This window comes from Waltera acetigignens, from assembly GCF_025567015.1.
Lineage (GTDB): Bacteria > Bacillota > Clostridia > Lachnospirales > Lachnospiraceae > Acetatifactor > Acetatifactor acetigignens.
This window is the reverse complement of the sequence record NZ_JAOQJO010000021.1, coordinates 23,587-78,591: the sequence shown is the minus strand read 5'-3', so window position 1 is coordinate 78,591 and position 55,005 is coordinate 23,587. Positions and strand designations below refer to the sequence as shown.

Annotated in this window: 43 protein-coding genes, 5 tRNA genes, 1 rRNA gene, 1 pseudogene and 1 other annotated feature; of the genes and pseudogenes, 42 read left to right on the top strand and 8 right to left on the bottom strand. The window is 47.3% G+C overall.

Features of this window, described 5'->3' with window-relative positions:
• The 17 genes from OCV96_RS16975 to OCV96_RS16895 form a co-directional block, all read left to right on the top strand.
• Positions 1 to 80: ribosomal RNA gene (locus OCV96_RS16975) — 23S ribosomal RNA — on the top strand; the annotation flags it as partial.
• A 154-nt stretch (positions 81 to 234) separates the two neighbouring features.
• Positions 235 to 306: transfer RNA gene (locus OCV96_RS16970), tRNA-Asn, on the top strand.
• Between the two features lie 26 nt (positions 307 to 332).
• Positions 333 to 404, top strand: a tRNA-Glu gene (locus tag OCV96_RS16965).
• Between the two features lie 31 nt (positions 405 to 435).
• Positions 436 to 509 (top strand) — tRNA-Ile (locus OCV96_RS16960).
• Positions 510 to 548: 39 nt separating this feature from the next.
• Positions 549 to 622 (top strand) — tRNA-Asp (locus OCV96_RS16955).
• A 24-nt stretch (positions 623 to 646) separates the two neighbouring features.
• Positions 647 to 719: transfer RNA gene (locus OCV96_RS16950), tRNA-Val, on the top strand.
• A gap of 146 nt (positions 720 to 865) precedes the next feature.
• Entirely contained in the window at positions 866 to 1,243 is a 378-nt protein-coding gene (locus tag OCV96_RS16945; RefSeq protein WP_118669670.1) for a hypothetical protein, read from the top strand.
• Between the two features lie 58 nt (positions 1,244 to 1,301).
• Complete coding sequence (locus tag OCV96_RS16940) at positions 1,302 to 2,333, top strand: extracellular solute-binding protein (RefSeq protein WP_262595015.1); 1,032 nt, start codon at positions 1,302 to 1,304, stop codon at positions 2,331 to 2,333.
• Positions 2,330 to 4,051 (top strand): cache domain-containing sensor histidine kinase, encoded by a 1,722-nt coding sequence (locus OCV96_RS16935; RefSeq protein ID WP_262595014.1) that lies wholly within the window; start codon positions 2,330 to 2,332, stop codon positions 4,049 to 4,051. Before OCV96_RS16940 ends, OCV96_RS16935 begins: the two co-directional genes overlap by 4 nt.
• Before the next feature lie 108 nt (positions 4,052 to 4,159).
• Positions 4,160 to 4,924 carry a response regulator transcription factor gene (locus OCV96_RS16930; RefSeq protein ID WP_262595013.1) on the top strand — a complete coding sequence of 255 codons (765 nt, stop codon included), beginning with the start codon at positions 4,160 to 4,162 and terminating at the stop codon, positions 4,922 to 4,924.
• Between the two features lie 211 nt (positions 4,925 to 5,135).
• Entirely contained in the window at positions 5,136 to 6,560 is a 1,425-nt protein-coding gene (locus OCV96_RS16925; protein ID WP_262595012.1) for a hypothetical protein, read from the top strand.
• 152 nt (positions 6,561 to 6,712) lie between these two features.
• Positions 6,713 to 8,542 carry an ABC transporter permease gene (locus tag OCV96_RS16920; RefSeq protein ID WP_118505484.1) on the top strand — a complete coding sequence of 610 codons (1,830 nt, stop codon included), beginning with the start codon at positions 6,713 to 6,715 and terminating at the stop codon, positions 8,540 to 8,542.
• Positions 8,543 to 8,544: 2 nt separating this feature from the next.
• On the top strand, positions 8,545 to 10,191 hold the full coding sequence (locus OCV96_RS16915) for an ABC transporter ATP-binding protein (protein ID WP_262595011.1): 1,647 nt from the start codon (positions 8,545 to 8,547) through the stop codon (positions 10,189 to 10,191).
• A gap of 219 nt (positions 10,192 to 10,410) precedes the next feature.
• Positions 10,411 to 11,535 (top strand): metallophosphoesterase family protein, encoded by a 1,125-nt coding sequence (locus OCV96_RS16910; RefSeq protein ID WP_262595010.1) that lies wholly within the window; start codon positions 10,411 to 10,413, stop codon positions 11,533 to 11,535.
• Positions 11,532 to 14,162 (top strand): AAA family ATPase, encoded by a 2,631-nt coding sequence (locus OCV96_RS16905; RefSeq protein WP_262595008.1) that lies wholly within the window; start codon positions 11,532 to 11,534, stop codon positions 14,160 to 14,162. The genes OCV96_RS16910 and OCV96_RS16905 overlap by 4 nt, the downstream gene beginning before the upstream one ends.
• 104 nt (positions 14,163 to 14,266) lie before the next feature.
• Positions 14,267 to 15,493 carry a BMP family ABC transporter substrate-binding protein gene (locus tag OCV96_RS16900; RefSeq protein WP_262595007.1) on the top strand — a complete coding sequence of 409 codons (1,227 nt, stop codon included), beginning with the start codon at positions 14,267 to 14,269 and terminating at the stop codon, positions 15,491 to 15,493.
• A gap of 11 nt (positions 15,494 to 15,504) precedes the next feature.
• Positions 15,505 to 17,205, top strand: a complete 1,701-nt coding sequence (locus OCV96_RS16895; protein WP_227733212.1) for a methyl-accepting chemotaxis protein — start codon at positions 15,505 to 15,507, stop codon at positions 17,203 to 17,205.
• A 113-nt stretch (positions 17,206 to 17,318) separates the two neighbouring features.
• Here the strand turns inward: OCV96_RS16895 and OCV96_RS16890 are convergent, their stop codons facing one another.
• The gene (locus OCV96_RS16890; protein WP_227733211.1) at positions 17,319 to 18,473 is read right to left on the bottom strand and encodes a DUF4317 domain-containing protein; all 1,155 of its coding nucleotides are present in this window, start codon (positions 18,471 to 18,473) and stop codon (positions 17,319 to 17,321) included.
• A 243-nt stretch (positions 18,474 to 18,716) separates the two neighbouring features.
• On the opposite strand from OCV96_RS16890, the gene OCV96_RS16885 reads away from it, so the two are divergent.
• The 9 genes and pseudogenes from OCV96_RS16885 (at position 18,717) to OCV96_RS16840 (ending at position 27,914) form a co-directional block, all read left to right on the top strand.
• Positions 18,717 to 19,520 (top strand): hypothetical protein, encoded by an 804-nt coding sequence (locus OCV96_RS16885; RefSeq protein ID WP_118254306.1) that lies wholly within the window; start codon positions 18,717 to 18,719, stop codon positions 19,518 to 19,520.
• Between the two features lie 391 nt (positions 19,521 to 19,911).
• The gene (locus OCV96_RS16880; RefSeq protein ID WP_227733210.1) at positions 19,912 to 20,547 is read left to right on the top strand and encodes an HD domain-containing protein; all 636 of its coding nucleotides are present in this window, start codon (positions 19,912 to 19,914) and stop codon (positions 20,545 to 20,547) included.
• Positions 20,544 to 21,302 (top strand): NUDIX domain-containing protein, encoded by a 759-nt coding sequence (locus tag OCV96_RS19455; protein WP_317239305.1) that lies wholly within the window; start codon positions 20,544 to 20,546, stop codon positions 21,300 to 21,302. Before OCV96_RS16880 ends, OCV96_RS19455 begins: the two co-directional genes overlap by 4 nt.
• A 16-nt stretch (positions 21,303 to 21,318) precedes the next feature.
• Entirely contained in the window at positions 21,319 to 21,834 is a 516-nt protein-coding gene (locus OCV96_RS16865) for a GrpB family protein (RefSeq protein WP_227733209.1), read from the top strand.
• Positions 21,835 to 21,885: 51 nt separating this feature from the next.
• Positions 21,886 to 22,138, top strand: a binding site (T-box leader).
• Positions 22,139 to 22,247: 109 nt separating this feature from the next.
• Entirely contained in the window at positions 22,248 to 22,991 is a 744-nt protein-coding gene (locus OCV96_RS16860; RefSeq protein ID WP_262595006.1) for a class I SAM-dependent methyltransferase, read from the top strand.
• Positions 22,992 to 23,592: 601 nt separating this feature from the next.
• Positions 23,593 to 23,925: a HEAT repeat domain-containing protein gene (locus OCV96_RS16855; RefSeq protein WP_117466182.1), complete on the top strand. Its 333-nt coding sequence runs from the start codon at positions 23,593 to 23,595 to the stop codon at positions 23,923 to 23,925.
• A gap of 382 nt (positions 23,926 to 24,307) precedes the next feature.
• Positions 24,308 to 24,655 (top strand): annotated as a pseudogene (locus tag OCV96_RS16850) (sporulation initiation factor Spo0A C-terminal domain-containing protein); the annotation flags it as partial.
• A 122-nt stretch (positions 24,656 to 24,777) separates the two neighbouring features.
• A complete protein-coding gene (glgA, locus tag OCV96_RS16845) occupies positions 24,778 to 26,223 on the top strand; it encodes a glycogen synthase GlgA (protein ID WP_117466179.1) in 1,446 nt (481 codons plus the stop codon).
• A gap of 26 nt (positions 26,224 to 26,249) precedes the next feature.
• Positions 26,250 to 27,914, top strand: coding sequence for a putative polysaccharide biosynthesis protein (locus OCV96_RS16840; RefSeq protein WP_118669642.1), 1,665 nt, complete (start codon positions 26,250 to 26,252; stop codon positions 27,912 to 27,914).
• A gap of 485 nt (positions 27,915 to 28,399) precedes the next feature.
• Here OCV96_RS16840 and nudC read toward each other — a convergent pair whose 3' ends face one another.
• Positions 28,400 to 29,332, bottom strand: coding sequence for an NAD(+) diphosphatase (gene nudC / locus OCV96_RS16835; RefSeq protein WP_262595018.1), 933 nt, complete (start codon positions 29,330 to 29,332; stop codon positions 28,400 to 28,402).
• Between the two features lie 408 nt (positions 29,333 to 29,740).
• Here nudC and OCV96_RS16830 point away from each other — a divergent pair, with 408 nt between their 5' ends.
• The 6 genes from OCV96_RS16830 (at position 29,741) to OCV96_RS16800 (ending at position 40,684) form a co-directional block, all read left to right on the top strand.
• Positions 29,741 to 30,706, top strand: a complete 966-nt coding sequence (locus OCV96_RS16830) for an MraY family glycosyltransferase (RefSeq protein WP_118539176.1) — start codon at positions 29,741 to 29,743, stop codon at positions 30,704 to 30,706.
• Between the two features lie 245 nt (positions 30,707 to 30,951).
• Complete coding sequence (gene greA, locus OCV96_RS16825; protein ID WP_118539174.1) at positions 30,952 to 31,452, top strand: transcription elongation factor GreA; 501 nt, start codon at positions 30,952 to 30,954, stop codon at positions 31,450 to 31,452.
• Positions 31,453 to 31,603: 151 nt separating this feature from the next.
• Positions 31,604 to 33,139 carry an HAD hydrolase-like protein gene (locus tag OCV96_RS19450; protein ID WP_317239304.1) on the top strand — a complete coding sequence of 512 codons (1,536 nt, stop codon included), beginning with the start codon at positions 31,604 to 31,606 and terminating at the stop codon, positions 33,137 to 33,139.
• Between the two features lie 242 nt (positions 33,140 to 33,381).
• Complete coding sequence (locus OCV96_RS16810) at positions 33,382 to 34,185, top strand: glycosyltransferase (RefSeq protein WP_262595005.1); 804 nt, start codon at positions 33,382 to 33,384, stop codon at positions 34,183 to 34,185.
• Between the two features lie 307 nt (positions 34,186 to 34,492).
• Positions 34,493 to 39,040 carry a glutamate synthase large subunit gene (gene gltB, locus OCV96_RS16805; protein ID WP_262595004.1) on the top strand — a complete coding sequence of 1,516 codons (4,548 nt, stop codon included), beginning with the start codon at positions 34,493 to 34,495 and terminating at the stop codon, positions 39,038 to 39,040.
• A 150-nt stretch (positions 39,041 to 39,190) separates the two neighbouring features.
• Positions 39,191 to 40,684 (top strand): glutamate synthase subunit beta, encoded by a 1,494-nt coding sequence (locus OCV96_RS16800; RefSeq protein ID WP_262595003.1) that lies wholly within the window; start codon positions 39,191 to 39,193, stop codon positions 40,682 to 40,684.
• Here OCV96_RS16800 and OCV96_RS16795 read toward each other — a convergent pair.
• Together OCV96_RS16795 and OCV96_RS16790 are read right to left on the bottom strand one after the other, a co-directional pair.
• On the bottom strand, positions 40,665 to 41,447 hold the full coding sequence (locus tag OCV96_RS16795) for a type III pantothenate kinase (RefSeq protein WP_262595002.1): 783 nt from the start codon (positions 41,445 to 41,447) through the stop codon (positions 40,665 to 40,667). The genes OCV96_RS16800 and OCV96_RS16795 overlap by 20 nt on opposite strands.
• 13 nt (positions 41,448 to 41,460) lie before the next feature.
• A complete protein-coding gene (locus OCV96_RS16790; RefSeq protein WP_262595001.1) occupies positions 41,461 to 42,093 on the bottom strand; it encodes an ECF transporter S component in 633 nt (210 codons plus the stop codon).
• A 197-nt stretch (positions 42,094 to 42,290) separates the two neighbouring features.
• Here OCV96_RS16790 and coaBC point away from each other — a divergent pair, with 197 nt between their 5' ends.
• Both coaBC and trpS read left to right on the top strand, forming a co-directional pair.
• Complete coding sequence (coaBC, locus tag OCV96_RS16785) at positions 42,291 to 43,487, top strand: bifunctional phosphopantothenoylcysteine decarboxylase/phosphopantothenate--cysteine ligase CoaBC (protein ID WP_262595000.1); 1,197 nt, start codon at positions 42,291 to 42,293, stop codon at positions 43,485 to 43,487.
• Between the two features lie 135 nt (positions 43,488 to 43,622).
• The gene (gene trpS / locus OCV96_RS16780) at positions 43,623 to 44,711 is read left to right on the top strand and encodes a tryptophan--tRNA ligase (RefSeq protein ID WP_262594999.1); all 1,089 of its coding nucleotides are present in this window, start codon (positions 43,623 to 43,625) and stop codon (positions 44,709 to 44,711) included.
• A 62-nt stretch (positions 44,712 to 44,773) separates the two neighbouring features.
• Here trpS and OCV96_RS16775 read toward each other — a convergent pair whose 3' ends face one another.
• Positions 44,774 to 46,234, bottom strand: coding sequence for a DUF6056 family protein (locus OCV96_RS16775; protein WP_119623940.1), 1,461 nt, complete (start codon positions 46,232 to 46,234; stop codon positions 44,774 to 44,776).
• A 135-nt stretch (positions 46,235 to 46,369) separates the two neighbouring features.
• On the opposite strand from OCV96_RS16775, the gene OCV96_RS16770 reads away from it, so the two are divergent.
• Positions 46,370 to 47,521 (top strand): SH3 domain-containing protein, encoded by a 1,152-nt coding sequence (locus OCV96_RS16770; RefSeq protein ID WP_262594998.1) that lies wholly within the window; start codon positions 46,370 to 46,372, stop codon positions 47,519 to 47,521.
• Positions 47,522 to 47,625: 104 nt separating this feature from the next.
• Here the strand turns inward: OCV96_RS16770 and OCV96_RS16765 are convergent, their stop codons facing one another.
• Both OCV96_RS16765 and OCV96_RS16760 read right to left on the bottom strand, forming a co-directional pair.
• Positions 47,626 to 47,958: a nuclear transport factor 2 family protein gene (locus OCV96_RS16765; protein WP_117466167.1), complete on the bottom strand. Its 333-nt coding sequence runs from the start codon at positions 47,956 to 47,958 to the stop codon at positions 47,626 to 47,628.
• Positions 47,959 to 47,971: 13 nt separating this feature from the next.
• On the bottom strand, positions 47,972 to 48,760 hold the full coding sequence (locus OCV96_RS16760) for an SDR family oxidoreductase (RefSeq protein WP_117466166.1): 789 nt from the start codon (positions 48,758 to 48,760) through the stop codon (positions 47,972 to 47,974).
• A gap of 184 nt (positions 48,761 to 48,944) precedes the next feature.
• Between OCV96_RS16760 and pdxR the strand changes: the two genes are divergently transcribed.
• The 7 genes from pdxR (at position 48,945) to OCV96_RS16725 (ending at position 54,500) form a co-directional block, all read left to right on the top strand.
• On the top strand, positions 48,945 to 50,351 hold the full coding sequence (gene pdxR, locus OCV96_RS16755; RefSeq protein WP_262594997.1) for a MocR-like pyridoxine biosynthesis transcription factor PdxR: 1,407 nt from the start codon (positions 48,945 to 48,947) through the stop codon (positions 50,349 to 50,351).
• Positions 50,352 to 50,557: 206 nt separating this feature from the next.
• On the top strand, positions 50,558 to 51,580 hold the full coding sequence (locus OCV96_RS16750; RefSeq protein WP_262594996.1) for a stage V sporulation protein AD: 1,023 nt from the start codon (positions 50,558 to 50,560) through the stop codon (positions 51,578 to 51,580).
• Between the two features lie 113 nt (positions 51,581 to 51,693).
• Positions 51,694 to 51,945 carry a hypothetical protein gene (locus OCV96_RS16745; protein WP_022153424.1) on the top strand — a complete coding sequence of 84 codons (252 nt, stop codon included), beginning with the start codon at positions 51,694 to 51,696 and terminating at the stop codon, positions 51,943 to 51,945.
• An 89-nt stretch (positions 51,946 to 52,034) separates the two neighbouring features.
• Entirely contained in the window at positions 52,035 to 52,409 is a 375-nt protein-coding gene (locus tag OCV96_RS16740; protein WP_118505147.1) for a RidA family protein, read from the top strand.
• 160 nt (positions 52,410 to 52,569) lie between these two features.
• Complete coding sequence (locus tag OCV96_RS16735) at positions 52,570 to 53,076, top strand: shikimate kinase (RefSeq protein WP_022313590.1); 507 nt, start codon at positions 52,570 to 52,572, stop codon at positions 53,074 to 53,076.
• A 61-nt stretch (positions 53,077 to 53,137) separates the two neighbouring features.
• Positions 53,138 to 54,070, top strand: a complete 933-nt coding sequence (locus OCV96_RS16730; RefSeq protein WP_262594995.1) for a DMT family transporter — start codon at positions 53,138 to 53,140, stop codon at positions 54,068 to 54,070.
• 73 nt (positions 54,071 to 54,143) lie between these two features.
• Positions 54,144 to 54,500, top strand: coding sequence for a SpoVA/SpoVAEb family sporulation membrane protein (locus OCV96_RS16725; RefSeq protein WP_178048673.1), 357 nt, complete (start codon positions 54,144 to 54,146; stop codon positions 54,498 to 54,500).
• 59 nt (positions 54,501 to 54,559) lie between these two features.
• Here OCV96_RS16725 and OCV96_RS16720 read toward each other — a convergent pair.
• The coding region (locus OCV96_RS16720; RefSeq protein ID WP_262594994.1) for a DUF5721 family protein at positions 54,560 to 55,005 on the bottom strand (446 nt) is incomplete at its 5' end.

Sequence of the window (55,005 nt, the reverse complement as noted above, 5' to 3'; positions counted from 1 at the left end):
CTACGAGGTAGATAGGAATGAGGTGTAAGCACAGCAATGTGTTCAGCTGACATTTACTAATCGGTCGAGGGCTTGACCAATGGTTTTGGATAGGAAAAGGATGTAAGTTAAGGTATAAGAGATAGAGTTTCAGTGTTCGGTTTTGAGGGAACAAAATTCCCTTTATAAGTAGCTTGGCAATGCACGGAAAATGCGAAGCATTTTCTTAAATGGCTTTGCTACGCAAAGACATTTTCCTCGATAGCTCAATGGTAGAGCACTCGGCTGTTAACCGAGTTGTTGTAGGTTCGAGCCCTACTCGGGGAGTTTTTTCATAAGAAAATAAATATTGCGGCTCCATGGTCAAGCGGTTAAGACATCGCCCTTTCACGGCGGTAACACGGGTTCGATTCCCGTTGGAGTCATCTGATCACAGATCAGTCCCGAAAGGGTTGCGGACCTTTAGCTCAGTTGGTTAGAGCAACCGGCTCATAACCGGTCGGTCCTGGGTTCGAGTCCCCGAAGGTCCACTGAAAGCAGTTCATTTTCATAAGATAAATAATAAATATGGCCCAGTGGCTCAGTTGGTTAGAGCGTCGCCCTGTCACGGCGAAGGTCGTCGGTTCGAGTCCGATCTGGGTCGCTAAAGATTTTCATTAATCTTTATGGGGTCTTAGCTCAGCTGGGAGAGCATCTGCCTTACAAGCAGAGGGTCATAGGTTCGAGCCCTATAGGCCCCATTTTTATACTCAAAAATTTGTGTCGTCTTTATGCATTTGCATAGAGGCTTTTTTTATTTCTTTATTTAGTCCCCGTGCCGCATTGACGAACAACAAAAGAATCGTTATGATGGAGTAATACAAGTATCGGAAAGGTGGCAGACACCATGGAACAGCGTATTTTGCAATATCGAAAAAGTATTGATGAATGGTTGGAGAAAACGGAACAGAGCGCACAAGTTTCACAGGAAATTTTGCGTGACAAGATGGAAGAACATTTGAACCAGATAGGATTTTTCCAACATGAGAGACTGATTCATCTGATTGTGACAGTGACTTTTGCACTACTGGAGATGCTGGCAATTCTTTTGAACGTGATTTCCGACAGCCTTTTTTCACTCTTACTTCCGGTGGTGATTCTGATTTTGCTTGTTCCGTATATTCGTCACTACTATATTTTGGAAAATGAAGTGCAGAAAATGTATGTGCAGTACGACCGAATGCTTAGGATTTGTCGGATGACAGAGAGTAGTGGTACCTCATAAGTAGAAAAATGGATGAAGGCACCAAATTAAAAAAGGAAGAGAAGAATAAGGGTAAAATATGGGGACAATGAGTAGGAAATGCAGCGGAATTGCCGGCATTCTGACAATGGCAGGAGCAATGCTTTTGTTTACCGGATGTAGTCAGACGCAGGAAGAAATCTATCAGATTCCGGAGGATAAAAAGCTTGTTATCTATACTTCGCATAAAGAGGATGTATACGAACCGATCATTAAAGAATTTGAAGAACGTACCGGTATTTTTGTAGAATTGAAAGCAGGAGATACGATAGCACTTTTTGATGAATTACAGCAAGACGAGCCGGGGACATTTGATGTTATGTTTGGCGGTGGAATTGAAAGCTTTGAAGAATGCAGAGATTATTTTCAGCCATACACGGTCAGTGAGGCGGAACGGATTCAGGAGCAATATCGCGCAGAGGAAGATGTCTACACTCCTTTTTCTGTATTACCGACTGTTTTTATCTATAATAATAAGCTGGTTTATCCTGTAGCTGCGCCTAAGACCTGGGCAGAGCTTCAGACAGATCGTTGGGAAGGGAAAATTGCATTTGCGGATCCAACAAAGTCGGGAAGCAGTTATACAGCACTTTGCACTATGCTGCAAGTACTGGATGAAGATGAGGAGACGATTTTGCGCAACTTCTGTGATACCTTGGATGGCAATATTTCTGCATCATCCGGGGAAGTATTGGAGGAAGTAAACGCAGGAACGAGGCTGGTGGGAATCACCAGTGAAGGCATGGCCAGGCAGAAAATTCTGGAAGGAGAGGACATTACTGTAATTTATCCGCAGGACGGAACCAGTGCGATTCCGGATGCAACTGCGATTGTAAAAGGATGCAGGCATCCGGAGAATGCAAAAGCTTTTTTGGAGTTTACGGTAAGTACGGATGTACAAAGACTGGTGGAAGAAAAATTTTTCCGCAGAACAGTTCGAAATGATATGGATGAATACGCAATTCAGGAAAAAAATAAGTTAAAGGCAATTGATTATGATATTCAATGGGCTGCACGGGAAAAAGAAAATATCCTGACTGCGTGGGAGAGACTGCAAGAGGAAAACAGATGAAAAAATGGATAAAAAAGTCATTTCACAGACAACTGTTATTCTGTTTTGCTGTGGTAGCACTGTTCCCTTTGTTGCTGTTCGGCGTATCTCTCATTCAGACTATGGAGACGAAGATCAACAGTGATTATGAAAAAAGAGTGACAGAGCAGGCAGAACAAATAGATGCCGGTGTGCTTCATCTTTTTAAAAATTTCGAGGAAACAGTAGAAAGCATTAATGCGAACAGTAAAATCGTGGGGCAGATCAATGAAGAAGATTCCTGGTCAAAGAGTAAGATTTATCTGCAATTTTACCGGGAAGTGTCAGGGTTACGGGAGTATGCGCAGGTTGACCTGTATGATAAAACCGGAAAATGTATTTATACCACAGCTCAGGGAAATGCCGGAACAGATTTGCCGGTATACTGGGGCATTCTGAAGGCCGTCGAAGAAAGTGAAGAAAACCTGGTTCTGCGCAGGGCGGAGCCTAATGATAAAGATATTTTGATGTATGCTGCAGGGAAACTGCTCGGGAAGGAGAATACCTTAGAGGGCTACATCGTTATCGGCATGCGGGCTGAAAATTTTGAAAAACTGCTCTATGATAACGGAAACAGTAAGGCGGAAGTCGCCTTTTTAGATTCCTATTGGCGAACGATTTTTGAAAGCGGTAATCTGCAGACTGACAAGATTAGAGAAGAGCTGATGAAGGGACATAAGTTACTGGGGGTTTATCGCGCAGGAGAATTGTTGATAGAACCTTTGGGAAATACCGGATTATATACGGTAATGGCATGTCCAAGTGTATTTTCCACGGAAGTACTGAATTCCATGTACAGTGTACTTACCGTAATGCTGATCATCAGTATTTTATTGTGTGTAGGTGTGGCATCCCATGTAGGCAGAAATATGACGCGCCCCGTCGAACGGATGAATACTGCCATGCGCACTTTGCAGGAGGGAGACCTGACTGTAAGGATCGCTTCCGACAGAGAAGATGAGCTGGGGCAGATGTCAAGGAATTTTAATATCATGGCAAATGAACTGGAACAGAATGTGCAGGAGAAGATAGAGAAGCAGAAAGAACTTAATGCATCTCACATTGCCATGATGCAGGCACAGCTGAACCCCCATTTTCTGTACAATACGCTGGATACCATGAAATGGGTGGCAAAGGCCAATCATATTCCGGAGATTGCGACCATGGCAGCCGGATTGGCCAAGATTCTGCGGACCAGTATCTCCAAGAGGCAGTTTATCTGTCTCAGGGAAGAACTGGAGCTGGTGAATTGCTATGTAGATATCCAAAAAATTCGTTTCAATGATAAGTTTTCCTATTCCGTGGAAATGGAAGAAGGACTGGAAGATTGTGTAATCCCGAAACTGATTATTCAGCCGATTGTAGAGAATTCAGTGTTACACGGATTAAAAGAGAGCGAAGAGGGAAATATCCATGTGCGGATTACAGGGAAGACCGGTGTACTCTGCATTGAGGTGACTGACGATGGCTGCGGAGCTCCGGATGATTTAATGGAGGCAATCAATCACAGGAGACAGGAGCAGCTTGTGGGACATATCGGAGTATCAAATGTTGACACCATTATCAGGCTGACTTACGGTGAGGAATACGGTATTTACATGGAAAAATCGGATGGAAATATCCAAACTACAAAGGATGGTAAGGAATCCGGAGGTACCAGGGTGACATTGCGACTGCCGGTCAGAAGAGAAAAAGCCTGAAAAGGAAGCAGCAAAGAGAATAATTCAAGAGAGTGATTCAGAGGGGAAAGACGAAAAGGAAAGAAAAACAAAAGACATAGGGTGCAAAAGACAGGGAGGAATTGGGTTATGTACAAAGTAATCGTAATAGATGATGAAATGTTGGTGCGACGGGGAATCGTGATGGAGACAGACTGGCAGGCACTGAACTGCGTAGTAGTGGCGGAAGCCGGCAACGGAATCGAAGGACTGGAAGCCGTGCGGAAATATCATCCGGATCTGCTGATCTGCGATATCCGTATGCCCAAAATGGACGGTATCGAAATGCTGAAGGAACTGCGGGCAGAAGGCAATGATGTCAGTGTGATTTTTTTAACCGCATACAGTGATTTTTCCTATGCACAGAGTGCCCTGAAGCTGTTTGCAAGTGATTATCTGTTAAAACCCTTCGGGGACGGAGAGCTGGAGCAGGCAGTGAATAATGCATTGGATAAACGGAAAAAGACACAGGAACGTGAGGAAAAGGCTGGCGATGATCAGCTTCCGGAGTTGGTACTGAACAAAGGCGACAAGAGCAAATACGTCATGGCCGCAGTGGATTATATTACCGAACATTATGAAAATCCTGAGTTATGCGTGTCAGAGATCGCAGAACATGTGGGAATCAGCGAGGGACATTTAAGTCATACTTTCAAAAAGGAGACGGATTATACGGTGGCGGCTTATATTACCAGAGTGCGGATGCGGACAGCCATGAAATTATTAAATGACTGCAGAAATAAAGTCTATGAGGTGGCAGAGCAGGTGGGATATCGTGATATTGCACATTTTTCCAGCAGCTTTAAGCGGATTGTTGGTGTTACTCCTTCCGAATACCAGGATAGAAGCATGTAAAGCTAAAAAGATGCACAAAAGAAACAATAAAATAGCAGAAAAACTATACATAGTATCAGAAATATTAAAATAATAACAGTTTTGCCTTATACAAATTGCTGAATTCCCAACGTATAATAGAATCATCAGAACGGAAGTGGGAAACATCCCATTCCAAGTACGTGAACCATGAAGGGTTATACAAACTATATGTTTCAAGGGAGGACAGCATATGAAGAAAAGAGTAGTATCGTTACTTATGATCTGTGCACTGAGTGTTGGTATGTTAGCCGGATGCGGCAGCAGCGAGACCCAGAACCAGGCAACTGGAAGCGCAGATAACACACAGACAGCCGGAACCGAGACGGTGGCAGAGACCAAGACCCCGGAGGTAGCCGACGACGCAAATCTTACTGCAACTCAGCAGATCATCAAACAGGCAGAAGGAATGACCCTGGAAGAACTGGCACAGAAAGCCATAGAGGAATCCAACGGCAAGACCTTCTACGGTGTGGGTAACTCCAGCCGCGGTAAAGCAGCATTACCCCTGTTTATTGAGTATCTGCAGTCTATCGATCCTTCTTACAGCATGGAATTTGACTGGCAGCAGCCCAAGAACAACAAGATTTTCGAGCAGCTGACCGCAGATTCCCTGAAACCGGAAGGAACCTTCGCAATGACTCTGATCCAGGATGGTAATCAGATCGAATCCAAGATGACACAGACCGGAATACTGGATACCTTTATTCCTAAGGAATGGGCAGAAGCCAACGGAACCACTCCCGACGCAGTGGACGGTTACCTTGCATTACAGACCTTGAATAAAGTATTCGAATATAACTGCACCGGCAGCAAAGTATATGACAACTGCTGGGACTTCGTGGCAGAAGATACCCATGCACTGTTCATGGATATTGATTCTGAAGTTGTAGGTAAGAACTTCCTGTACATGCTGACCGAAGACAAATATGCAGCCATGTTAAAGGATGCCTTTAATGCATTACCCGCTGATGAGCAGGCTTACTTCCAGCCCACGATTGATGAGATGGAATCCGAAGCAAATGATTTAGGCTTAGGCGCCGATGGAAAATATGCCCTGGCATGGATCAAACTCTGGGTAGGCAGCTACAATGCCCAGACCGATGACGGACCTATCTGCAATACCCTGGTATCCGATTCCGCTACCGATCAGTGTGGACTGTTAGTATACAGTAAGCTGCGCTCCGTAGAAGAGTCCGCAGGTGTATCTGTGAACAATATCAAGGTTGCCGCTTATCAGGATGGCTATAAGGGAATTGGTGGCTACGGCTACTGCCATTATCTGTTTGTTACCGATAACAGCCCGCTGCCCTGGACTGCATGTGCTTTCATCGCATACATGACCTGTACGGAAGACGGCTTCAGCGCATGGGGCAAAGACATGGGCGGTTATTCCGCTAACCCTGAAGTGGCAAAGGCAATCGAAGCTACCTATCAGCACAGCACCGGCGGTAATGATGAGAACGGTAATGTTGTATACGAGAGCAAAAATGACAGAGGCTTCGACTGGTGGTCTACCGATGGCGAACTGGTGCTGGAAGATCCTGAGTACTGCGCATCCGTATCCTTCACGGTAGGAAGCTGGATCGAGCTGTTACCGAAGTATACTGCTGAGTGATATGAGTGATATATGATATAAAATAGTGACTATTCGTCCTGTCAGAATAAGAAAATCTGCTACATCATGCCTGCATGTAAGTAGCAGTTTTCTTATTCGCAGGGGGAATGGTTTACAGGACCAAAAGCTTGTATTGGGAAGAGAGGTTAACCATGAATCAGAGTGCCACAAAAAAAACAAGCAAGATGGTGATTGTTCTGAACAAGATCAAGACGTATTTCTCCAAGCCACAAAATATCATTCTGCTTCTGTTTGGTATTGTACTTACTTTTACCACAGTGGCGCCGATCGTGGCAATCGTCGAGGATACCTTCAAGATTCATCCGGGCACCATCGATGCACATCTTACCGGAAAGGCAGGCGGGTATTCCGTTGCCAACTATGCGGATCTGTTCACCAGTAAACTGGCGAGAACAAATCTGTGGACACCGCTGTTAAATACCGTGCTTCTGGCAGTATTTACCTGCCTGATCTCCATTTTGTTCGGCGGCTTGTTCGCATTCTTAATTACGAGGACCAATTTAAAATGTAAAAAATATTTAAGCTCCATTTTTATTTTCCCCTACATCATGCCCCAGTGGACACTGGCAGTGGTATGGCAGAATGTATTCAACAGTAATGCAGTCACCGGAACCTCCAACGGACTGCTGGCATCTCTTTTTAATATTACGATGCCTAAATGGTGGTGCCTGGGGCTGTTCCCCAGTGCAGTAGTATTGGGACTGCATTACGCCCCCTTTGCCTACATCCTGATCGGCGGTATCTTCCGCAACATGGATGCCAATCTGGAGGAAGCAGCGACGATCCTGGATACACCGAAGTGGAAGACCATGTTCCGCATTACCTTACCTATGGTAAAACCGGCGATTCTTTCCACGATCTTGCTGGTATTCGGAAGCGCCATGGGAAGTTATCCCGTACCGCACTACCTGGGACTGACCACTCTGTCCACCAAGTATATCTCCATGAACTCCAAGTATACCGGGGAAGCCAGTATTCTTGCCATCATCATGATGATCTTCGGTGTGGCGATCCTGTTAATGAACCAGATGAGTTTAAAGAGCCGTAAGAATTATACGACGGTTACCGGTAAATCCGGACAGATCTCCAAGATTAACTTAGGAAAAGTCGGGAAATATCTGATCGCGGTCATCCTGATCGTCATCACCTTCTTCACCAGTATTTTCCCGATCCTGTCCTTCGCACTGGAGACTTTCCTTCCGAATCCGGGAGATTACAGTTTCCTGTATACCATGGATTCCGGTGCTCTGACCACCAAGTGGTGGCTGACGGATAACAACGGAGCCGGTGCTCTGTACGGACAGCCCGGTATTCTTCACAATCCGCTGATCTGGAGAGCATTCAAGGGAACAATGTTAGTTGCTGTCTGCTGTGCTCTGATCGCAGGTACCATCGGTACCCTGATCGGTTATGCGGTATCCAAGAACCGGAGAAGCAAGTGGGCGAATTACGTCAACGGTGTGGCATTCCTGCCGTACCTGATGCCGTCCCTGGCAGTGGGCGCAGCGTTCTTCATCCTGTTCTCCAATGACAAGATCAACCTGTTCAATACTTACACATTGTTGATCATCGCAGGCGTGATCAAGTACATTCCTTTCGCCAGCAGAAGTGCACTGAACTCCATGCTGCAGCTGTCGGGAGAGATCGAGGAAGCGGCCATCATCCAGGATATTCCCTGGTACAAGCGGATGCTGCGGATCATCATTCCAATCCAGAAGTCTTCCATTATCAACGGATATATGCTTCCGTTCATGACCTGTCTGCGAGAGCTGTCCCTGTTTTTACTGTTATGTACGCAGGGCTTTATTCTCTCCACGACACTGGATTATTTCGATGAGATGGGACTGTATGCATTCTCCAGCGCCATCAACCTGATCCTGATCGTAACGATCCTGATCTTTAACACTTTGGTAAATAAACTGACCGGGTCCAGCCTGGATGAAGGTATCGGAGGTAAATAACTATGCCGGAAATCAAATTAACACATGTTACAAAACGTTGGGGAAAATTCTATGCGGTAGATGATCTGAGTCTGGATATGGAGGATAATTCCTTTATCACTCTGCTTGGTCCCTCCGGTTGCGGTAAGACCACTACCTTACGTATGATCGCCGGTCTGGAGACCCCTACCAGCGGGCAGATCAAGATCGGAGACCGGGTGGTATTCGATAGTGAAGCGGGGATCAATGTTCCCGCAAATAAGAGAAAAGTCGGATTTCTGTTCCAAAACTACGCACTATGGCCGAATATGACGGTATACCAGAACATCTCCTTCGGACTGGGAAATATCAAGGAAGAACTTCCCGTGATTGATGAGGAAGCCAAAGCTTTAAAAAGCATGATCAAGGCACTGGAGAATCCGGGAGAGCTGGTAAAACTCATTGAGGAATGCAGAGATAAAAAGGGAAAATTAGACCTGGATATGGTCTATCTGAAGCTGATCGATAATTACACCATTTCTATCTATACTGCAAAGGAGCTGTATAATTACAAGCTCCATGAGGCAGCTGACAAAGAAAGTGCATCAAAACAAAAGAAGCAGGAACTGACTGCAAAATTGGACAGCATCCTGGCAGGTCATAAGGAAAAGGGGGAAGAACTTAACGAGAAATTCGAAGTCGTATCCGGTGGCAAGGTAGTAACCAGGGTCAGAAAATATTCCAAGGAAGAGATTGACCTGGCAGTACGCAGAGTATCCCGTATCGTTAAGATCGGAATGTTCATGAATCGTTATCCGGCAGAACTGTCCGGTGGACAGCAGCAGAGAGTTGCCATTGCCAGAACACTGGCGCCGGAACCCCAGGTATTGTTCATGGATGAGCCGCTGTCTAACCTGGACGCGAAACTCCGTCTGGAAATGAGATATGAGTTACAGCGTCTGCATGTGGAGACCGGAAGCACCTTCGTATATGTAACGCATGACCAGATGGAAGCTATGACACTGGCAACGAAGATCTGCCTGATCAACAACGGTGTGTTGCAGCAGTATGAAGCACCGTTGACCGTGTACAGCAGACCCAACAACCTGTTTGTGGCTGATTTCGTAGGAAATCCTTCCATTAATTTTATCGAAGCCAGGGGTGTGCAGAATGAAAACGGCAGCCTGGATGTGACAATCTTAGACGGTAGAAAGGCAAAGTTTGTTCCGAAAGAACACCTGGATCTGCAGAGATGGTTCGCTGAGAGAGATAAGAACGAAGCCGATGAGGCAGCCCGTCACAAAGAGAAAATGCAGGATAAGAAAGCCGTGGAGAAATCCAACAAGGATGAAGTCTTCAAGTATCATATTGCCAGAGTGAACGAAGATGATTATGCACTGCAGGAAGTTCCCGTGATCACCAACGAGGATTTTGTCATCGGTGTACGTCCCGAAGCCCTGCAATTACACGATGGTGCAGGTCTGGACGGCGTGATCTACGGTGCCATGCCCACCGGTATGGAATCCACGATTAAGCTTCGTATCGGTGATTTCCTGTTGACCGGCGTAGTCTTTGGCAATACCGCTTACAAGATCGGTCAGGAAGTGAAGTTCGAGATCGGTGGAGAAGATATTCTGTTATTTGACAGAAAAAGCGGCAAACTTATTACAGCCGGCAGACTGCAGGTATAGTCATAAACATAGGTGATTCAACATCTGAAAAAAACGTATCGGAAAATGAGATCGAATGTCTCACTACCGATACGTTTTTGTTGTAATCGAACAAAGATTCGTATATAATGAATATGTCTGCAAAACGAGAGCATCACAGATGCGGTTTTGCGAATGAGGTTCTGCATAGTTCCAATCTTTTGAAACAGGTGCTACAGGGTTAATGCGGGAGGCAGCAATATGAAAATCATCCATTGTGCGGATATCCATCTGGATTCCAAAATGAGTGCAAATCTGACCAAAGAAAAAGCGAGAGAACGCAAGACGGAATTGCTGACTACTTTTCAGAATATGGTTACCTACGGGGCAGAGCAGGGCGTGGCGGCGATCATAATCGCAGGAGATCTGTTCGATACGAAAAACGTATCCGCTACCGCCCGGAATGTGGTAAAAGACTTAATTCAGGGACATCCCAAAATAGCTTTTTATTACTTACAGGGGAATCATGACGAAGGAAGCTTTACGTCCGGTCTTTCGGAAATTCCGGAGAATCTTCATCTATTTGGGAACAACTGGACAAGCTATGAACTTTCAGGGACGGAGAATACCTCCGGTAAGGGAGTTGCGGTTACTGGGGTGGAACTGACACCGGAAAACAGTGGAAGCATATATAATACGCTGTCACTGGATGTGGATCAATGCAACATTGTAGTCCTGCATGGGCAGGAATCGGAATACAGTGCGAGAGATAAGGCGGAGATCATTCATCTGACGGCATTGAAAAATAAGGGAATTGATTATCTTGCCCTGGGACACATCCACAGCTATAAAAAAGAGCGTCTGGATGCGAGAGGCGTCTATTGTTATCCCGGCTGTCTGGAGGGCAGAGGGTTTGATGAATGCGGAGAGCATGGATTTGTGATGCTTGACATTGATGAGCTGACAGGTACAATTGACAGTACGTTTATTCCTTTCGCATCCCGAAAGCTCTATACCATCCCGGTGGATATTACCGGTTGTGAATCCACGACGGAAATCATGGAACGGATGAGAGCCGAGACAGCCGGGAAAGGTTACCCGGAGAAAAGTCTGATCAAGTATGAACTGGTCGGGAAAATAGATGTGGAAAGTGAAAAGGATATTGACTTTCTGTTACATCAGTTCAGCCACCTTTTTTATTTTGTGAAGATTAAGGACAGCTCTGAGTATCTGGTGGATTATGCTGCTTTTGCAAAGGATAAGTCCTTAAAGGGAGAGTTTATCCGTACTGTCATGGGCAGGGCAGATCTGCCGGAAGAGGACAAGGCGACAGTGATACATTACGGATTGCAGGCACTGGCCGGAGAGGAGATCCTGGACGCATGAAACTGATCAAATGTCACATTGAGAATTTCGGAAAACTAAGTGACTTTACATATGATTTTACAGATGGCTGCAACACCGTCTGTGAGGGAAACGGCTGGGGAAAAAGCACACTGGCAGCATTCTTACGCGTTATGCTGTTCGGATTCCGGAATGAAGGGAAGAGAGACCCGCTGGAAAATGAGAGGAAGAGATACAGTCCCTGGCAAAAGGGCGTCTATGGCGGAGAACTGCGATTCGAAAGTGAAGGAAAGCAATATTCTGTTCGCAGAACCTTCGGAAGTAAAAGCGCAGAAGATGAATTTCAGCTGACAGATACGAAAACAAATCTTCCATGCAGTGATTTTACACAAAATCTGGGAGAAGAGTTGTTCCGGATCGACGCAGGATCCTTTGAACGAACGATTTTTATCTCACAGAATGACTGCGAGACCTTTGTTACGGACGGCATCAATGCCAAGATCGGGAATCTGGCGGAGAATACGGATGATATCAATAATTTTGAGACAGCGGACAAGCGGTTGAACGATCTGTTAAACAGCATGTCTCCATCTCGCAAGACCGGATTGCTCCGTCAGAGCAAGGACCGCATTACGGAACTGAAGACGCAGATCCGTAATGGGCAGGAGATACAGAATACGATGGAAAGTATTGATGCCCGGAAAATGGCAGCAATCGAGGAGAGAGAAAAGCTTTCTGCGGAACTGACAGAACTGCAGGAGAGACAAAAGGAACTGGGAATTTATAAGGATCAACAGGCGAAAAAAGAGAAGTACCTGGATCTGCGTGCAAAAATGGCACAGAGACAGCAGACTTTAAAAGAAGCGGAAAGCTATTTTAACGGCGTGATACCAAAAGAGGAAGAATTACGCGAAAAAGCAGCCGTCTGCAATCAGGGGATTTCTGTCCGCAAGGCAATGGAAATCTATTGCCTGACAGTGGAAGAACAGGCGCAGTGTAAAGATAATTTCCCCATGGTGGACAATGCCCGGCTGGAAGAAAAATATGCTGAGGCACAAGAACTTGAGAGCCTGGAAAGTACGATAAGAAAAAATGCCCTGTCAGGGGAAGAGATCAGACGGTTAGAGGAGCTTTCCGGATATTTTGCGGAAGGAATGCCACAGGAGGCGGAGATCGACAGTGTAAAAAATGCCTGGACGAACCGCAATGAAGGAAAAAGTCTTCTGCAGGCGAAAGAAATACAGCGGAAAACCCTGCAATCCATACAGGCACAGGAAGATGCCAGATGCTTACGGGAGCAGGAAGAAGCAGGTAAAAGGAAAAAAATACTATTGCTTTTTGGCATTCTTTTATCGCTTGGCGGTTTTGTTGTGATCCTGTTGGGACAGGGAGTGATCGGAGGAGTCCTGATCGTACTGGGAATTGCAGCTGTGGCAGCGGCACTGTTGTTTACAGCAGGCAGATCCAAAGTCCAAACGGGAGAAAATACAGAGCTTTCCTATTTGGAACAGGAAATGGAAGAACTTGAGGCACAGGTCCGCATAGAGGAAGAACAGATTGATGATTTCTGCACTCGTTGGGGACTTCGGGAAGGACTGGAACTGACCTCCTGGCTTGTGGAACTGCAGAATAAGAGAAGAGATTACGAGGCACTTTTGGAGCGGCAGAAGCAGGACGGATCGGATGAAAAGACTGCGAGAATTGCCGCATTGCAGAAAGATTTGCAGCAGTTTTTTGCAGAATACGGAGAAGTACTGGAAACACAAAATTATCTTGCGGCATTGCATGAACTGGCGGGAAAGTGCAGACAGAGACAGCTTTTACTGGAAAAACAAAAGAAATATTTACAGCAAAAACAGAAATACGAAGCGCTGGAAGAACAGGTAAAAGACTATTTTGTGTCGTTGCAGCTGATTCCGGAGGAGCACCCGGAAGAACAGCTGGCTGAACTGGAAAGTCATAGAAAGGATTATGAGAAGGAGTTACAAGAATATAGGAGAATCGAGCAGGAGATAAGAGCGTTTGAAGTGAAAGAGGACATTCCGGCACTTCTGGCACTGAAGGTCCCGGAGGGAGAGGAATCCCTGGAAAGTCTGGCAGATGAAATGCAGGTCCTTTCAGAGCGTATGGAAGAATGTTTTCAGACTATCGACAGCTATCAGAAACAACTTTCCGACTTACAGGAATCCTGGGATAATGTGGAGAATATGCAGGAAGAGCTAAAAGCGTTGCAGAAGAAGACAGAGGAAGGATTCAAACAATATGAATTGCTTGGAATGACAAAAAATCTGTTGGAACAGGCAAAAAGTTCGTTCACTGCGAAATATACAGAACCTGTCATGCAGGGGTTCCGGAAATATTACAGAATTCTCACGGGAACGGAATGCGAAAATTATCAGATGGATGCCAATACCAGATTACAGGTGATTGAAGGAAATATGCCCAGAGACATCGGATACCTGAGTCTGGGCAACCGTGACCTGATCGGTATCTGTATGAGACTTGCTTTGGTGGAAGCCATGTATGAGGAACAGAAGCCGTTTTTGATTCTGGATGACCCTTTTGTGAATCTGGATGAGAACCGGACCAAGGGAGCAATGCGGTTCCTTACAGAGATCGCGAAAGAGTATCAGGTGATTTATTTTACCTGCCATGGCAGCAGGGAATAAGGGAAGGCTGTAGTTTATATTTGTAGAATCAACCGATTCTGAGAAATCAGACGGTAGAGATAAGAGATATACATAGACTACAAAAGAGAAAGGGGTACTTGTATATGGGAAGAGGTAAAACAGGAAACTTTTGGAAGGCAGCGGCAATTCTTCTGGGGTGTGCATTACTGACAGGCTGCGGAAATACCGGAGAAGTGGACGATTATGCTACAAACATCGGATATGAGGCAAGGGGTAGCAATGGGACTACGCAGGTGGTGCAGTCGGAAAGCGGCAGCAGCGCAACAACACAGACTGCAGGGATTCCAAAGGAGGAGATCAAGGTAGGGGTTATTCATCTGTCGGATCCGGCAGATGGCAGCGGCTATACGTACACGCATGATCTGGGTATTCAGGGAATGCAGCAGAATCTGGGACTGGACGATGACCAGATCGTCCGCAAGATCAATGTCAATGACGGTGATGCACAGGCTACCAGACAGGCAATTCAGGAATGTATTGATGAGGGATGCAACATCATCTTCACCACCAGCTGGGGTTATATGGAGACTACGGCGGAGATGGCAGAAGAATACCCGGATGTGTATTTTTCCCATGGCACCGGCTACCTGAGCAACGGTAAAAATTTCAACAACTATTTCGGCAGAATTTATCAGGCGAGATATTTGAGCGGTATCGTGGCGGGAATGAATACTTCTTCCAATAAAATCGGGTATGTGGCAGCTATGGATTCTTCCAATTCGGAGGTCACCGGCGGTATTGATGCCTTTGCACTCGGCATCTATTCGGTGAATCCGGACGCAAAGGTATACGTAAAGGTGACAAACAGCTGGTACGATCCCGAGGGAGAAAAAGCTGCGGCACAGACGTTACTGGATATGGGCTGTGATGTGATTGCACAGCATTGTGATACCGTATATCCCCAGACACTGGCACAGGAAAAGGGTGTGTATAGTATCGGATATAATTCGGATATGAGTAAGGATGCTCCACAGTCCTGCCTGTGCAGTGTGGTATGGAACTGGAGTGCTTACTATACGGCAGCAGTGCAGAGCGTCATTGACGGCAGTTGGGACGGCAGCAACTATTACGGCGGCATGAATGAAAATCTGGTGAGCATCACGGATCTGGCGGATTTCTGTGCGGAAGGAACGAAAGAGAAAGTAGAGGAAGCCAAGAAGCAGATTTTATCCGGAGAAAACGGGGTATTTGACGGTGTGATCGAGACCAATACGGGAGAGACTGTGGGCAAAGAAGGAACAACGCTGGATGATGCAACGATCACCGGAGGTATCAACTGGTATTTCAAGACTGTATCTGTGGTAGAATAGGGGGCATTTTCATGAGTATACAAAAAAAGATTCTGTCAATGACCATCGGACCGGTAGTATTGCTGGGACTGTTATCTATCTTTTTTATGCTGACGACGGTACGCAGTTCCATGATGGAGGAAATCGAAGAAGGACTGAAGGGAACTGCTGCGGCAACGCTGGCAGCGTATGACCAGAACACCGGTGACTATATGGAATCCAGTAATGGCGACATCTGGAAAGGCAGCTATAATATCTCCCGTTCTGAGAGCCTGGTGGATCGGATCAGGGACAATACAGGAATGGATGTGACTTTTTTCTACGGGGACCGTCGCATCATGACTTCCGCCGTGGACAGTAACGGAGATCGGATTCTGAATTCTCCGGCAGGAGACAGGATCGTGGAGAAGGTATTACAGAACGGAGAAGAGTATTTCAGCAGTGCGGTATCTCTGGACGGAGTCATGAATTACGGATATTTTATGCCGGTCTATCAGAACGACTCTACGGAAATCATCGGCATGGTATTCGTGGGTGCGAATAAAGAGGACAAGGATGCCGTGGTGAACGGCATGATCTTTGGCATCGGTGCAGCTGTATGTGTGGCGATGATCCTGTGTATGGGCGTGGGACTGAAGCTGGCTACTTCCATCAGCCGGAATATCAAGAAGAGTATCGGTATCATGGGGAAGGTCGCAGAGGGTGATCTGACTGTCTGGGTTGATGACAAGATGTTAAAGAGAAAGGATGAGATCGGAGATCTGTCCCGGGTTACCGTAAAACTGAAGGACACTCTGAAGGGTATCCTGAAAGAAATCTCCCAGAATTCCGCAAGTCTGCTGGAGGCTTCCAGGGCGCTGGGAACTGCGGCGGATACCACCAACGGTACCATGAACGAGGTACAGAGTGCTGTAAATCAGGTCGTAGAGAATTCTACCGAGCAGTCCCGGAATTCCGAGAGTACTTCCGAGAACATGCGGATCATGGGAGATCATATCACCGAGACTTCCACAGAGGTGGATACGTTGAACGCCCATGCGGATTCCATGCAGAAGTCCAGTAAGAAGACAGCAGATACGCTGGCACAGCTGTGCAGTATCAATGAGGAAGTGGAGCGGATCATCGGAGAAGTCAAGGAGCAGACCGACCGCACCAATGTATCGATCCAGAAGATCAATTCCGCAATGGAATTTATCACTTCCATTGCCGAGGAGACGAACCTGTTAAGTCTGAATGCTTCCATCGAAGCGGCAAGAGCAGGAGAGAGCGGAAGAGGATTCGCTGTGGTGGCAGACCAGATCAAAAAGCTGGCAGAACAGTCCAACCAGTCCGGCCATGAGATCGAAGAGACCACCAGAGAACTGATGGAAGATTCCGCCCGGGAAATGGAGATCATGCAGCGGATGCAGGAGATCATCATCGAGCAGAGTGGAAGCATGCAGGAGACCAGAGCCAATGTCTCAGAGGTATTGAAGGAGATTGAAGATTCCATGCAGAGTATCCTGCAGATCAGAGAGAGTACCGGCAGACTGGCTGAGTCCCGTGGAGAAGTCATGGAGGCTGTGGAGAAGCTTTCGCAGATTGCGCATGACAATGTAGATAGTACGCAGCAGACCTATACCGAGACACAGGAGGTTCTGGATACCTTTAAACAGGTATATGACAGTGCCGGACAGCTGAAGAAGATCGCGGATGAACTGGCGCAGAGTATGCAGTACTTCAAGATTCAATAGTTGATTTCGCATAAAATAAAACCAGGGACAGCTTTCGGATGTTTGGATTCGTAAGGCTGTTCCTGGTTTTTTACACAAGTTCGTTGTGCGATTCTTGTCGTTTGGCAGGTGGTTTATTCTTCAGATTCTTCCCTGTCCCCGCTTCCGGCAGCCCGGACGGTGATGCCGTTGACTTCGATATTACCGTCCAGCTCGATAACGAGACACTGTCTGCCGTCGATCAGCTTCGTGTTGACGAGATCCGTGCGCTCAGGATTGACCTTAATGACCACATCCGGTGTCTTGACCTCGAAACTGCGGGGATTATAGACATTGCTCATCATGAGAGCCGTGTTCTCTCCGGCAGTCTCGTCAAAACACTGATCGAAGACGTCCATGCGGTCGTTCGCTACACCGCTACTGGCGAAGATCGTTTTCACTTCATTTTTATCCAGCATGACAGGTTCGGGATCTTCCTTATGCTCCTGGGCAATCTCGCTCATTTTTTCATGAATGTTCTTTACTACTTCAATGGCACAGGTATCGCCTAATGTCTCCTCCACCAGTGATTGGAAGGTTTCCTTCTGACCGCCTGCGGACAGGGGGAGAGGACAGCCTAACATCAGCTCCACGAAGTTCTCCTTTAATTCCTCCGCATCCTTGGAATAGTACAGAGTGCTGTGCAGATCGGTGCTCCGGTCATTGAAAGCCGGGAACAGGAAAGCAGCGTCCGGCATACCTACCACCCAGTCGCGAATACGGTTCTGGAAGGTGTTTTCCACTGCGTTGTAGCTTAGTCCCGGCTTGGACAGATCCACAGGACAGATGCAGGTAAGGATATAGTCATAGACTTCGTCGGAAGCATCCTCCATCTCGATACCGTCTCTGGTGCGTCCCGGTACATCGTAGGCATCGTGGATCAGCAGGATCAGATAATTGCCCACATATTCATAAGACTCGATGATACGGTCATAGAACTGCTCAAGCAATGCATCGTCCTTCAGCCTGCTGTCTCGCAGACGCAGCAGGAATTCCTGCGTGCCGCCCTCCGTTTCACTCTTTAACGGGAATTCCAGATTCAGCAGATTCTTGCCGATGGTGCCGGACAGACTCTTACGCAGAATCTCGAAATACTTGAACATTTCCTCCTCCGGCAGTGCCAGAAACGCTTGCTTTAATTCCGTCTTTTTATTCTTCTCTCCATCCACGTAGCATCCGCAGATTCTTGTGATGGAGCAGTTTTTCGGGGTGAACAGCTTTTTAATCTCGCTGATTTCCTGTTTTGTCATCAGAGTACCTTCTTTCGATTTGATGATATCAGTATAGTATAAAAAACGTGATGGGACAAGTGCTCAAGTTGGAAATATGTTGTATAATGGGGGCAAGAGTGATAAAATAATACTGAACATGGTTCTAGTGGTCTAAGAGTAAGACGTTTATCAGATGATAAAAGATAGTGGTGCAAATCCACTCTAAAAGTTCATAAAGTTTATGGATTTTTAGAATGGATTTGCAAAGAGGAATTAGTAAAAATGACATTAATTGTAGGATGGTTGGCTTGTGATCAGAGAGGCCCATGTTCTGCATATATAGCCAGTGATAGTAGAATTTCTGATAATAGGAACTTTTATGATTATAGCCAAAAGACATTTGCATTAAAAAATACTCCTGATATATTAGGGTATTGTGGAGAAACATTATTTACATATCAGATATTAACTCGCTTAACAAGTATGTGTGATGTGGGAATGCTGTTATCAGCAGATATGGATTATCAAGATAGAAGTGAGATTATTTTTAATGAAATCAAAAGAGCACATTCAGCATACAAACTTAATAATGGAATTATTAAAATATATCATATAGGGCGAAATAAAAAAAGAATATTTGATGCGAACGTATACTTTTGGAATGGAATAATATGGGAGAACATAAAAATACATACTGATTTTAAGAAGTCAAAGAACCTTTTTTCAGATGGAAGTGGGAAAAAAGAATATGATGAAAACTTTTTGAGGTTCAAAAATGGAAATAACGAAAGCACAAGTAGAAATTATTTCCATTGCTTTTGTGATATTGTAAAAAATGTCAAGGATAAGCATACAGGAGGGATTCCGCAACTAGTTGGTCTATATAATGGAAGCAAATTCAATGGCATGTATCATGGAACGATTGTAGATGGACAAGCATATTATCAAGGATTAAAAATGGGAAATGTATATGGAATGTCCAATATAAGATGGTACAATGAAAATTTTGAAATATGTGATTGGAATACGAAACAACGCGAAGCTAATGCGATGGTTCAACCAATATCAAAAAAGGCAACTCCCTGACTCTCCATTCTAAAGAAAAAATACAGTAGGGGGAGAGCGAGGTGCTTTTCAAGGGGGAAATAGACTCCCCTTTTGAAATTAGGGTATCTCCAAAATCAGGATAATATAGATTTTATGGCAACAAATTAGCAACAGAAAATCAGTGAGCCAAAATAATATATGTAACAGAGATAAAATAACGGCAGAAAAGAGATGGAAACTAAACAAATACATTTAGTAATATCTTCGGATTTGCCGAGTTTGAATAACGGATTAAAATGCCGAAAGCCTGTATTTATGCGGGTTTCCGGCATTTGTTTTATCGAATGGCTCTAGGTTGGCTCTATTTGTGGGTGGAGTAATGACTTTCATAAATCAATATATTGCTTTGTTAGGTTGATTAGGAGAAAATATGACAGATAATGAAAAGAGATTTATACAAGGTATATTTTCGGGAGACAGTAGTGGTCATGACTATTATCATACAATACGAGTATATAAACTGGCTACTAAAATCGCAAAACAGGAAAATGCAGATGTTAAAATAGTGCAGTTGGCGGCTCTGTTACATGATGTTGACGATATTAAGCTTTCTCCGGACACTTATGTTACCAAGAAAAATGCAGTTGATTTTATGACAATTAACAAAATAGATGGTAAAAAGATAGAGGCGGTATGCAAAATTATAGATGAGGTTTCATTTGCAGGAACTGATTCAGTCGTACCTGATACCATAGAAGGAAAATGTGTGCAGGATGCAGACCGACTTGATGCTATAGGAGCTATTGGAATTGCCAGAACATTTGCATATGGTGGTAGTAGGGGAAGAAAGATTTATGATCCGGAAATAAAACCTAAGATGGGAATGAATAAAGAAGAGTATCGGAATAATCAAGATTCTACAAGCATTAATCATTTCTATGAAAAGTTGCTTTTGTTGAAAGACATGATGAATACGACTGAGGGAAAGAAACTGGCAGAACATAGACTGGTTGTAATGCAGGAATTTCTGAATGAGTTTATGCTGGAATGGGAAGGGAAAATGTGATAGAAGTAAAATTTTATGATACAGTTAATGATGAACTATTGAAATTTGCAGTAATTATCTCACAGAGTAACGGCAAGTGGGTTTTCTGCAAACATAAAGAAAGAGATACATATGAAGTGCCGGGAGGGCATAGAGAAGCTGGGGAGGATATTTTTGAAACAGCAAAAAGGGAGTTGCAGGAAGAGACTGGAGCTATCAAATTTGAGATAAAACCAATATGTGTATATTCGGTGACAGGTAAGACTAGAGTAAATGATACCGGTAAAGAAACATTTGGACTGCTTTGTTTTGCAGAGATAACAGAGTTTGCAACAGAATTACATAGCGAAATGGAGAAAGTTGTGCTTATGGATGATTTGCCTGAGAACTGGACATATCCGTTAATACAGCCGAAATTGATAGAAAAGTATTTACGGGTTAAAAGTAATTCTATAATCGGAGCAACAGTAACTGTCACAGTCGATAGACCATTAGGAAGTTATCATCCAGAATATAAAGATATGTATTATCCTATAAATTATGGTTACATTGAAGGAGTTATGGCACTAGATGGAGAAGAGCAGGACGCTTATATATTAGGTGTAAATGAGCCAGTAGACAAGTTTACAGGTAAAATTATGGCTATTGTTCATAGAAAAGATGATATAGAAGAAAAGTGGGTAGTTGTACCTGACGGAATGATGTTTTCAAAAGATGAGATTAGGCAGCAGATTTATTTTCAGGAGCAATATTTTGATAGTGAAATTGTGATGTAATATTAAGGAGATTGCTATGTCATTAGGATTAAAAAGAGGAACAGTGCAGCTTGAACCACATGATAAACAGTGGGATGAGGCTGCCATTCAAACAATCAAAAAACTTAAATCTATATTAGGTGATGATGCTGTTGATATACAACATATTGGAAGTACAGCAATACCAGCAATTAAAGCAAAACCGATTATTGATATTGCTGTTGGGGTAACTGATTTTGAGAAAATAATGTCATATAATGAGCAGTTACAGAAGGAAGGAATCTTTTATCGTGGTTCGGATGTGGAAGATCAGATTCTTTATGTAATGGGGGATATGGAAAAGGATATCAGGACACACCATATTCATATTGTGAAATGGAACGGAACTGAGTGGAAAAAATATATTCATTTCAGAGATTATCTAAATGATAATGAGAATATGGCTTTGCAGTATCAGAGGGTGAAGGAAGAACTGGAAAGTAAGTATGCTGATAATAGGGGATTGTACACTAAAGGAAAGAAAGATATAATAGATATTATTCTCAATAATTAATAATTTTTATTTTGTATGTCTTGACAAAAAATAATTATGAATCTACTATGTTAAAATGCGATGAAGAGAGATAGTAAATATTTTGGAAATTACAGAGAGGAGTTGCTTGGTGGAAAACTCTATTGAAGAAATATTGAACCAGTCTTGGAGCCGTGTACCGAGTGAGATATTTATTAGGCTACACTGGGAACGCCCATTACAGCGTCAGAGTATCGAAAGAGATTTCCGTACTTGCTAAGGTCTATATTGCGAGATATAGATGAATTAAGGTGGTAACACGAAGCTATCAGCTATCGTCCTTAAAGTAAATTTAAGGAGGGTATCTTTTTTAATACATAAAAATAATAGAATCGCAGGAATTAGTGATGAATTATGTTGTTGACAGTTACGAGAATTACAAAGAGGAAAATCGTTTGACTACAAATAATGCAAGAAGAATTGAATTTGTAACAACTACAAGAGTTTTGGATGAGATTATCGGCACCAATAGTAAAATATTAGATTGTGCAGCAGGAACAGGAATTTATGCTTTCTGGTTTGCAGATAAGGGGCATGATGTAACTGCTACAGATATTACGCCAAGGCATATAGACATTATTAATCGAACTCTTACCAATAAAAATTATCATATGAATACTTCTGTTTTGGATGCTACAGATATGTCCTGTTTCGCAGATGATTCATTTGATATTGTTCTCAATATGGGACCATTTTATCATTTGATTACAGAAGAGCAGAGAGAAAAATGCATGAAGGAATGTCTAAGAGTGTTAAGGAAAGGCGGGCTTTTGGTTACTGCGTACATTCCAAGATACTATGTTTTTCAATATATTGCTACGAGCAATGAAAAATATTTGGATGAACACTTGGCGAAACAACTTATTGAAACTGGTGTGCTGAAGCATGATGATGAGAAATGCTTTTGGACAGATACTTATTACTCATCAAAAGAAGAAATGGAATCAATTTACCAAAGATATAGATTAAAAATTGTAGACCATTTCGCCCAAGATGGTTTAGCTCCTCTTTTATCACAAAAGGTTGACAAATGGGATGAAAAACAGTTCAAAACTTGGTGCGACTATCATTATAGTGTATGCCGTGAACAGTCGGTTTTAGGAGCAAGTAATCATGTTATTATAATTGGGAGAAAATAATAAGATTTTGAAAGATATCGTTGCTAAAATACTCATTGCTTTTTTCATTAAGAAAGCATATAATGATTAATAGATAAGGAATTGATTATCGGGAGAGTTCCTGCCATATAAGTGGAAGATTTTAAACTCGGGAGAGCTCCTGCCATATAAGTGGAGAATCTTAAATTCTGAGAGAGCAAATAGTAAAATATTTGCTCTCTTTTTGTTTTATACCGAAGAAAGGAAGTATAATGAAAGAATTCAAATTGTACAGTATTTCGGATGAATATGTGGAATGGCTTCGAGAGGATTTCCCGAATGTATATTCCAACAAAGTGAATACAAGGAGCTAAGCAGAAAGCAATGAATGATATGACTGCGGGATATGTGAAATCGGCATTGGACTACAGGGCATTAGAATACAGATGTGATTTATTTGAGCAAAAGAGTAGCAGGTTATAGAATTTTTAGAAATCCTTCATTTTGCTATAATTGTTTTCTGACAGATAAGGTGTTATCATAACATTATCAAGAGAAGCCAATCACCACAGGCGACATACAGTGATGATCCGGAGACGATTTTACCGCCCCCGCGCTGGCAGAAAGAAAGAGGCGCGTGTTTATGGAACAACATGATTTAAGTAAGATTCAAAAATTACAGGAGAAAGGAAAATCCGACAAGATCATCAAATATCTGAGTTCTTCCGATGACACGGTGGTGGTAGCCGCACTGGAAGCGTTGAGCCGGATCAAGGATGAAGACAGTGTCAACAGCATTGCCCACATGATCGACAATCCGGATACGAAGATCCGTGTCGAAGCAGCAAAAGCGTTAGGAAGCATCGGCACCGAATATGCCAAGACCTATCTGCTGCACAGACTGAATGCAGAACAGGATGAGACCGTGAAGACAGCCATCAAGGAAGCACTTCACACCCTGGCAGAGCATCATTAATTTGCTTTACTCGTAGTTTTTCTACTTATACATTTTCCCTCTTATTGGCGTCCGGGTCATTCCGGGCGCCTTTTTTTACCTTTTTTATTCTGCGAAATTTGGAAAAATCTTGCGATGGGTTCTGCTTGAAGCTACGACGCATATCTATTTATAATAGAACGGTACGTGAAAAAAGTAGTTTTGTAGTCATGGAGGTAGTTTAATGGAAAAATTAAACATTACAACTACAAAGGATAATGAAAAAGTATACAAAATCCTGGGGGATCTGATGAATGCCAACAAGGAATTCCAAATTATGATCACGGTTCCTTCTACGAAAAACGCCAAAGACAGCACAGTAAAAGCGACAGAAAAAAAGGAACAGACCCGGGAAGTCATCCATGACCTGGAAAAGGATGTCACGGATATGATCCATGAGATCGGAGTGCCGGCACATATCAAAGGGTATCAGTATCTGCGGGAAGCTATCATGATGTCGGTAGAGGATCCGGCAATGATCAGTTCTATCACAAAGATCCTGTATCCGACCATCGCCAAGCGGTTCCAGACCACACCCAGCCGCGTGGAGCGCGCTATTCGCCATGCCATTGAGGTTGCCTGGAGCAGAGGGCGCATGGAGACCCTGGATGCCATGTTCGGTTACACGATCGACACGGGCAAAGGCAAACCTACCAATTCGGAATTTATCGCACTGATCGCTGACAGGATCCGGCTTTCCTACAGAAGCTGAGGTGGAACCGGCAGACTCTAAAAGATTTGTAAATTATCGATGCCCTCTTTTCTATGAATCGTAAACATGGTATAATCAATCTATATTTTGAATACAAGCCGTAGCATATGTGGAGGGTTTACATGAAAAAAATTCTTTTTGCCGCATCGGAAGGCGTACCTTTTATCAAGACCGGAGGACTTGCGGATGTCGTAGGATCTTTGCCGAAGTATATTGACAAGGAGTATTTTGATGTAAGAGTGTTTATCCCGAAGTATACCTGTATGAAGCAGGAGATGAAGGATAAGCTCAGGTATGTGACACATTTCTACATGGATTTCAACTGGCAGAATGTGTATGTAGGTGTTCTGGAGGCAGAGGAAGCCGGGGTGCATTATTATTTCATTGATAATGAGAGTTATTTCGGTGGTTTCAAGCCTTATGGGGATGATCCCAGATATGAGATCGAAAAGTATGCATATTTCTGCAAGGCAGTGCTGTCGGCATTACCGCTTTTGAATTTCCAGCCGGATCTGATCCATTGCCATGACTGGCAGACCGGTCTGATCCCGGTATACCTGAAGGAGCGTTTCCATGGCGGAGATTTCTACCGCAACATGAAGTCTGTGATCACCATACATAACCTGAAATTCCAGGGAAAATGGGATGTGAAGACGGTACAGAGCATTACCGGACTGCCGGAGTATTATTTTACCTCTGACAAGCTGGAGGCTTATAAGGATGCGAACCTGTTAAAGGGCGGTATCGTATTTGCAGATGCAGTGACCACCGTAAGTGATACCTATGCGGAGGAGATCAAGACTCCGTTTTACGGTGAGGGCCTGGACGGATTGCTGCGTGCGAGAAGCCATGATCTGCGCGGTATTGTCAACGGCATCGACTATGGAGAGTTCAATCCGGAGACGGACAAAAATATCGTAAAAGCCTATAATGCAGTGAATTTCCGCAAGGAAAAGGTGAAGAATAAGCGTGCCCTGCAGGAAGAGCTTGGACTTCGCGTAGATGATAAGAAAATGATGATCGGTCTGGTATCCAGACTGACAGACCAGAAGGGTCTGGATCTGATCGCTTATGTCATGGATGAACTGTGTCAGGATGATATCCAGTTCGTGGTACTGGGCACCGGTGAGGAACGTTACGAAAATATGTTCCGTCATTTCGACTGGAAGTATGGAGACAAGGTGTCTGCCAATATTTATTATTCAGATGCACTGTCCCATAAAATCTATGCGGCTTGTGACGCTTACCTGATGCCGTCTCTGTTCGAACCCTGCGGCCTGAGTCAGTTGATCGCACTGCGTTACGGTACCGTACCCATCGTCAGAGAGACCGGCGGACTGAAGGATACCGTACAGCCCTATAATGAGTATGAGAGCACCGGTACAGGCTTCAGCTTTACGAATTACAATGCACATGAGATGCTGAATACGATCCGTTATGCGGAGCATATTTATTACGACAGGAAGAGAGAGTGGAATAAGATCGTGGATCGTGCCATGGCCACCGACTACTCCTGGAAGGTATCCGCCGGAAAATACCAGGAGATGTATGACTGGCTGATCGGATAAAGAACTGGAATAAGGTAAGATTACATATGGCAGATAAGAACAGTTCCAAGAACAATTTTATCATGCAGGCGGGAATTCTGGCGGCAGCCGGAATCATCAGCAGAATCATAGGGCTCCTTTACAGGGGCCCTTTACAGAGTGTCATCGGGAATCTGGGACTTGGTTATTACCAGTCAGCGTATAACTATTATACGATCATTCTGTTGATCTCCTCTTATAGTATTCCTTCGGCGATTTCCAAAGCTATCGCACAGAAGCTGGGAGAGAAGGAATACCGTAACGCCCACAGACTGTTCCACGGAGCCATGATCTATGTACTGGTGGTTGGCGGTATAGCCAGCCTTTTTCTGTTTTTCGGAGCGGGATTATTCGTGTCCGGAGCAGCGGTCACAGTACTGCGCACCTTTGCACCGACGATCTTCGTCTATGGTATCCTGGGAGTTTTACGAGGGTATTTTCAGGCACATAAGAGCATGGCGCAGACCTCCGTATCGCAGATCCTGGAGCAGATCGCCAATGCGGTAGTCAGCGTAGGCGCGGCATACCTTCTGATCCAAATGTTTATGGGAACGATGGAGGTTCCGGCGGATCAGGCAGGGCAGGTGATGAGAGCAACCTACGGTGCTGTGGGAAGTGCATTGGGAACAGGTGTCGGCGTATTAGTGGCTCTGCTTTTTATGGCGGGAGTCTATGCTCTGAATCGTGGAATGATCCTGCGCAGAGTGCAGCGTGACAGGCATGAACATGTGGATTCCTACGGACAGATATTCAAGACGATCACACTGGTGGTGACACCGTTTATTTTGAGTACGGCTGTATATAACTTAAGCAGTACGGTCAACAACAGTATCTACACAAAATGGTATCCGTCCCTTCGCAATCTGGATACGGTATCTATTTATGAAAAATATGGTATTTTCTCCGGACAGTCCTTGACAATGTCCAATATTCCCATAGCCTTTGCATCTGCTATGGCTTCTGCCATGATTCCTTCCGTAGCACAGCTGATGGCAGCCCGGGATGTGAAGGGAGCCAGAGAGAAGATCGGTCTGGCGGTGAAGACGACCATGGTGATCTCCATTCCCTGTGCGGTAGGACTTTTCGTGCTGGCGAAGCCGGTGATCAGTCTGCTGTTCACGAATAAGACGGCAGAGGAATTGAATCTGGCGGCAGCTCTTTTAATGACATTGTCACTGTCGGTTATCTTTTATGCACTGTCGACTCTGAACAGTTCGATCTTACAGGGGCTTGGCAAAGTAAATACCCCGATCATCAATGCGGGGATCTCGCTGGTGGTGCAGACGGTGGCAGCAGTGCTGCTTCTGATGTTCACAAGACTGGATCTGTACAGCATTGCCATCGCTAATACGCTGTATTCCGGTATGATGTGTGTGCTGAACCAGTGGGCGGTAAGAAGAGCGGTAGGCTACCGGCAGGAGATCGTAAAGACTTTCGTCATTCCGGCGTTCGCCTCCGCGTTTATGGGAGCGGCAGCCTGGGCAATCTACGAGGGTCTGTATATGGTGACGAAGTCCATGCGGATCTCTGTCATTCCTGCGATCGTAATTGCTGCTGTAGTCTATTTTGTCATGCTGATATTGATGCGGGGCATCACGGAGCAGGAGCTTCGAAGCTTCCCGAAGGGATATCTGTTAGTGAAGGTAGCGAAGAAGTGCCGCTTATTGAGATAATGAGAAGCGATGACAGCTACGATGCTCTAGGTGAAGAAACAGTGAAGAGAATAAGTACAGAAAGGAGTCTGCCTCATGACAATGTTATTGTCGGAGGCAGATTTTTGCGTACATGGGGCGTAGATATAAGGAGCATGCTGATTAAGCCCCGGGGAGATCGAGAGAGCGGGGCGCAGAGAATCAAAGAAGCTGATTAAGCCCCGGGGAGATCGAGAGAGCGGGGTGCAGAGAGGAAAAGAAGCTAAATAAGCCCCGGGAAGATCGAGAGAGCGGGGCGCAGAGAGGAAAAGAGGCTGATTAAGCCCCGGGGAGATCGAGAGAGCGGGGCGCAGAGAGGAAAAGAAACTAAATAAGCCCCGGGGAGATCGAGAGAGCGGGGCGCAGAGAGGAAAAGAAGCTGATTAAGCCCCCGGGGCATGAAACCACGGGGGCACAAAGTCAAGGTATATCATGGAATAGAAATGAAAAACTTTCAAATGTATCAATTATCTCTTGCAGAACGGATCCCCACCATTCTTGAATAATGTGATCATTTCTTGACCGACACTGATAGTGGAGGGCAGATCCGGGACATCCTCTCTGGAGAACCAGACAGCCTCGCCAAGCTCCGATTCCTGCAAAGTAATAGAAGGATCCCCCTCCAGCTTCGCGAAGAAGCCGATCATGGCGGAATCGCTGAAGGACCAGGGCTGGGATTTGTAATAGACCAGATCGCTGACCTTTAAACCGACTTCTTCCATGATTTCCCGGCGGGCAGCACCCTTGAAGGTCTCACCGACTTCCACGAAGCCGGCCACCAGTGCCCAGTGACGATAGGAACCGCCGGCGTAGCGGGTCAGCAGGATCTTGTCCTGTTCGGTATCCACGATGGCGATAATGACGGCTGGAGAGATCTTGGGATATTCGATCTGGCCGCACTCCGGGCAGATGCAGGCCCGCTCTGTGGTGCTGTGAATTGTGGGATGTCCGCAGCGGCCGCAGAATTTCCGGTCCAGACGGAAACGATTGATCTGGGTGGCAGTGATTCCAGCAAATGCCAGATATTCCGGCTCAAAATTACGGAACACACCGGAAGCGTAGAGGTCTTCTTCCGGGAGCATGAGAGCACCGGCATCCTCCGTCGTCTTGCGGAAGAATGCTCGGTCATCAATGGAAAAGAGATATTCACAGTCCAGAAAAAAACGTTCCATAGGCTGACGGATTCCCAAGAGTCCATGGACTTCTTCAAAAGTAGGAAGATATACTTGAGGATGCTCAGAGATGCCGGCACCGGCGGAAGTATCCGTTACATCACTGTTTTCTGTATGGGAGGGCAGATAGACCTTTTCTCCGTCAAATAACAGCAGATAATCGGAAGGTTTAGGATCCTGGCTTCGGAATTCCGGGTAATATTTATGCGGTTCGATCTTATGGATCATCATAGAGTATTTCTCCTTTTATGGCTATTTTTCAGAAAGTGTTCATAAGAATATAGTAGTCCACCGTGGGGAAACTGTCAAACGTAACAGTTCAGCCGCGCCGTTCACGGGAGTCGCATTAACACGCTTTTATGTCACTTCGTGACTACCTTTGCTCATAGATTGGCGCTTAGCGCTTGCACATATTTGCCCGCAAAATCATGCAAGCATGATTTCTGCTCCCAGATATGTTCAGAACTGAACTGTTGTGGAAATTATTTGAGATTCCGGGATATTTGTGTTAAAATATTTTGTGACTGTTCTGAGGTGTTCATTTCTCGAATGCCCCTGTGAACAGTCACGGAATTTATCAGAAAATACAGCATGAGAGTACAAAAGTGAGTATCTCATGTGGAAACGAGGGATAGTATGTTACAGATGATCTTGCCGGAGGGAAGCAGTTCTCTCCTTGCTTTTTTTGGAATCCTTTTTGCTTTCGGAGCGACAGTACTGGCGACGGCAAAATTAAGCCCGTATCTGCCGAAGGACGCCGGAAGAGAATTTGCCCATGATGGAAAATTGTCCGCGGGAAAGCCAAGAGGCGCCGGAATCATTTTTGTGCTGGCATTTGTGGCATCTGTTTTACTGTTTGCACCCTTAAGCGCAGAGCTGGTGATCTATCTGCTGCTGATCGTGGTATGCATGATGACCGGTTTTCTGGATGACGCCTCCAAGACTCCCTGGGGTGAATACAAAAAAGGGTTTCTGGATCTGTGCGTGGCGGCACTGGTAGCCATCACCTTCCTGAAATACAACTCCAACGTGGTGGAACTGGCACTGTTCCATGTAAAGTTCACGCTGCCTCCCGTAGTATTCGCAATCCTCACGGTGATCCTGGTATGGACCTCCGTGAACGTGACCAACTGCTCCGATGGTGTGGACGGACTCTCCGGAACCCTGTCGATCATTACGATCATGTCCATCTATATCGTGGACCGTATGAAGGACGTCAATGAGACCTATTCTTTCCTGATCCTGCTGTTTGCCGTATGTATTCTGGGCTATTTGTGGTACAATGCCACACCCAGTAAGCTGATGATGGGGGATGCGGGTTCCCGGGCTATGGGATTGTTCATCAGCATCGCTATTTTGAAGAGCGGCTGCCCGTTCCTGTTCATCCCGCTGGCACTGGTGCTGATCCTGGATGGAGGACTGGGACTTCTTAAGGTGTCTCTGCTTCGTTTCCTGAAGATTCATATTTTGAAAAATGTGCGTACTCCCTTGCATGATCATGTGCGTAAGGTGTGGGACTGGTCCAATACACAGACCGTATTCCGTTTTGCCATTATTCAGATCATTCTGTCTCTGGCGGTAATCTACGCAATGCAGTTGTAGAATGCTGGGCACACCGGGACAGCATAGAGACTGCGACCGGTCATCCTCTGCAAGAAAAGAAGGTTGGCTGCCGGAAGGAAAAAGGTCGGCCGTCAGAAGAAAAGAAAGGCGTCTGCCGAAGGAAAAGAAGGTCGGTCGCCGAAGAAAAAGAAGGACGGCTGTTGGTAGAAAATCAGCGTGCCGAGCCGGGAGAAAAACTGTCAATAAATGATATAAGTAATTGAACAGATAGAAATGGAGAAATTATGTACGATGAATTAACCCCCACTGACATTAAGAAAATGGAAGATGAGATCGAGTATCGTAAGCTGGTGGTGCGTCCCAAGGCACTGGAGGACGTGAAGGAAGCCAGAGCCCACGGAGATCTCAGTGAGAATTTTGAATATTATGCAGCGAAAAAATACAAGAATCAGAACGAGAGCCGGATCCGTTATCTGGAGAGAATGATCAAGACCGCAAAGGTGATCTCCGAGAACTCCGCCGTGGATGAGGTGGGCATCAACAACACTGTTACCGTGGAATTCATCGACGACGGCACGGAAGAGGATTACAAGATCGTGACCACCGTTCGCGGAAACTCACTGGAAGGTCTGATCAGCAACGAATCTCCGCTGGGCAAGGCACTGCTTGGCAAAAAAGTGGGTGATGTGGTCCATGTGCAGGTCAATGCCAATGTGGGCTATGACGTAGAGATCAAGGCACTGAAAAACACTGAGGATGACGGGGACAAGATCCGCAGCTTCTAATGCTTTGCGGACCCCACAAGCTATAGAAAGAAAGGGTAACTATTCAGAGCCTCATAACAATTACAGAATATTCTTGCGGATCCCGGTATTCAATGAATATTTTGCGATAGTTACAGGGCTTGGAACAGATACAAAAAAAGGAATTATAAGAATGAAAAAATATCTGCTGTTTGATCTGGACGGTACACTGACAGATCCCAAAATTGGAATTACGACCTGCGTGCAGTATGCGCTGCACTCCTTCGGTATTGAGGAACCGGATCTGGACAAGCTGGAGCCTTTTATCGGACCGCCCTTACGGGACAGCTTTATGGAATTCTACAGTTTTACCGCTGCGCAGGCGGAGGAGGCCGTGGCAAAATACAGAGAGCGTTTTCAGAATACGGGTATTTTTGAAAATGAAGTTTATGCCGGTATTCCGGAGATGCTGAAGAACCTGCAATCCAAGGGCTATTTTCTGGCACTGGCTTCCAGCAAACCCCAGATCTATGTGGAACGCATACTGGAGCATTTTGATCTGAAAAAATATTTTGCCGTGGTGGTAGGCAGTGAGCTGGACGGCACCAGAGAGACGAAGGATCAGGTGGTGCAGGAGACCCTGCATCAGCTGTTCAAGGAGAATCCCATAGAGCCGGATCAGGTCTACATGATCGGTGACAGAAAGTTCGATGTGGAAGGAGCCAGAGCGTTGGGCGTGGAGAGCGTGGGCGTGACTTATGGCTACGGAAGCAAGGAAGAGTTAAAGGAAGCAAAAGCGGACTACATCGTACAATCCGTGGAAGAACTGGAAAAATTTCTGCTTCGCGGCAGCGAGGAACTGGTGAACAGCAATCCCGACAATAAAAAGAAAAATCCCATGTACCAGAGAATCTGGACCATGGTGTATTCGTTCCTGATGTTTATCCTGGTGCGCAATGCGGTGCAGTATGCGCTGCTGGCACTGTTGTATCAGCTGGCACAGTCCGGTGCTTCCGGTGGACTGGTAGATCTGCTGATCCTGAGGGATGAGACCGGTGCATATAACGGCTATTCCGGAGATGTGTCCAGTATCATAGCGGCACTGGGCTTCATCGGCGGAGCACTGGCGGTATGGTCCACGGCAAAGCTTCTGATCACGAAGAACAAAGAGGATATGCATTTAAGCCATCTGAAAAAAGAAGGTAAGGCAAAATATGCCCTGCTGGTGGCAACCACTATTGGTGCCGTTATCGGATGCAACCTCCTGTTTGAACTCCTGGGAGTGACCAACAAATCCGAAGCCTATACCGAAGTTGCAGCCCAGCAATATTCCGCACACTTTATCGTAGGAATCCTTGTATTCGGCTTCATCTCCCCCATAGCAGAGGAGCTTCTGTTCCGCGGAGTTATCTACGGATATCTCCGCAGATTCATGGATATCAAACTCGCCATAGCCCTGTCTGCCCTGATTTTCGGCGTTTATCACATGAATTACGTCCAGGGCGTATATGGCTTCCTCATCGGCTGCCTGATGGCATATGCTTACGAATACTTTGGAGAGTTCAAAATGGCAGTCTTTGTCCATGTGGCATCCAATGTCCTCGCCTACTGCCTCTCCTATACCGCCATCGCCGTCACCGGCTTCGTCAGCTGGCCTGTATGCGTGATTTTCCTGGCAGTGGCAGTTGTATCCTTGATCACTTTGCACAAACAGAAAAATATATTTTAATGAGATAACAAAACACATTAGTTACCAGTTCTGACCGCATTCATAAACTGTATTGAACTGGACTTCATAACCCAGCAGCCGAAAACAGGGTAAGGATAAGCAGGCCGTAAGCAGACGTCGGCACTTAGTGACCGTACTTTGGTCACTTATGTGCCGCTACGCTCTGCGACAGAGTGCGAACGTGCCGCGTTCCTTGCCCTGTTCTCGACTGCGGAGATATTACATCTTAAAAGGAGCAACATATGAAATTCAGCATTATCGTAGTATGCCTGAACCCTGGCACCAAACTGAATCAGACCCTTGACAGTATCCTGGCCCAGACCTGCCCAGACTTCGAAGTCATCGTCAAGGACGGTGGCAGCCGTGACGGATCCATAGAGTCCATGCGCACTGACGGGCGGATCCATCTCTACCAGGAACCGGATCACAGCATCTACGAGGCTATGAACCAGGCGGTCTCTCATGTGACCGGAGATTACATTCTGTTCTTAAACTGCGGTGACCTCTTCTATGACAAGGAAGTTCTGGCACACACCGCACAATTCATGGAACAGCACCCTATGAAACTGCAAGGCATCTACTACGGAGATACCTACAGCGTGAAAACGGACACGAAGATATCATCCCCGCCCCGAATCACCGGCTTTGTCTGCTACCGCAACATTCCCTGCCATCAGTCCTGCTTCTATGCCGCAGACCTGTGCCGACAGAAGCCCTACGAACCAAAATACAAGATCCGCGCAGATTATGAACATTTTCTGTGGTGCTATTACCGGGCGAAGGCTCCCATGCAGTATCTGGGGCTTACCGTATCTTCCTACGAAGGCGGCGGCTACTCCGAGACAAAGGAGAACCTGAAACGCAGTGCCGCAGAGCATAAGGAGATCACGGCAAAATACATGAAACCCGTAGAACTGTTCCGCTACCGCGCTGTGATGGCACTGACCCTGGCACCTCTCCGGACCGCAATGGCAGAAAGCAGACATTTCTCTGCAATCTATCAGGGACTGACAAGCAAAGTGTATGGTCGGAGACAGGAAAAATAGGGAAAATCCCCGAAGAGTTGTGCTAAAAGCATGGCTTAAAAAAGAAAATAAACACAATTAACAGACAACAGCCGTGCGAATAACTGAATTGACAAATTATCTGACAATTCAAGGAAAAATCTATATTTACAAATGAGAAAAATAGGTGTATAGTACAGAAAAGGTCGCAATGAGGCGCTCGAAAGAGTCTCATTGCGACCTTTTTTAGTTGCAGAAAAGTGCTGAAAGCACAGTCTTGCAAATGAGGTTATGAATAGTAACAGACAGATGAAAAAGAGAGAAATAGAAACCCGGAAAGGAGAACTATATGTTTGATGTAAAACAGGAGCTGCCCAAGGCACCGTTATATCGGGAAGAATTTGAGCATGATAACTGCGGTATCGGAGCCTGTGTCAATATTCACGGAGAGAAGAGCCGCGCGACCGTAGAGAATGCGCTGAAGATCGTAGAGAATCTGGAGCACAGAGCCGGTAAGGATGCGGAAGGCAAGACCGGTGACGGTGTCGGTATTCTGACCCAGATTCCCCACAAATTTTTTGCCAGAGTGACCAGGGCTCTGGGCATGGACATCGGCGGAGAGAGAGAATACGGTGTCGGCATGTTCTTCTTCCCGCAGGAAGAGCTGCGCCGCAATCAAGCCAAGAAGATGTTCGAGATCATTGTGGAAAAAGAAGGAATGGAATTCCTCGGCTGGCGTGAAGTGCCTACCTTCCCCAATGTGCTGGGACATAAGGCCGTAGAGTGCATGCCCTATATCATGCAGGGATTCGTGAAAAAGCCTGCCGATGTGGAAAAAGGACTGCCCTTTGACCGCAGACTTTATATTGCAAGACGCGTCTTCGAGCAGTCTTCCGATGATACCTATGTAGTTTCTCTTTCCAGCAGAACGATCGTATATAAAGGAATGTTCCTGGTAGGCCAGCTGCGTACTTTCTTCGCAGATTTGCAGAGTGAAGATTACGAATCCGCCATTGCCATGGTACACTCCCGTTTCTCCACCAATACCAATCCCAGCTGGGAACGTGCCCATCCGAACCGTCTGATGGTACACAACGGTGAGATTAACACTATCCGCGGCAATGCCGACAAGATGCTGGCCAGGGAGGAGAACATGGAATCCGAGCATCTGAAAGGCCAGCTGCACAAAGTACTGCCTGCCATCAGCAAGACCGGTTCCGACTCCGCTATGCTGGACAACACGCTGGAATTCCTGGTAATGAGCGGCATGGAACTGCCTCTGGCGGTCATGATCGCTATCCCCGAGCCCTGGGCGAACAACAAGGCCATGTCCCAGACCAAGAGAGATTTCTACCAGTATTACGCTACCATGATGGAGCCCTGGGACGGCCCCGCATCCATCCTGTTCTCCGACGGAGATATCATGGGTGCGGTACTGGACAGAAACGGCCTGCGTCCTTCCCGTTATCTGATCACTGACGATGATACCCTGATCCTGTCTTCCGAGGTAGGTGTCCTTCCTGTTGATCCCACGAAGATCAAGTTAAAGGAAAGACTTCGTCCCGGCAAGATGCTCCTGGTCGATACCGTACAGGGCAGAGTCATTGACGATGAGGAGATCAAGGAAAAATATGCTTCCAGACAGCCCTATGGTGAATGGCTGGACAACAACCTGACAGAATTGAAGAGTATTCACATCCCGAACCAGCGTGTCCCTGAGTACACCTACGAAGAGCGTCAGCGGATGCAGAAAGCTTTCGGTTATACCTACGATGAGATGAAACAGAGCATTCTGCCTATGGCAAAGAACGGCAGTGAAGCGATTGCCGCCATGGGTGTGGATACGCCACTTCCCGTCTTAAGCAAGACGAACCACCCGCTGTTTCATTATTTCAAGCAGCTGTTTGCACAGGTAACCAACCCGCCCATCGATGCGATCCGTGAGGAGATCGTGACTTCCACCACCGTATACATCGGTACCGAGGGCAACATTCTGGAGGAGACCCCGAAGAACTGTAATGTTCTGAAGGTCAACAACCCGATCTTGACCAACACGGATCTGTTGAAGATCAAGAACATGAAGGTAGACGGATTCAAAGTAGAAGTCGTACCTATCGTATATTACAAGAACACCAGCTTAGAGCGTGCCATTGACAGACTGTTCGTGGAAGTGGACAGAGCTTACAGAGACGGCGTGAACATCCTGATCCTGTCCGACAGAGGCGTGGATGAGAACCATGTGCCCATTCCTTCCCTGCTGGCCGTATCCGCCCTGAACCAGTATCTGGTACGCACCAAGAAGAGAACCAGAGTCGCACTGATCCTGGAATCCGGCGAACCCAGAGAGGTACACCATTTTGCTACGCTGTTAGGTTACGGTGCCTGCGCCATCAACCCTTATCTGGCACAGGATACCATCAAGGAACTGATCGAGAGCAATATGCTGGATAAGGATTACTATGCAGCAGTGGATGATTACAACAATGCTGTCCTCCACGGCATCGTCAAGATCGCATCCAAGATGGGTATCAGCACCATCCAGTCCTATCAGGGTTCCCAGATCTTCGAGGCTATCGGTATTGCACCGGAAGTGATCAGTAAGTATTTCTCCAACACCGTATGTCGTGTGGGAGGTATTACCTTAAAAGATATTGAGCAGCAGGTAGACGACCTGCACTCTCAGGCATTTGATCCTCTGGGACTGAAAAACGATCTGACCTTAAACAGCCCCGGACATCACAAGATGCGCAGCGGCGGTGACGAGCATCTGTACAATCCCGCTACCATCCATATGTTACAGGAATCCACCAGACGCGGTGATTACCAGATGTTCAAGCAGTACACTGCCATGGTAAACGACGAAGATTCCATCAAGAATCTCAGAGGACTGATGGACTTCAATTATCCGAAAAAGGGTGTGCCTATTGAGGAAGTAGAGCCGGTAGAGTCCATTGTGACCAGATTCAAGACCGGTGCCATGTCCTACGGTTCCATTTCCAAAGAAGCCCATGAGACCATGGCCATCGCCATGAACCATCTGCACGGCAAGAGCAATTCCGGTGAAGGCGGTGAGGACCTGGATCGTCTGACCGTCGGACCGGACGGACTGAACCGTTGTTCCGCAATCAAGCAGGTAGCCAGTGGACGTTTTGGTGTTACCAGCCGTTACCTGGTAAGTGCACAGGAGATTCAGATCAAGATGGCACAGGGAGCAAAACCCGGTGAGGGCGGACATCTGCCCGGAGGAAAGGTATATCCCTGGATCGCCAAGACCAGACACTCCACACCCGGTGTGTCCCTGATCTCTCCGCCCCCTCATCACGACATTTATTCCATTGAGGATCTGGCGCAGCTGATCTATGATCTGAAAAATGCCAACACCCAGGCAAGAATCTCTGTAAAACTGGTATCCGAAGCCGGTGTGGGAACGGTCGCAGCCGGTGTAGCCAAGGCGGGAGCCCAGGTCATCCTGGTATCCGGCTATGACGGCGGTACCGGTGCGGCACCGAGAAACTCCATCCACAATGCCGGACTTCCCTGGGAGCTGGGACTGGCAGAGACCCATCAGACCCTGATCATGAACGGCCTGCGCAATAAAGTCCGCATCGAGACCGACGGTAAGCTGATGAGCGGCAGAGACGTAGCCATCGCAGCCATTTTAGGTGCCGAGGAGTTCGGGTTTGCCACCGCACCCCTTGTGACCATGGGCTGTGTCATGATGAGAGTATGTAATCTGGATACCTGCCCGGTAGGCGTGGCTACCCAGAACCCGGAGCTGCGGAAAAACTTCCGCGGTAAGCCGGAATATGTGGAAAACTTTATGAAATTTATCGCACAGGAGCTGCGGGAATATATGGCAGCACTGGGTGTGCGTACTGTAGATGAACTGGTGGGCAGAACCGATCTGCTGAAGAGAAAAGAGCATCTGACCGATCGTCAGGAGGAAGTGGATCTGACCCAGATCTTAAGCAACCCTTACGAAGGCAACAAGCAGAAGGTGACCTTCGATCCCAAGCAGGTCTATGACTTCCAGCTGGAGAAGACGCTGGATGAGAAGGTGCTGTTAAAGCAACTGGGCAAAGCTATTGATGCGGGACAGAAGCGCAGCATTGAAGTGGATGTCAGCAACACCGACCGTGCCTTCGGTACGATCCTCGGAAGTGAGATCACCAGAAAACTGGGCGATGATGTGGAAGAGGATACCTACCATGTACTGTGCAAGGGTGCCGGTGGACAGTCCTTCGGAGCCTTCATTCCCAAGGGTCTGACCCTGGAACTGGTAGGTGACAGCAACGACTACTTCGGCAAGGGCTTATCCGGTGGTAAGCTGGTGGTATATCCTCCCCAGGGCAGCAAGTTCAAGGCGGAGGAAAACATCATCATCGGTAACGTGGCACTGTACGGTGCAACCTCCGGTAAGGCATTTATCAACGGTGTGGCAGGCGAGCGTTTCTGCGTGCGTAACTCCGGTGCCATCGCAGTTGTCGAGGGTGTAGGAGATCATGGCTGTGAATACATGACCGGCGGTCGTGTGGTAGTTCTCGGTATGACCGGTAAAAATTTCGCAGCCGGTATGAGCGGCGGTATCGCTTATGTACTGGATGAAGGCAACGATCTGTACAAACGCCTGAATAAGGAAATGGTATCTTCCAGTGAGATCACATCCAAATATGATGTGCTGGAACTGAAATCCATGATCCAGGAGCATGTGGCACTGACCAATTCCGCCAAGGGTAAGGAAGTGCTGGACAACTTTGGAGAGTATCTGCCCAAGTTCAAGAAGATCATCCCTCATGATTATGAGAGAGTCTTAAAGACCATCGTCCAGATGGAGGAAAAAGGACTGAGCGCAGAGCAGGCACAGATCGAAGCATTCTATGCCAACACCAGAAAGTAGGAGGCCAGTGTGAAAAGTAATCTTGATAGATTGCTTTTCACAAGACTAATTTGTGCCGCGGGCGCCACAAATTAGTTTATCGCAGAACTAAATATAAAATTTAGTTCGCGATTCTTCCGACGCCGAAGCGTCTGCAGAATGGAGAGAGTCATGGGAAAACCAACGGGATTTATGGAATATAAAAGGGAAGTCAGCGTGGCTGAGGATCCTAAGAAGAGAATACAGCATTTTAACGAATTCCATGAGCATCTGCCGAAGGAAAAGCAGCGCTTACAGGGTGCCAGATGTATGGAATGCGGCGTGCCGTTCTGCCAGTCGGGCATGATGATCTGCGGTATGGCCAGCGGATGTCCCCTGCACAATCTGGTGCCGGAGTGGAACGATCTGGTATATACCGGCAACTGGCAACAGGCTTACAACCGCCTGAAAAAGACCAACAATTTCCCCGAATTCACGTCCAGAGTATGTCCGGCTCTGTGTGAGGCGGCATGTACCTGTGGACTGAATGGGGATCCGGTCTCCACCAAGGAGAACGAATATGCAATTATTGAAAACGCCTACAGCGAGGGTTATGCGGCAGCCAAGCCCCCTGTGGTGCGTACCGGCAAAAAGGTAGCAGTCATCGGCAGCGGTCCTTCCGGACTGGCAGCGGCGGATCTGCTGAACCAGAGAGGACATCAGGTCACAGTATTTGAGCGCTCCGACCGTGTGGGAGGACTGTTAATGTACGGCATCCCCAACATGAAGCTGGAGAAACAGATCATTGACCGTAAGATAGCCATCATGAAGAAAGAGGGCGTCACCTTTGTCACCGGTACGGATATCGGTAAGGACATCAAGGCATCCAAACTGTTACATGATTTTGACCGTGTCGTACTGGCCTGTGGTGCTTCCAATCCCAGAGACATCAATGCGCCAGGCAGAGATGCCAGGGGAATCTATTTCGCGGTGGATTTTCTGAAAGCCAATACCAAGAGCCTGCTGGATTCGAACTTTGAAGACAAAAAATATGTGGAGACCAAGGGTAAGAACGTGGTCATCATCGGCGGTGGTGATACCGGTAATGACTGTGTGGGAACTTCCATCCGTCACGGTGCCAAGTCTGTAACCCAGATCGAGATGATGCCCAAGGCTCCGGACAAGAGAGCAGAGAACAATCCCTGGCCCGAATGGCCGAAGGTCTGCAAGACCGATTACGGTCAGGAAGAAGCCATTGCAGTCTACGGACATGATCCGAGAATCTATGAATCTACGGTTAAGGAATTTATCAAGGATAAGAACGGCAGCCTGAAAGCCGTGAAGATCGTGAAGCTGTCCTGGGAAAAGGATCCTGCTACCGGACGCATGAAGATGCAGGAGATCGCCGGAAGTGAGCAGATCCTGGATGCGGAGATTGTACTGATCGCAGCAGGATTTTTGGGAAGTCAGAAATATATTACCGATGCTTTCGGGGTGGAATTAAATGAACGCACCAACGTAAAAACTGCCCCCGGCAAATACCAGACCAGTGTGGAAAATGTATTCGTCACCGGTGATATGCACAGAGGACAGTCCCTGGTGGTGTGGGCGATCCGTGAAGGCAGAGAAGCCGCACATGCTGTGGATGAGAGCCTGATGGGCTACTCTAATCTGGTGATCCAGTAGAGGTATTATTCTCGTAGATGGATCTCAGACCTTTCATAAGAAGATTCTGATCGATATGGATCTTCGTTTCACAATGTGGAATGACGGTCGTTGCGTACCCTCCGGTGGCAACGACCGTTGCTTTTTGCCCTAACTCTGTCTGGATACGGCGGATCAGTCCGTCGATGGCACAGGCGTTGCCCAAGAGCATTCCCCCGGTGATGCATTCCTGCGTATTCGCACCGATGGTGTGGGCGGGCATATGAATGTCCCCTTTCGGGAGCTGGGCGGTCTTGCCTAAAAGTGCCCTGTGGGCGGTTCCAACGCCGGGAAGGATCAGGCCACCTAAAAAGCGACGGTTCTCATCCAACACGTTAAAAGTCGTGGCGGTGCCCAGGTCGATGGTGACGAAAGGCAGGGAATAGCGGGAAATGGCTCCTGCAATATCTGCCAGTCGGTCACAGCCCACCTTTTCCGGGAATTCCGTACAGATCTCGTAGCCCAGATCCAGCTTATGGGAAAGAATCAGAGGTTTCCGTCCCAGAAAAGTTTCCAGAGCAGAGGAAAAAACGGCTGTCACCGAAGGCACAACCGAGGAAATCATAGATCCCTCAAAGGCCTCGGCAGACAGGCCGTGTTTGTTCAAGATCATATTCAGTTTTTCAATATATCCGGCATCAGACAGGGGACGACGGGACGATATCTTCTCAATAAAGAGCAGCTTATTTCCCTGAAATCCCCCGATGCCGATCGTAGTATTTCCGATGTCGATTGTCAGTACCACGGGTATACTCCTGTTATGCTGCAGACCCTGCTTTCTGATATACAGGAATGACTTTTGCCTTGATCAGTGCCAGCCCTACCGCTCCGGTCAGGAACGTGGATGCACACATCTCGAAGACCGCATTCACACCTACAAAAGAGCAGATGAATAAAATCGCATTTTTACCACCCATCAGTCCCTGCACATAGGAAGTATTGCCGAACAGCAGTACTAAAAGGGACATGAAAAATGCGGTGTTGAAAAATGCGCTGCAAAATCCGGTGATCATGCAGGCGATTCTGTCTCCTACGGCTTTGCGGCTGTAACGGAAGACATATCCCAGCAGAAATCCGTCCAGAAGTCTGGGGATGAAACGCTGGATGAAGGCCAACACAGGGTTGATGCCAAAAAGCATTGCTCCCATGGCGCTGGTGCCTCCCACGCCGATGCATTGCAAAAAGCTGGTCAATCCGAATACTGCTCCCATGGCGGCTCCGCCTACAGGGCCAAGAGTGATTGCAGCCAGTGCAACGGGGATGACATTGAAGGTGATTGCCAGGGGGCCGATGTTCAGGTACCCGAGCGGGGTATAAGCCATCAGCAAAAGTACCGCAGCAAACAATCCCATCAACGTGAGTCGCATTGTCTTACTTTGTTTGTTCATCATATGAAATTTTCCTCCTTGTTACCATTCTCCCTCTGGGAGATACAATACAAGTTGTCCCGGTGATTCGGGACACTCCTACTGTTTATATCATATCCCGGACAAAAAGAAAAGTGATATTTGCATAAAATATGCACTTATGGTATTTTAGGAGTACAGTTTTGAAGTATTTTTGATAAATCAGGCAAAAGGAGACGACTATGCTGAAGGGAAAGACCGTAGTTCTGGCAATCTCGGGAAGTATTGCTGCATATAAAATGGCCAATGTAGCGCGGATGCTGTTAAAACAGCACTGTGATGTGGAAGTGCTGATGACACAGAATGCCACGCAGTTCATCAACCCCATTACTTTTGAAAGTCTGACGGGACATAAATGCCTGGTGGACACCTTTGACCGCAATTTCCAGTACAGTGTGGAACATGTGGCACTGGCAAAGCGGGCGGATGTGGTTCTGGTGGCACCGGCTTCTGCCAATGTGATCGGCAAGATTGCAAACGGCATCGCAGATGATATGTTGACCACTACGGTCATGGCATGTCCCTGCAAGAAGATTGTGTCCCCTGCCATGAATCATAATATGTATCACAACCCCATCGTGCAGGATAATATCGAAAAATTAAAGCATTTCGGCTATGAGATCATCACTCCGGCTACGGGAATGCTGGCCAACGGCGATATCGGTGACGGCAGAATGCCGGAGGAGTCCGTACTGTTCGAAGCCGTGTTGAGGGAGATCGCCTGCGAGAAGGATCTGGCGGGCAAAAAGGTGCTGATCTCCGCAGGTGCCACCAGAGAACCCATTGACCCGGTGCGTTTTATCACGAATCACTCCAGTGGAAAAATGGGTTATGCCCTGGCGAGAGCTGCAATGCACCGCGGCGCAGAAGTGACGGTGGTGGCAGCCCATACGGATGTGGAGCCGCCTTTGTTTGTAAATGTGGTGCCGGTACAGACGGCAGAAGAGATGTACGATGCAATCGTGTCCAGAGCGCAGGACTATGATTTTGTCATCAAGGCAGCAGCCGTGGCAGACTACACCCCGGCAGTGACAGCAGACAATAAGATTAAGAAAAAAGACGGAGACATGTCGATCCCTCTGGTGCGGACGAAGGATATTTTGAAGGCCCTTGGGGAAAACAAGAGACCGGGACAGATTTTGTGTGGATTTTCCATGGAGACGGAAAATGTGCTGGAGAATTCCCGGAAGAAGCTGGAGAGCAAGCACTGTGACATGATCTGTGCCAACAGTTTGAAGAGCGCAGGAGCGGGCTTTGGTACGGACACCAATATTGTGACACTGATCACAAAGAATTCCGAGGAGAGTCTGGAACTGATGAGCAAGGAACAGGTGGCACATAAAATTCTGGATAAGCTGCTTGCAATAGTTCAGCCATAGAACAGCAGAATGAATGCGAGGGGGCTTGCACACAAAGCGTTAATTCTGTAGAAAAATCATTTGCTTCTATGCAAAAAGATGGTATGATAGAAGCAATGACGTATAGCCGCGTAGACGGCGGATTGAGAGGACGAAATGGACAAAATTATTTTGACAGGTGACAGACCCACCGGAAGATTACATGTGGGACATTATGCAGGCTCCCTGAGAAGACGTGTAGAGCTGCAGAATTCCGGCGAATATAAGAAGACTTTTATCATGATCGCAGACGCACAGGCGCTGACGGATAATATCGAGAATCCCGAGAAGGTGCGCCAGAATATTATTGAAGTGGCGCTGGACTACATGTCCTGCGGACTGGATCCCAGCAAGGCAACGATCTTCATTCAGTCTCAGATCTCCGAATTGTGCGAGCTGACCTTCTATTACATGGATTTGGTAACCGTAGCCAGATTACAGAGAAACCCGACCGTAAAGAGTGAGATTCAGATGCGTAACTTCGAAGCCAGCATCCCTGTGGGATTTTTTACCTATCCCATCAGCCAGGCTTCCGATATTACCGCTTTCAAGGCGACCACCGTTCCCGTAGGTGGTGACCAGCTGCCCATGATCGAACAGACCAGAGAGATCGTACACAAATTCAACACCGTATATGCACCGGTACTGGTAGAGCCCAAGGCACTGCTGCCTGAAAATGAGGCATGTCAGCGACTGCCCGGCATCGATGGCAAGGCGAAAATGAGTAAATCCCTTGGCAACTGCATCTATCTGGCAGACAGCGCAGACGATGTACGCACCAAGATCATGAGCATGTACACCGATCCCGAGCATCTGTTGGTCAGCGATCCCGGACATCTGGAGGGCAACACGGTATTCACTTACCTGGATGCTTTCTGCAAGCCGGAGCACTTCGAGAGATACCTGCCGGATTACGCAAATCTGGACGAGTTAAAGGCGCATTATACCAGAGGCGGTCTGGGTGACGTGAAGGTGAAGAAGTTCCTGAACAACGTAATGCAGGAGACCTTGGAGCCCATCCGTAACCGTAGAAAAGAACTGGAGAAGGATATTCCCGCAGTATATGAGATCCTGAAGAAGGGCAGTGACGAGGCCCGTGGAGTGGCAGCACAGACCCTGTCTGAGGTAAAGAGCGCTATGCGTATCAATTACTTCGACGATGCAGAACTGATCCGTATGCAGAGTGAGAAGTACGAAGGACAATAAGAATAGTAAAAGATAACAAAAGGACGTTTCCGGAAAAACCGGAAGCGTCCTTTTTTGGGGGATTAATTGCTGTAATCTACGTATATGGAATTTTTTCCAAAGTATTGTGCGGTCTTTTTACTGGTGGGATCCTCCGGGTCTCCGGGGAGATCACCGGTATAGATCATGGCAGGCTGATGGATAAACGGCGTCAGAACCACATCCGTAATCTCCGGGTCATTCAGGAGAAGAAGACGTTCTTCGTATTCTGCAGCATAGGCAGCGGCTTCACCGTTTGTCAGCATCCGGATCGCTTTTGCGGCGGAGGTCTCCTGCCATACTCCGGTGAAAAGGATGACGGCCAACAGGACCGTCATGGCGACATAACGGGCAATTTTCAACTTGCCGAGGACCGCCATTTTCTCCGGAGTATTCTGACGCATTCGCAGCTTCCGGACTATATATCCGAGCCAGTAGAAGAACACAGCAAAACTGATCAGCAGAAACGTATAGTAGACAATGGCTACGGCCCGGCCGGGTCCTGTGGAGTTCATGGTATAGAACAGAGGACAGGACATGGAGCAGAACAATCCGTAGGAATATCCGGTAAAAAGGAGGGGATGGGAGAAAAATCCCCAGTTTTTCTTCTGTAAAATGCGCAGGAAGACCGGCAGCAGAAGCAGGGCGGCAAGCAGCCACCACAGTCCGGTCCAGGCGAAGGTATAGCGGACACCCTGCAACAGGCACTTTGCAATGGCTTTCCACGCGGGAATTTTCCACATACCGTCCTGCCGCACCTGATTGCCGGGGGCCATGGCACTGACGGCAAAAGATAGCAGGAGAACAGCGGAGGTAATTCCGCAGACATAAGTCTTTTTATTTCTCTGCAACAGCAGTAGAAAGGTTACGGTTACCACAAACAGCATGCAGGGGAGAAGGGACACGTAATTGCCACCGCCTAAGAAAATTGCGAACAGGAGAAGCGGAAGCATCAGTATCTTTTTCCCATTGTACAGGTAGCGAAGCAATGTGCCCAGGAAAAACAGGGTCACGGCAAAGAAACCGGTGTAATACATGGAGCCGTTGTACCAGTAAAAGCTGTCGCTCTGAAAGGCCACTGTCTGGATGCACAGGAAACTGAATACTGAGGAAATCGTGATCCATTCCCCACATGTTCCCGGCAGAAAATGGCAGACCAGAGGCCGTAGCAGATAGAAAATGCTGCCGCACAGCAAAAGAAGGATCACAAAAGTCACCAGATGATAGGCGGTATTGGAGAAGGCATTGGGCGCAAGATACATCAGAAACAGCGCTGAATAGGTTCCCTGCCAGATCTGATAGCTTTTGGCGACACCGGCACAGGCGGCGGAAATGGCCTGTGGTATGCTTCCGGTCTGCTGCCAGACCAGATGGGCTTCCGTACCGTAATAATAATCATCCCCGGTGGGATAATTGTAACGCCCCAGCCATACCAGAGGAACCAGGCTGGCGAGCAGGACCGCAAGGAAAATATAAGGTTTCCATTTGGCAAGTTTATTTTTCATAGAGAATATAACTCCTGAGAGGTTTTTATAATGCTACAGTCAGTATAACATACCTGCAAAGACAGGAAAAGGTACTTGTTTTGCAAAAGAGGGAAGTATATAATCAGCTTAAAGATGGCGGAAGGAGGGTATGCCATGGAAGAAAAGGGTGTCAGAGACCGGAAAAGGGAACCGGAAGAATATAATTTTGACTATGAAGAACTTGCGGATGCAGAGGTGGATTCTGAACAGGCGGGACGACGTGATGATGCTGTATGGGAAACAACCTGTGATACAGAGGATCCGTATACTGTGGAATTGGAGGACTTTACGGAGGATGAGGACTATGGGGAGTACCCGGAAGGGGATGACCTGGATGACTTCGACGAGGGGGACGGGATCGGCTTCCGGTTCCGGCCATGGATGATTCCGGCTTTTGCGGGCATGATGGTTCTGGCGGTCCTGATCTGTATTCCGCTGTGGAAACTGAGCCATCATGACAGAACTACGGAAAATAATGAATTCGCGGCGGTGACAACAGAAGCGCAGAGCTCAGAACAGGCTTCTGCAGAGACCCCGGAGACCGGGATCGCATCGGAAAAGGTGGCAACGGCGGAACCGGAGACTACACAAATCCCCGAGACGGTTACTCCGGAGCCTGCGGCAGCAGTGACAGAAGCACCGCAACCGACACCTACACAGGCTCCGGAAGCACAGCCGCAGCCGACAGAGGCACCGGTGGCAACCGAAGTCCCCGCTACCAATAATACGGGAGATGCTCTTGCGGAGGGAAATTCCATGACGTTCGGTGATGTGAACGAGACGGTCACTGCCAAGGATGTGAGTAATCTTCGCAGTACACCCTATACCGGAGATGAGGGCAATGTGGTAGGGCAGCTGAAGAACGGAGAGACTCTGGTACGCACCGGAAGGAACGATTCCACCGGATGGTCCAGATTGGAATACAACGGTCAGACGGTTTATGCAGTATCAGCATATCTGACCACGGATCTTACCTATAAGACCCCGGAGAAGCCGACATATCCCAACCGCGTCAGCACCCAGGACGGCAGAGTGATCGTCTTTACGGATTGTGATGATTATATTACCCCCAAAGATCTGATCAATCTGCGGACGGAACCAAGCACCAGCGAGGGAGAGAGCACTGTACGCACCCAGGTGCGGAACGGAACCAATCTGCATCGTACCGGCTACAGTGAAGGATCTGGCTGGTCCAGAGTGGAGTACAACGGTGAGATCCTGTATGCCGTGACCAGCTATGTGATCTCTGGCAGTGCTCCGGAATGACCGACGTATTCGGAAGATAGAATGTAAAAGAAGCTGTACCGTAGGGTGCAGCTTCTTTTACATTAAGATTCTATATAGAGAAAAGTATAAGGGGATGGCAAAAATTATTTCGGTCTTACGGTAAGTCTCTGGATCAGACCGTTTTCATCGGTCTTACGAACCGTGGCGATGGCCATGATGTTGTAGCCTCCGAAGTTGGCAATGAACTCGGCCTGCTCATCATTTACGACCTCAGCATCCAGAATGGAGTAGCGGCGGAAGCCGAATTTGTTACGGAAGAACATATTGATGGCCTCTTTTCCGTAGATATGATATTCCTGCTGGGAAGCGGAGGTGGTACAATAGTCACACAGAATGCCATCAGGGGTGAACAACTCTGCAAGTCCGGCAAAATCTTTATTTTCCATAGCTTCTACATATTTTTCAATGGGTCTCATAGCGTGTTCCTCCTTAATATACCTTTTCAGAATTTAACAGTGCGTCAGTACCGCCGTCTACGAACATGATGTTGCCGTTGACACCTCTGGCGGAATCGGATGCCAGGAATACCATCACCTCAGCGATCTCTTCGGGAGCCATCAGACATTCCTGACCGTACTTGGTGGGAATGGGGAGGGCATTCAGTGCCATTTTTGCGGTGGTGCTCATGGTAGCGGTCATGGCAGTATGTACGTTGCCGGGAGCTACCGCATTGATGCGGACACCGTTGGCAGCCCAGGTAGCGGAGACTCTGCGGACCCATCTGGCCAGAGCATATTTGGTGGATACATAGAGACTGTTGCCCACGGAGAGGTTGGTGGAATCCATGGAGGATACCAGGCTTAATACTCTCTTTTCATCACCGATATTGTTCAGCAGATCTACGATATCTTTACGTCCCGCACCCTGGGAAATGGTGTTGGATACGGTGACTACGCAGCTGCCGTGTTTTTTCTTAAGGAGGTCATAGACGCCCTTTGCAATGGCTACGGTTCCGAAATAGTTCAGGGAAATGATCAGTTCCAGATTGCCGCAGGCACCGGAGACACCGGCATTGCAGATCATGCCGTCCAGACCTTCGGGATGCAGCTCATGCAGCTTGTCTACAGCGGCCTGTCTTCCTTCCGGGGTTGCCAGGTTCACGCAGATATCGCCGTCCTTCAGATCGATATTGATGACTTCGTGTCCTTTTTGAAGTAACAGTTCTTTTGTCTTGGCGCCGATTCCGCTGGATGCGCCGGTGATTGCATATACGCCCATGTTAAATCCTCCCTTGTTTTCCGAAGGAAAATCCTGCTCTTCTTGAGGAGCTGCCCTCTTGAAGAGTCACCCCCCTTGGCGGGGGGAGAATCTGTCCTTCCTGCTTGCTTTTACTTTATGAGTTCATTATAATAAAATCTGATATCTTTTAAATAACCAAAACAAGAAAAAAGGAGGATACCAGATGCTGACATATGATCTGACTGCCCGTGGCAGAAAAACCATGTATGAATACTTATATGAAGCGATGAAAGCTGACATCTTGAGCGGCCGGCTGACTGCCGGTGAGAAGCTTCCTTCGAAGCGGGCGTTTGCCGAGCACTTGCAGGTCAGTGTCAAGACCGTGGAGAATACCTATGAACAGCTGCTGCTGGAGGGCTATATCCGGTCGGAGGAAAAGAGAGGGTATTTTGTCAACCGTCTGGAAGTGAAGAACGTCTCCGCCCCAGCCTATGCATCCTTTGTGACCCGTTTCCGGGAGAAAGAATATCTGGCGGATCTGACGGCCAACAATATTCAATATGATAAGTTCCCCTTTGCCACCTGGGCGAAGATCATGCGGCAGACCCTGACGGATTATGATACGTCTCTGCTTAAGACGGTTCCTTTTAACGGAGTGGAAAAACTAAGGGTGGCCATTGCAGAGCATTTGTATCGGTACCGTGGCATGCATGTGTCACCGGATCATATTATTGTGGGAGCGGGAACAGAATATCTCTACAGTCGTCTGCTACAGTTATTGGGCAAAAATGCAAAATTCGGTGTGGAAAATCCTGGGTATCGCAAGATTACGAAACTGTATGATGTGGGCGGTGTGACCTGGGATTATGTGGACATTGACGGTCAGGGAATGAAAGTTGAACAGCTGGATCAAAAGGGTATTACCGTGGCGCATGTATCGCCGGAACATCATTTTCCCATCGGACTGGTCATGCCTGTGGGAAGACGGCAGGAACTGCTTCGCTGGGCGGCGGAGGAACCGGAGCGCTATATTGTGGAGGACGATTTCGATTGTGAATTCCGCATGGTGGGAAAGCCGGTTCCCTCCATGCAGTCCATGGACCGCAACCACAGAGTTATTTACATCAACACTTTTTCCAAGACCATGGTGCCATCCCTGCGTATCGGCTATATGGTGCTGCCGGAGAAATTGATGGAACGCTATATTTCCACTATGAATTTTTATTCCTGCACGGTATCCGGTTTTGAACAGTATGCCATGGCAGCGTTTCTGGAAAAAGGGTATTTTGAACGCCATATCCGGAGACTGCTCAACGATTACAGAGGGCAGCGGGAGCGGATCTGCCGGATGTTTCGGGAGTCACCTTTAAGTCAGATCAGCCAGATCTATCAGGATGATGCCGGGACTCATTTTCTGCTGCATGTGCGGACGGAACTTAGTGACGTGGAGATCAAGTGGGCGGCCAGACAGCGGGGAATTCTCGTGAACTGTCTGTCGGAATATTGCTTTGCGGATGCGCAGAAATATCGGGGGATTCTGGTCATTCACTATTCGGATATGGCGGATGAGATATTACAGAAAGTGATCGGGGCGCTGGAGGAGATATTTTGTAACTATTCAGAGCCATGAAAAACTGCGTTCTGCGAATGCTTGCATTCAGGCAGATAAGCAGTTTTATATGGCGAAGTAACCACATGAGCAAAAGGAAAGCTACGAAGTAGCGGTTTTGCGAATGGGGTTCTGAATAGTTACAATTTTTTGTAATTTATAATTCTTCCCTAATGCGGGAACACTGACAAAAAAGAATGCAGTGTTATCGCATGGAAGGAGAAATTATGAATCAGAGAGTGGGAAGAAGCAGTATCCGTCTGGCACAGCCGGTGTGTGTGATCGCCGGTGCCAGTATCGTGGGAAAAAAAGAAGGCGAAGGACCGTTAGGCACCCTGTTCGACATGGTGGGAGAAGATGATCTCTTCGGCTGTAAGACCTGGGAAGAGGCGGAAAGTAATCTCCAGAAGGACGCAGTCTACATGGTCATGGAAAAGGCCGGATGGAAAGCGGAGGATGTGTCGTATCTCTTCGCCGGTGATCTCTTGGGGCAGTGCATTGCCACTTCCTTTGGTATCTCCGCTTACAATATTCCTCTGTTTGGAGTCTACGGCGCCTGCTCTACCTGCGGGGAAGCACTGACACTGGGAGCTGTGATGGCAGCGGGAGGCTATGCGGAGCATGTGGTCTGTGTGACCTCCAGTCATTTTGCCAGTGCGGAGAAGGAGTTCCGTTTTCCGTTAGATTATGGGAACCAGAGACCTCTGTCTGCCAGCTGGACAGTGACAGGAAGCGGAGCCTTTGCCCTGGGGTTGAATCAGAAGTGCAGAGCCCACATTACCGGCATGACTCCCGGAAGGATCGTGGATTACGGCCTGAAAGACTCCATGAACATGGGAGCATGCATGGCCCCGGCCGCTGCAGACACCGTTGCCCGTCACATGGAAGATTTTCATGTGACCCCGGAAGAATATGACCGGATCATCACCGGGGACCTGGGAAGCGTGGGACAGACGGTATTGATCGATCTTTTGCGGGAAAAGGGAATTGACATCGCCGACCGGCACATGGACTGCGGTATCGAGATTTTTGACGCAGAAGCCCAGGACACCCACGCCGGAGGCAGCGGCTGTGGATGCAGCGCTGTGACCCTGGCGGCATATATCCTGCCGAAGCTGGAATCCGGCGAGTGGAAAAAAGTCCTCTTTCTACCCACCGGCGCCCTGCTCAGTAAGACCAGTTTCAACGAAGGTAAAAGCGTGCCGGGGATCGCACATGCGGTAGTATTGGAGAGTCCGGCGGTGAAATAGGGAAAAGCAGCAGGTCAGAAATGAAACACACTCTTGCAAGCGCTGTAAGTTACTGGTAAAATAAACCTCAAACGGCGAAAACACATTATGCCGGGAATGGCTGGTGAGTCAAAATGCGCAGGATAGAATTTAAGATGGAGCGGCCGGGACTGTTGGAGGTCGGACAGAAGATCACAGTGACCGAGGGACTTCTGCCCAGTAACTATTATTATACGATAGACCCGTCTCTGGCCATGTCCCCCAATATTCCTTTTCGTTATCGGTTGAAGAATCGCGAAGGAGTTGTGGCGGATATCGTGGAGAATTCCAGAGGATTCTACGTGACGGCGGAATTTGATGAGCCGGAGGTAGATATGACGAAGTAAACGCTATGTGCATGCTGCATCGGATTTTGGATGTGCCGGGATCCGGAGGCATCCTCAGGGCGTAATTATAGGAAGAAGAGGAGAATATTATGTTACAGAAGATTTCAACAGACAAAGCACCCGCAGCAATCGGACCTTACTCTCAGGGCATTGTACTGGGCAATATCTTTTTCGCATCCGGACAGATCCCTATTGATCCCGCTACCGGAGAGATTCACGGAACTACCATCGAGGAACAGGCAGAGCAGGTAATGAAGAATATCGGCGAGCTGTTAAAGGCAGCAGGCACCGATTACACCAGAGTGGCCAAGACTTCCTGTTTCCTGGCAGATATGGGCGATTTCGCAGCTTTCAATCAGGTCTATGCAAAGTACTTTACTGAGAATCCTGCCAGAAGCTGCGTTGCAGTCAAGACCCTTCCCAAGAACGTATTATGTGAAGTGGAAGTCATTGCGGAAGTATAAAGTGTAAGTAACCACCATGAGCAAATAGCATGATGTCGGGGTCAAAATCCCCACAGAGGCAGTTCTGCAAATTGGGCACTACGAAGGTTATAAAGAAGAACAAGACGGAAGATCGTCGCTTACAGGCGGCGATTTTCTTATGTAGAGACAGGAGAAACTTATGAAAAATAATATTACTCTGATCGGCATGCCGGGTTCGGGAAAAAGTACGGTAGGCGTGGTTCTGGCAAAGCGCCTGGGCAGACGTTTTGTGGATTCGGATCTGGTGATCCAGGAAAGACACGGTAAATTATTGCATGAACTCATCACGGAACACGGCGTGGAGGGCTTCTGGCAGATCGAGAGCAACGTAAATGCCTCTCTGAATCTGGAAAACAGCATCATTGCCACCGGCGGAAGCGCCTGCTACGAGCCGGAGGGCATGCAGCATCTGCGGGATATCAGCACCGTGGTATATTTGAAGCTTCCTTATGAGGAAGTGGAACAGCGGCTGGGAGATCTGAATGCCAGAGGTGTGACCCTGCAGCCCGGTCAGACATTGAGGGACCTGTACGAGGAGAGAACCCCTTTGTATGAAAAATATGCGGATCTGATCATAGACTGTAGCAGAAAAATGCTGCGGGATGTAGTGGCGGAGATTGCTGAGAGATATAAGAAACAGCCCTGACAAGATCACATAACCGTAAAGCAGCAAGGAACGAAAAATATAAGGAATGGAAAATACAACTATGGAAAATACGAGAACAAAAACTACGAGAAACAGCCTGATCCTGCTGTTAACGGCTGCCATCTGGGGCATGGCTTTCGTCTCCCAGAGCAAGGGCATGGACTATATGCATCCGTTCACCTTTAACGGTGTCCGTTCCCTGATCGGTGCCGCCAGCATTCTGGTGTATATTCTGATCAGCAGAAAGATTGCAGGGGACAAAGCTGCGCCCCTTGACTGGAAACTGAATGTGAAAGCAGGACTTTTGTGTGGCATTTTCCTAACGATCGCCAGTACCTTGCAGCAGTTCGGTATTAAATACACCAGTGTCGGTAAGGCGGGATTTATCACAACGCTATATATCATTTTTGTCCCCATGTTCGGTATCTTTCTGAAGAAAAAAGTGGCGCCGGTGGTCTGGGCGGCAGCAGTCATGGCAGCCGTGGGCATGTATCTGCTCTGCATGACCGAGTCCCTGCGTCTCGGAGCCGGAGATATCATGGTATTTTTATGTGCCATTGCATTTGCCATACAGATCATGACCGTTGACCATTATGCAGCAAGAATTGACGGAACTGTGGTATCCTGTATCCAGTTCACGGTCTGTGGAGTGGTCTGCTGCATCGGAGCACTCATCTGGGGACAGCCCACCTTCGGTCAGCTGCAGGAAGGCCTGGGAGCCCTGTTATATGCCGGTGTTTTAAGCTGTGGTGTGGGTTATACCTTACAGATCGTAGGCCAGAAAGGACTGAATCCTACGGTGGCGGCACTGATCATGAGCCTGGAATCCGTCATTGCCACGATCTCCGGATGGATCGCCTATAAGATCGGATTTCTGACTACTGATCAGACACTGACAGCCAGGCAGATCGCAGGCTGTGTTATCGTATTTGCAGCGGTGATCCTGGTACAGCTTCCGCCGGAATGGTTTCGTTTTGGCAAAAAGAATGCATAAATAAAGAATGCATAATTTTAAGAAAAAGTGCAGAGACTGTCCTTAAACAGATAGTAAGGGGGAAATGCAGAGAATGGATTATATCAATGCTTTCTGGGTGGGCGGCCTGATCTGTGCTTTGGTGCAGATATTAATGGAAAAAACGAAGATGATGCCGGGACGCATCATGGTGCTTCTGGTGGTCACCGGTGCGGTGATCAGTGCCCTTGGCTGGTATGAACCGTTTCAGGATTATGCGGGAGCAGGAGCCAGTGTACCGTTATTGGGCTTTGGAAATGTATTAATGAAGGGCGTGAAAGAAGCGGTGCAGGAACAGGGATTTTTAGGACTTTTTGCCGGAGGATTCAAGGCTGGAGCCGTGGGAACCTCCGCAGCGCTGATCTTCGGTTATCTGGCGAGCCTGCTCAGCAAACCGAAGATGAAGGAGTGAACGTCAGGAACCGCTCCTACGAATGATTCGAAGAACTGGGGATACCCCGGAGAGCGGGATCAGAGTTCTTCGTAGGAGATACCCTTCAGATCAAGATATTTTTTTAATGCCTTGTCCCATGCGGTGTCGGCACTTTTATCCATGGTGAAGACCTGGTAGGCACATCCGGTGGTGAGAACGGTCTTTTCCCCGTCGTAGCGGATATTTAATACCAGCGCCCGGATGACGCCCGGATCGACCTGCGCTTTTTCCAGCATGGCGGCTGCCTTATCGGGCTGCATATGAAGTACGAATTTAAAATACAAAGGAGTGTGTTTTCCCTTGATCAGGTCGAAGCACAGTCCTTTTATTTTGCTCCAGGATTGCAGATCCCAAGGGATGCAGTCTTCCCCCCGTTCGTCCGCGGGATAGAAGTCCTTGTTGATATGCCCGTCGATCGTCACGGTGAGAGCCGTACTGACGGTGGCTTCTTCCAGCAGGAAAGGATCGAAAGTATCCGCTACCA

What these genes read in the sequence shown, in the direction of transcription:
- OCV96_RS16810 (WP_262595005.1), top strand. Translation starts at nt 33,382, where the DNA reads ATGAAATTCAGCATTATCGTAGTATGCCTGAACCCTGGCACCAAACTG.
- OCV96_RS16735 (WP_022313590.1), top strand. Translation starts at nt 52,570, where the DNA reads ATGAAAAATAATATTACTCTGATCGGCATGCCGGGTTCGGGAAAAAGT.
- OCV96_RS16840 (WP_118669642.1), top strand. Translation starts at nt 26,250, where the DNA reads ATGGCAGATAAGAACAGTTCCAAGAACAATTTTATCATGCAGGCGGGA.
- OCV96_RS16745 (WP_022153424.1), top strand. Translation starts at nt 51,694, where the DNA reads ATGCGCAGGATAGAATTTAAGATGGAGCGGCCGGGACTGTTGGAGGTC.
- OCV96_RS19450 (WP_317239304.1), top strand. Translation starts at nt 31,604, where the DNA reads ATGAAAAAATATCTGCTGTTTGATCTGGACGGTACACTGACAGATCCC.
- OCV96_RS16730 (WP_262594995.1), top strand. Translation starts at nt 53,138, where the DNA reads ATGGAAAATACGAGAACAAAAACTACGAGAAACAGCCTGATCCTGCTG.
- OCV96_RS16905 (WP_262595008.1), top strand. Translation starts at nt 11,532, where the DNA reads ATGAAACTGATCAAATGTCACATTGAGAATTTCGGAAAACTAAGTGAC.
- OCV96_RS16830 (WP_118539176.1), top strand. Translation starts at nt 29,741, where the DNA reads ATGTTACAGATGATCTTGCCGGAGGGAAGCAGTTCTCTCCTTGCTTTT.
- OCV96_RS16925 (WP_262595012.1), top strand. Translation starts at nt 5,136, where the DNA reads ATGAAGAAAAGAGTAGTATCGTTACTTATGATCTGTGCACTGAGTGTT.
- gltB (WP_262595004.1), top strand. Translation starts at nt 34,493, where the DNA reads ATGTTTGATGTAAAACAGGAGCTGCCCAAGGCACCGTTATATCGGGAA.
- OCV96_RS16945 (WP_118669670.1), top strand. Translation starts at nt 866, where the DNA reads ATGGAACAGCGTATTTTGCAATATCGAAAAAGTATTGATGAATGGTTG.
- OCV96_RS16775 (WP_119623940.1), bottom strand. Translation starts at nt 46,234, where the DNA reads ATGAAAAATAAACTTGCCAAATGGAAACCTTATATTTTCCTTGCGGTC.
- OCV96_RS16910 (WP_262595010.1), top strand. Translation starts at nt 10,411, where the DNA reads ATGAAAATCATCCATTGTGCGGATATCCATCTGGATTCCAAAATGAGT.
- OCV96_RS16880 (WP_227733210.1), top strand. Translation starts at nt 19,912, where the DNA reads ATGACAGATAATGAAAAGAGATTTATACAAGGTATATTTTCGGGAGAC.
- OCV96_RS16800 (WP_262595003.1), top strand. Translation starts at nt 39,191, where the DNA reads ATGGGAAAACCAACGGGATTTATGGAATATAAAAGGGAAGTCAGCGTG.
- glgA (WP_117466179.1), top strand. Translation starts at nt 24,778, where the DNA reads ATGAAAAAAATTCTTTTTGCCGCATCGGAAGGCGTACCTTTTATCAAG.
- greA (WP_118539174.1), top strand. Translation starts at nt 30,952, where the DNA reads ATGTACGATGAATTAACCCCCACTGACATTAAGAAAATGGAAGATGAG.
- OCV96_RS16915 (WP_262595011.1), top strand. Translation starts at nt 8,545, where the DNA reads ATGCCGGAAATCAAATTAACACATGTTACAAAACGTTGGGGAAAATTC.
- OCV96_RS16920 (WP_118505484.1), top strand. Translation starts at nt 6,713, where the DNA reads ATGAATCAGAGTGCCACAAAAAAAACAAGCAAGATGGTGATTGTTCTG.
- OCV96_RS16765 (WP_117466167.1), bottom strand. Translation starts at nt 47,958, where the DNA reads ATGAGACCCATTGAAAAATATGTAGAAGCTATGGAAAATAAAGATTTT.
- OCV96_RS16895 (WP_227733212.1), top strand. Translation starts at nt 15,505, where the DNA reads ATGAGTATACAAAAAAAGATTCTGTCAATGACCATCGGACCGGTAGTA.
- OCV96_RS16750 (WP_262594996.1), top strand. Translation starts at nt 50,558, where the DNA reads ATGAATCAGAGAGTGGGAAGAAGCAGTATCCGTCTGGCACAGCCGGTG.
- OCV96_RS16740 (WP_118505147.1), top strand. Translation starts at nt 52,035, where the DNA reads ATGTTACAGAAGATTTCAACAGACAAAGCACCCGCAGCAATCGGACCT.
- OCV96_RS16885 (WP_118254306.1), top strand. Translation starts at nt 18,717, where the DNA reads ATGACATTAATTGTAGGATGGTTGGCTTGTGATCAGAGAGGCCCATGT.
- OCV96_RS16725 (WP_178048673.1), top strand. Translation starts at nt 54,144, where the DNA reads ATGGATTATATCAATGCTTTCTGGGTGGGCGGCCTGATCTGTGCTTTG.
- pdxR (WP_262594997.1), top strand. Translation starts at nt 48,945, where the DNA reads ATGCTGACATATGATCTGACTGCCCGTGGCAGAAAAACCATGTATGAA.
- OCV96_RS16900 (WP_262595007.1), top strand. Translation starts at nt 14,267, where the DNA reads ATGGGAAGAGGTAAAACAGGAAACTTTTGGAAGGCAGCGGCAATTCTT.
- OCV96_RS16865 (WP_227733209.1), top strand. Translation starts at nt 21,319, where the DNA reads ATGTCATTAGGATTAAAAAGAGGAACAGTGCAGCTTGAACCACATGAT.
- OCV96_RS16890 (WP_227733211.1), bottom strand. Translation starts at nt 18,473, where the DNA reads ATGACAAAACAGGAAATCAGCGAGATTAAAAAGCTGTTCACCCCGAAA.
- coaBC (WP_262595000.1), top strand. Translation starts at nt 42,291, where the DNA reads ATGCTGAAGGGAAAGACCGTAGTTCTGGCAATCTCGGGAAGTATTGCT.
- OCV96_RS16790 (WP_262595001.1), bottom strand. Translation starts at nt 42,093, where the DNA reads ATGATGAACAAACAAAGTAAGACAATGCGACTCACGTTGATGGGATTG.
- OCV96_RS16760 (WP_117466166.1), bottom strand. Translation starts at nt 48,760, where the DNA reads ATGGGCGTATATGCAATCACCGGCGCATCCAGCGGAATCGGCGCCAAG.
- OCV96_RS16855 (WP_117466182.1), top strand. Translation starts at nt 23,593, where the DNA reads ATGGAACAACATGATTTAAGTAAGATTCAAAAATTACAGGAGAAAGGA.
- OCV96_RS16940 (WP_262595015.1), top strand. Translation starts at nt 1,302, where the DNA reads ATGGGGACAATGAGTAGGAAATGCAGCGGAATTGCCGGCATTCTGACA.
- OCV96_RS16770 (WP_262594998.1), top strand. Translation starts at nt 46,370, where the DNA reads ATGGAAGAAAAGGGTGTCAGAGACCGGAAAAGGGAACCGGAAGAATAT.
- nudC (WP_262595018.1), bottom strand. Translation starts at nt 29,332, where the DNA reads ATGATCCATAAGATCGAACCGCATAAATATTACCCGGAATTCCGAAGC.
- trpS (WP_262594999.1), top strand. Translation starts at nt 43,623, where the DNA reads ATGGACAAAATTATTTTGACAGGTGACAGACCCACCGGAAGATTACAT.
- OCV96_RS16930 (WP_262595013.1), top strand. Translation starts at nt 4,160, where the DNA reads ATGTACAAAGTAATCGTAATAGATGATGAAATGTTGGTGCGACGGGGA.
- OCV96_RS16935 (WP_262595014.1), top strand. Translation starts at nt 2,330, where the DNA reads ATGAAAAAATGGATAAAAAAGTCATTTCACAGACAACTGTTATTCTGT.